Genomic DNA, 57,671 nt, shown 5'->3' on the forward strand with positions numbered 1-57,671 from the left:
ACCTGACCCCATGCCGAACTCAGAAGTGAAACGCCGTAGCGCCGATGGTAGTGTGGGGTCTCCCCATGCGAGAGTAGGGAACTGCCAGGCATCAAATTGCGACGAAGCCCCGTACTGACGTACGGGGCTTTTTCGTATCTGCAAAATCAGATGCCGTTTTTGCAGCCGCTTATTAAAGCGGCATCCCTTCCTGTAACAGCAGCAAGCAGCTTTCCAGCAACTCCAGCGCCCGATCGCACTGGCGACAAAACTGCGTCTCCAGCATCAGCCAGGAAAGATCATCGCTCTGCTCATGATAATGCCCGCGCAACAACTGCAAACCCGGAAAAGCGCCGCCGTGATAGCTTAGATCGGGATGAAAATCGTCGCCGGCCCGATAGCGTACCCGGTGAAGCAGCCCAACGGTTTGTTTCAGACGTTCAGTTGCGATTTCCTCTTGCGGCAGCGCCTGCTCCAGCGCGACCAGCTTCTGCATGATCGTCTGTAAATCGAATGCCGGATCCAGCTCGCCCTGCAATTGTGCCAGCGCATCGCGCATCGCAGACAGATAGTGGGCGGCATCAAGCGGTAAATCAGTCTCAAACAGCAATGCGTCCAGCCAATGGCGATGAATATTGGCGTCACGCCACAAATTTGCCGCATCCACCTTATCCAGCGTATCTTCCTCAGTATGCCACCACCAGCCGCCGCCACTGCCGGGAGAGAGCGAGGTACGCACTTCCGGCTCTTCACGCAAGGCAAAGTGCAGGGGGATATCCACCCCCCAAAACGACTGATCGCCACCTTTACCCAGCGGAGTGATACGGCTGGCTGGTTTACCTGTCTCGCTGAGCAAGGCGTGATTGAGGAAGGCGATCGATTCCGCACCGCTGGCATTAATCACAATCTGTGAACCCTCAAGGCACCCCGGCGAGTCGACATTGATATGCGCCAAGCAGTGCTTTATCAACTCAGCACGATAATGATCGGCATACCAGGTGGAACCACCGTAGCGGGCGTTTGAATGCCCTGGCCACCAGGCGATGCGCAGGCCGCGCTTCATTGGCCGCTTTTGCTGCGAATAACAGATGGCCATGGCGAGGCAAAGGGCATTACCCGTCGCGTTATCGGTCACGCCTTCATGCCAGGAGTCATAATGCGAAGAGAGCAAAACGAACTCCTCAGATTCACCGGCAATCTCTACCACCGGCAGCGAGCAGGTCGCCACATGCTCACGCACGTCGGTCGCCAGACGCGCAATATGCGTTGCCTGCTGCAACTGCTGTAACAACATTTTACCCTGCTGCTGATTGATGGCCGCAACGGGTAAAGTTGGATAGCGCAGCCGATCGTCCGGCACCGGCGTACCCCAGATAGGACCGACAGTCTCCTCATGCAGCGCCTGTTCAGCCGATCCCCAGATATGGATCAGTCCCAGCGCGCCGGCGCGCATCAGGCGCTGAACATAATCTTCATATCCCTGATCGGCGACGACGATTTTTCCGCGCACCGTTACCGCCCAGTCGGCAAACTCCTTTTCCGCGACAGAAGCCAGCGAGCGGGCGTCATAGACCAGCTCCGCCTCCACACCCTGCGGGCAGTGTGCGGAGAAGGATCGCGTTTTAGCCGCGATATGCCATTCAGGATCGTCCATCAGCGTTACTGAAGCGGCGAGCGGATCGCTCAGGTAAAGCGTACAGCGCTCCCGCTTTACCGGGATCTGATATGCCGTCAGCGTGTTACACAGAATATCCACGCTGCGCTCGGCATCCGGCGAGCCTGACAGGCGATGCAGATACTGAAACTGTTCCAGCAGCCGCCACATCACCCCTTGCAACTCACTCGGCAGCATTGGCCGACTCCGTGCGCGTCACCTTCATCTCCAGATTGCCAAAATAGTGCTGCTTCACTTTTTCCCAGGTGCCGTCCGCCATAATTTTTGCCAGACCCGCATTCAGCAGCTTCTGCGTTTTCTCATCACCTTTGCGCACGCCATAAGCCGAGCCGATGCTGAACAGCAGATCGTCACGCACTTCCGGGCCGGTCAGGGCAAAATCTTTGCCCTCTGGCTTATTCAGGAAACCAAAAGTCACCGCCACGCCCGGACTGAGCGCGCCATCCAGACGACCTGCCGCCAGATCCTGGTAGATCACATCCTGATCGGGATACATCACAATATCGACCCCTTTCGGTGCCCAATATTTGTTGGCGTACATCTCCTGAATAGAGCCTTGCTGTACCGCAATATGTTTGCCCTGCAGCGATGCCACATCAGGCATCAGGTTGCTGCCCTTGCGTGCCACCAGCTTGGTAGGAATATGATAGATAAAATCGCTGAAATCGATCGCTTTGCGGCGCTTAGCGGTCGCGCCCAGCGGAGAGATAAAATCAACTTTCTTCGCCATCAGCGACGGGATTTCCGCGTCGAAACTGCTGACCACATATTCACACTTCATCTGCACTGCCTGACAAACGGCGTTGGTGATATCAATTTCAAAGCCGGTGGGCGTGCCGTTCTGGTCGCGATACTGGAAAGGCGGGTAGGTTAAATCCGCGCCCACGCGCAGCGTTTCTCCCGCGGCGAGAGCCTGAGCGCTGAGCGTCAGGGTCATCATGGCTAACAGGGTTAACGATTTTTTCATCACTTCTCTCCGGTAGAATAATGGTGGGCTTTCCAGGCGTTGAACTCATCGCGGACGGCCTGTAAATGGGATGGGTTTTGCAAATCTGCCGCGGTCATCGCCAGCGCTTTTGCCGCGTTCAGCATGGTTTGCGTGCCGGTAAGGGAGCCAGCCGCATCGGCAAATTCCGGGGTATGAGGGATCGCATCGCCAATACGCAGATAAGGATGGATGGCGGCGGTGATCTGGCTGACATTACCAATATCAGAAGATCCGACGCCGCCGCGCTCCGGCGCTGCTTCCACCGTCAGGCCGAGCTGCTCGATATTGCCCTGAAATAGCGCCGCCAGCGCCAGGTTATTGTTGCGCTCCGCGTAGGTCAATCCTTCTTCGATAGTCAACCGGGCGCCGCTCATGGTCGCGGCAGCCTCGGCGGCGGCGAACACCTTTTGCCGCACTACCTGTAAGCCGCCTACCGTTGCGGCACGCAGTAGAAATTTCGCTTCGGCAAAGGCAGGAACGATATTAGTGGCACTGCCGCCGTTGGTAATGATCCCGTGCACACGCACATCGTCGGTAAAGAACTGGCGTAGCGCATTAATGCCTACAAAAGTCTGAATTACCGCGTCCAGCGCGCTGATACCCAGATGAGGCGCCGACGCGGCATGCGCGGCTTTACCATAAAATTTAAACACCGCATCCACGCAGGCTAACGCGCCACGCGTCATCATATTTTTCTCGCGCGGATGGAACATCATTACCGCGTCCACATCGGCAAACACGCCGCTGTCAGCCATGATGATTTTACCACCGCCTTCTTCTTCAGCCGGGGTGCCAATCACCTCAATAATGCCGCTGAAGGAGCCGGGGTTCTGCGCCAGCGCCAGCGCCGCGGTGACGGACGCGGTGCCGATCAGGTTATGTCCGCAGGCATGGCCCAACTCCGGCAATGCATCATATTCCGCCAGAAACGCGATACGTGGACCCGGCTTACCGCTGTCAAAGGTGGCGCGAAACGCGGTATCCAGCCCGGCCAGCGAATGTGTAATGCTGAATCCGGCCTCACGCAGCGGCGCAATCAGCGCGGCGGCGGAGTCATGTTCATTGAAGCTAAGTTCAGGCCGGGCATGAATTGTCAGCGCCAGCTGGCTCATCTCTTCCGCAATCTGATCGACCGCATAAATAATTTTATCTTTTTGCTCGTTCATGGTGCGTCAGCAAGGCTCCTTTCACCAGGGTGGTGCGAGTAATACATTGAAAAATAATTGATTGTCCAGATATATACCGCTTTCGCTAAAAAGCCCAATTCAGTGTTTTTATGACTTGCGCCGCGCAGGCAAAAATTATTTTATGGATGCAGATGAATAAGGCGGGTAGTTTATGAACGAGAAAGACTGGTTGATTATTCATACCGTCTGGCAGTACCAGAACATTACGCGGGCGGCGGAGCAGCTTTTTACCTCGCAGCCTGCACTCAGCTATCGACTAAAGCAAATCGAGCGCAAGCTTGGCATCGCGCTGTTTGCAGAAAGCGGGCGCAGCCTGAGCTTCAGCGCGCAGGGGCGCTATCTGGCGCAGCATGCGCAGAAAATGCTGCATGAATCGCAGCAGCTGCGCGAGACGCTGCGCAGCCTGAACCAGCCGCGTCAGGGCGAGCTGCGGTTGGGCGTTACCAGCAACTATGCGGCTTACCGGCTGCCGGAGATTCTGGCGCGTTTCAGCGAGCAGCACAGCGGCATTCGCGTTAACCTGGTCAGCGGGCTGAGTGAGGAGATGCATCAGAAGCTACAGCGCGACGAGATCCATGCTGCGCTGGTGAAGGATGATTACCACTGGCGCGACGGCAAGCGGCTGGTGGACATCGACGATTACTGGCTGGTAAGCCTGCATCCCATTGACCTGCGCCTGCTGCCCCAGCTACCGCAAATACGCATCAATCACGGCGGGCATATTACCCATCAGATCGAGCGCTGGTGGAACGCCAACTACCAGCTGGCGCCGCGCGTGGCGATGCAGGTCGACAAACTGGAGGTCTGTCTGGCGATGGTGGAGCGGGGACTGGGTTACGCCATTGTCTCCAGCTATCAACCTTTGTCGGATCGTCTGTGGAGCATGCCGTTGCAGGTGGCGGGCGAGGCGTTGAAGAGCCGCACCTGGCTGCTGTGGCGACATGCCAGTCGTGAGGCGTCGGTGATTCTGCCCTTTGTCGAGATGTTTGCCGATTTAAGCTGAAACATTTTCATTTTCTGCATGAAGACTCGACATCGCCGGAGCACCAGGCTAAGGTTGGGCATCTGGATGTCTAAACGTTTATACGGTTGTAAAGAGGTAAGCAGGCTATGCCAATCAGGGTTCCCGACGAATTACCGGCAGTGAATTTTTTGCGTAACGAAAATGTCTTTGTGATGACCTCGTCGCGCGCCAGTGTTCAGGAGATCCGTCCGTTGAAGGTGCTGGTGCTCAATCTGATGCCAAAGAAGATTGAGACGGAAAACCAGTTCCTGCGTCTGCTTTCCAACTCACCGCTGCAAATCGATATCCAGCTGCTGCGCATCGACAGCCGCGAATCCCGCAACACGCCGATGGAGCACCTCAATAACTTTTACTGTAACTTTGAGGATATCCAGCACGACAACTACGACGGCCTGATCGTCACCGGCGCGCCGCTGGGGCTGGTGGATTTCAATGACGTCGCTTACTGGCCGCAGATCCAGCGCGTGCTGCACTGGGCAAAAGAGCACGTCACCTCCACGCTGTTTGTCTGCTGGGCGGTGCAGGCGGCGCTGAACATTCTCTACGGCATCCCTAAGCAGACGCGGGAAAGCAAGCTCTCCGGCGTATATGAGCATCAGATACTGCATCCTCATTCGCTGCTGACGCGCGGCTTTGATGACAATTTCCTTGCGCCACACTCGCGCTACGCCGATTTTCCGTCGCAGCTGATCCGCGATTACACCGATCTCGAGCTGTTCGCCGAGTCGGAGCAAACCGGCGCTTATTTAATGGCAAGTAAAGACAAACGTCTGGCCTTTGTCACCGGCCACCCGGAGTATGATGCGCTCACGCTCTCAGGTGAATATCACCGCGATTATGAGGCGGGTCTGCAGCCGGAAATACCTTATAACTACTTCCCGCAGGACAACCCGGAACTGCCGCCGCGCGCCACCTGGCGCAGCCACGGCAATTTACTGTTCTCCAACTGGCTGAACTATTACGTGTATCAGATCACGCCGTTCGATCTGCGCCATATGAATCCTACCCTCGATTAATAAAGCCGCAGGTAAGGTTGCTTTTACCCGCCTGGAAGTTGTGCCAGTATGTCTGGCCGGCATTTCAGCCAGGCGATTGACGTGGATGAGGCAAGAGTGAGTAACAGAACTAAAGCGCTGCATCAGCAGCTCGCGCAACGCATTATGGTGCTGGATGGCGGCATGGGCACCATGATCCAGAGTTACCGGCTGGACGAGCACGATTTTCGCGGCAGCCGTTTTGCCGACTGGCCCTGCGACCTGAAAGGCAATAATGACCTGCTGGTACTGAGCAAACCGGAAGTAATCAGCGAGATCCATCACGCTTATCTTGCTGCCGGCGCCGATATTCTGGAAACCAATACCTTCAACTCCACCACTATCGCCATGGCGGATTACCAGATGGAATCGCTGTCGGCGGAGATCAACTACGCCGCGGCGAAACTGGCGCGCGCCTGCGCCGATGAGTGGAGCGCGAAAACGCCGGAGCGTCCGCGCTATGTCGCCGGGGTATTAGGGCCAACCAACCGCACCTGCTCCATCTCGCCAGACGTCAACGATCCCGCCTTCCGTAACGTCACCTTTAATCAGCTGGTCGTGGCCTATCGTGAATCAACGCGCGCGCTGATAGAAGGCGGCGCCGATCTCATCATGATTGAAACGGTGTTCGATACCCTGAACGCCAAAGCGGCGATCTATGCCGTGCAGAATGAAATGGAAGCGCTGGGCGTCGAGCTGCCTCTGATGATTTCCGGCACCATTACCGACGCCTCTGGCCGCACACTCTCCGGTCAAACCACCGAAGCCTTCTACAATTCGCTGCGCCATGCGCAGCCGCTGTCGTTTGGTCTTAACTGCGCGCTGGGGCCGGACGAGCTGCGCCAGTATGTGGCGGAACTGTCGCGCATCGCCGAATGCTACGTTACCGCGCATCCGAACGCTGGTTTGCCGAACGCCTTTGGCGAATACGATCTCGACGCCGACGTGATGGCGCAGCAGATTGGCGAATGGGCCAGAGCGGGATTCCTGAATATTGTCGGCGGCTGCTGCGGCACCACGCCCGCGCACATTGCGGCGATCGCGGATGTGGTCGCGGATGTGAAACCGCGCGCGCTGCCTGAGCTGCCGGTTGCCTGTCGCCTCTCTGGTCTGGAGCCGCTGAACATCGGCGCAGACTCGCTGTTCGTCAACGTGGGCGAACGCACCAACGTCACCGGCTCGGCCAAATTTAAGCGTCTGATCAAAGAAGAGAAATATAACGAAGCATTGGATGTGGCGCGTCAGCAGGTGGAAAGCGGCGCGCAGATTATCGACATCAATATGGATGAGGGGATGCTCGACGCCGAAGCGGCGATGGTGCGTTTCCTTAATCTGATTGCTGGCGAGCCGGATATTGCCCGCGTGCCGATCATGATCGACTCCTCCAAATGGGAGGTCATTGAAAAAGGGCTGCAATGTATTCAAGGCAAGGGAATCGTTAACTCGATCTCGATGAAAGAGGGTGAAGAAGCCTTTATTCATCATGCGCGCCAGGTGCGTCGCTACGGCGCCGCCATGGTGGTGATGGCGTTCGATGAGATAGGGCAGGCGGACACGCGTGAGCGTAAAATCGCCATCTGCCGTCGCGCCTATAAGATTCTCACCGAACAGGTTGGCTTCCCGCCAGAAGATATCATTTTCGATCCGAATATTTTTGCCGTCGCAACCGGCATCGACGAACACAATAACTACGCGATGGACTTTATCGGCGCCTGCGAAGATATCAAGCGCGAGCTGCCGCACGCGATGATCTCCGGCGGCGTCTCGAACGTGTCGTTCTCCTTCCGTGGCAACGATCCGGTGCGCGAAGCGATTCACGCCGTATTCCTCTATTATGCCATCCGCAACGGCATGGATATGGGGATCGTCAACGCCGGTCAGCTGGCGATTTATGACGATCTGCCCGCCGAGCTGCGTGATGCGGTGGAAGATGTCATCCTTAACCGCCGTGATGACGGCACGGAACGCCTGCTGGCGCTGGCGGAAAAATACCGTGGCAGCAAAGGCGATGGCGCGGAGGATAAGCAGCAGGCGGAGTGGCGCAGCTGGGAAGTGGTGAAGCGGCTGGAATATGCGCTGGTAAAAGGGATCACCGAGTTTATTGAACAGGATACGGAAGAGGCGCGCCAGCTCGCGGCCCGTCCCATCGAGGTGATTGAAGGGCCGTTGATGGCGGGCATGAACGTGGTCGGCGATCTGTTCGGCGAGGGAAAAATGTTCCTGCCGCAGGTGGTAAAATCGGCGCGCGTAATGAAGCAGGCGGTGGCTTATCTTGAGCCTTTCATTGAGGCGAGCAAAGAGGCGGGGCGCAGCAACGGCAAAATCGTGCTGGCGACGGTGAAGGGCGACGTACACGACATCGGCAAAAACATCGTTGGCGTGGTGCTGCAATGTAACAACTATGAAATTATCGACCTCGGCGTGATGGTGCCGGGCGAGAAGATCCTGAAAACCGCGCGTGAAGTGAATGCCGATATTATCGGTCTTTCCGGCCTGATTACGCCGTCGCTGGATGAGATGGTGAACGTGGCGAAAGAGATGGAGCGCCAGGGCTTTACCCTCCCGCTGCTGATTGGCGGGGCGACCACTTCGAAAGCGCATACGGCGGTAAAAATCGAGCAGAACTACAGCGGTCCGACGGTCTATGTACAGAACGCGTCGCGTACCGTGGGCGTGGTGTCGTCGCTGCTGTCGGCCACGCAGAAAGAAGATTTCGTGGCGCGCACGCGCAAAGAGTATGAAACGGTACGTATTCAGCACGCGCGTAAAAAGCCGCGTACCCCGCCGGTCACCTTGCAGGCGGCGCGGGAAAACGATCTGGCGTTTGACTGGGAAAGCTACACGCCGCCAGCGGCGCACCGTCAGGGCGTCAGCGCCGTGGAGGCCAGCATTGAAACGCTGCGCAACTACATTGACTGGACGCCTTTCTTTATGACCTGGTCGCTGGCGGGCAAATATCCGCGCATTTTGCAGGATGAGGTGGTGGGCGAAGAGGCGCAACGCCTGTTTGCCGACGCCAATGCGATGCTGGATATGCTCAGCGCACAGGGCACGCTGAAGCCGCGCGGCGTGGTAGGGATTTTCCCCGCCAACCGTGTGGGCGATGATATTGAGATCTACAGTGATGAGCGGCGCGATCGGGTGTTGTGCGTGAGCCATCACTTACGTCAGCAGACGGAAAAAACCGGCTTTGCGAACTACTGTCTGGCCGATTTCGTCGCGCCGAAGTCGAGCGGCAAAGCGGACTATCTCGGGGCGTTCGCCGTGACCGGTGGGCTGGAAGAGGATGCGCTGGCGGAGGCGTACGACAGGCAGCACGATGATTACAACAAGATCATGGTGAAAGCGATAGCTGATCGCCTGGCGGAAGCCTTTGCAGAATATCTGCACGAGCGGGTTCGTAAGGTTATCTGGGGCTTTGCGGCGCATGAAAACCTGAGCAACGAAGAGCTGATTCGCGAAAATTATCAGGGAATACGTCCGGCGCCAGGTTATCCGGCCTGCCCGGAGCATACCGAGAAGGCGGCAATCTGGAAGCTGCTGGACGTTGAGTCAGTTACCGGTATGAAGCTGACGGAATCTTTCGCCATGTGGCCAGGGGCGTCGGTTTCTGGCTGGTACTTCAGCCACCCGGATAGCAAATATTTTGCCGTGGCGCAGATACAGCGCGATCAGGTAGAAGATTATGCGGCGCGTAAAGGAATGCCGGTAAGCGAGGTGGAGCGCTGGCTGGCCCCTAACCTTGGTTATGATGCGGATTAAGATGTAAAACGAGCAAGCAAATAAAAAGGCGGCGATGACGCCGCCTTAACTCAATGTCAGTGCAATTATCGCCAGCTTTTATAGCGATTAATTAAGCCATTGGTGGAAGCGTCATGGCTGCTGATTTCGCTATCATTTTCCAACTCCGGCAAAATACGGTTCGCCAGCTGTTTACCCAATTCCACACCCCACTGATCGAAGGTGTAAATGTTCAGGATGGCTCCCTGAGTAAAGATTTTATGCTCGTAGAGCGCAATCAGCGCGCCCAGGCTGAACGGCGTGATTTCACGCAACAGGATGGAGTTGGTCGGACGGTTACCCTCGAACACCTTGAACGGCACGATGTGCGCGACGGCGTCGGCTGTTTTCCCCGCATCGGCGAACTCTTTCTCTACCGTCTCGCGTGATTTACCAAATGCCAGCGCTTCGGTCTGTGCGAAGAAGTTGGAAAGCAGCTTCTGATGGTGATCCGCCAGAGCGTTATGAGTCATCGCCGGGGCGATAAAGTCACATGGAATCAGCTTGGTGCCCTGATGGATAAGCTGGTAAAACGCATGCTGACCATTGGTGCCCGGCTCACCCCAGATGATCGGGCCGGTCTGGTAATCCACTGGGTTGCCTTCGCGATCGACATATTTGCCGTTCGACTCCATGTTGCCCTGCTGGAAGTAGGCGGCAAAGCGGTGCATATATTGATCGTAGGGCAGGATCGCTTCGGTTTCAGCGCCGAAGAAGTTGTTGTACCAGATGCCAATCAGCGCCAGCAGCACCGGCAGGTTCTGCTCCGGCGGGGTAGTGGCGAAATGGTTATCCATCGCATGCGCGCCGCTCAGCAGCTGGGTGAAGTTGTCAAAGCCGATGGAAAGAATAATCGAGAGACCGATTGCCGACCAGAGCGAGTAGCGGCCACCAACCCAGTCCCAGAATTCAAACATGTTATTGGTATCGATGCCAAATTCACCCACCGCTTTGGCGTTGGTGGAGAGGGCAGCGAAGTGCTTCGCCACATGCTGCTGATCGCCCGCCGCGTTCAGGAACCAGTCGCGCGCGCTGTGGGCGTTGGTCATGGTTTCCTGAGTGGTGAAGGTTTTCGAGGCGACCAGGAACAGGGTGGTTTCCGGGTTCACCTGTTTCAGCGTCTCGGCGATATGCGTGCCGTCAACGTTGGAAACGAAATGCATCGTCAGATGATTTTTGTAGGGGCGCAGCGCTTCGGTCACCATAAAGGGGCCGAGATCGGAGCCGCCGATGCCGATGTTGACCACATCGGTGATCGCTTTACCGGTATAGCCTTTCCACTCGCCGCTGATGATGCGCTCGGAGAAGCCTTTCATCTTATCCAGCACCGCGTTGACTTCCGGCATCACATCTTTGCCATCCACCAGAATCGGCGTGTTGCTGCGGTTGCGCAGCGCGACGTGCAGGACGGCGCGATCCTCAGTGCGGTTGATTTTCTCACCGGAGAACATCGATTTAATCGCACCGGCCAGATCGGTCTCTTGCGCCAGCGCCTGGAGCTTATCGAGGGTTTCCTGCGTAATACGGTTTTTTGAGAAATCCACCAGCATCTGATCATCAAAGGTGGCAGAGAATTTCGCAAAACGATCGGCATCCTGGGCAAACAGGTCAGCGATCTGCACCGCCTTCATCTGTTCAAAATGCTGCTGCAGCGCTTTCCAGGCTGCGGTTTGTGTCGGATTGATATTTTTCATGGCAACACTCTTGTTGATTTAAAAACCCTAATTCCTTCCGGGCGCCATCTTACCTGCCTGCGGCCTTACACTTTTCGTTTCCTACAACAGGTTGCGACTATGATTAGGCTATCCCGCTGCGTCACTGAGAGCAGCCTGGGGAGAATCTCCCCGCATATTGCCCGGAAATCGTTATCATTCAGGCTGCGGCCCATAAGCCGCTTCGCGTTTCAGTATGACCATTCTTGCTATGTAAAGGAAAAAATTTTATGGAGTTAACGCCCCCGCTGCTGTTGGTCATCATTGGATTCAGTTCCCTTGCGGCCCAGTGGGTCGCCTGGTTATTGCGGCTGCCTGCCATTTTACCGCTGCTAATTTTCGGCATAATACTGGGTCCGCTTACCCATGTTTTACAACCTGATGCGCTGTTCGGCGAGCTGTTGTTTCCGCTGGTTTCCCTTTCCGTCGCGATTATCCTGTTTGAAGGCGCGCTCACGCTGCGCTTTGAGGAGATCCGCGGACTCGGCGGCGTGGTGCGTAATTTGGTCACCGTCGGCATGCTGGTGACTTTTCTGGTGATCAGCCTGGCCTGCTGGACGCTGCTCCGCTTTCCGCCAGAGCTGGCGGCGCTGGTCGGGGCGGTAACCGTAGTCACCGGGCCGACAGTGATCGCGCCGCTGATGCGCGTGGTGCGTCCCAAAGCCGCCATTAATCAGGTGCTGCGCTGGGAAGGGATCATCATCGATCCGGTAGGCGCGATTTTTACCCTGCTGGTGTTCGAGTTTATTGTGCTGCGTCAGGAAGCTGAATCCTTAACGCATCTGTTCTGGACTTTCGGACTTACCCTGGTGGTGGGTTTAGTGCTGGGGGCGCTGTTTGGCTGGCTGCTGGGTATAGCGTTGCGGCGCGTCTGGCTGCCGGGCTATCTGCAAAACTTCGCCGTGCTGGCGATCATGCTCACCGCCTTTGGCTTCTCCAACTACCTGGCCGATGAGTCGGGTCTGCTTACCGTGACCGTGATGGGCATCTGGCTGGCGAACATGCGCGATGTGGAGCTGACTGAAATTATCGCCTTTAAAGAGGAGCTTTCCGCGCTGCTGATCTCCGGGCTGTTTATCATCCTGGCCGCGCGTCTGGACGTGAATGCGCTGATCGGCATGGGCTGGCCGCTGGTGGGCGTGCTGCTGGTGGTTCAGTTTATCGCGCGTCCGCTCTGTATCGTCCTTTCGACTGCCGGTTCGACGCTGCACTGGCGCGATCGCCTGCTGCTGAGCTGGATTGCGCCGCGCGGCATCGTGGCGGCGGCGGTAAGTTCTCTGTTCGCTCTGACGCTGGCGCGCAGCGGCTATCAGGGCGCCGATCGGTTGGTGACCGTGGTGTTCGCGGTGATTATCGGCACCGTGGTGTTACAGAGCCTCACCAGCCGACCGCTGGCGCGCTGGCTGCGGGTGCAGCAGCGCAAGCCGCGCGGCGTGCTGATTGTCGGCGCCAACACCTTTGCCCGTACGCTGGCGGCGGCGCTGCAAAAGCTCGATATTCCGGTGCAGCTTACCGATAACAGTTGGGAGTATTATCGCCAGGCGCGGATGGAGGGGATTCCCGCCTATTACGGCTACGCATGGTCGGAACACGCGGAAAACTTTCTCGATCTCAACGAAACGGCGCAGGTGCTGGCGCTATCGCCTAACCGCCATCAAAACGCGCTGGCGGTGTACCACTTCAGCCATATTTTCGGTCAGAAAAACGTGGCCGCTATTCGTACCGGAAACGCGCTGCGCGGGCGACGCGCTACTGAAAACCCACGCTTCCGTCGTCAGGAGACGCTGTTTGCCCCGGAGCAGACGTTTAGCCATTTGAGCAGTCTGATCGCCCATGGCGCGACGATCAAAGCGACGCGCCTGAATGAAAATTTCGGCTGGCTTGAGTATCTGGAAAAACATCGGGGCGTGATTCCGCTTTTTGCCCGGCACGAGGATGGTAAACTGGTGGCCGTCAAGGCAGAAGCTGCGCCTGAGCTGCCCTGTACGCTTATCGCCCTGGTACAAGATGATATTTCTTAAACGGCAGGCGTTGACAGCGAGCCAATTACCCGATATTTCTAAGCGGCTACTTGCGCCTCCGTGCGCAAGCCAGAAGAGGCGCGTCGCCCAGGCAGTGTGTTGGAGGAGCCGTATCCGCAGAAAACACATCAGGGGGAGCGACGCCGAGGTGGAGCAACACGCGGTGTGTTGCGCTGTCGACTGCAGGGGCTGAATCCTCTGAGTTGTCACCAGAAACGTCCGCAGTCGGACGTTTCGCAAGGTGGGGCGCTTCTGGGTGACTCGTCTGTTGATCTGGTCTGCCCGTTTCTGCTCTTTCTTTGTGCCAAGGCTGAAAAAGTAACTCCCGTTTATTGCGTGCGCCCTGCCATGCAAGGGAGCGATGTAACCTGACACGAGGTAGTACATGTCTCAAAATCTTATCGTGGCGAAATTTGGCGGCACCAGCGTTGCCGATTTTGATGCCATGAACCGCAGCGCCGACGTGGTGCTTGCCGATTCCGCTACGCGCCTGGTGGTGCTCTCCGCCTCCGCAGGCGTGACCAATCTGCTGGTCTCTCTATCGGAAGGTCAGGAGCAGGCGCAGCGTGCTTACCTGATGGATGAAATCCGCCGTATTCAGTACGCGATTATCGATCGCCTGCAGCAGCCCGATGTGATCCGCGAAGAGATCGATCGTATGCTGGAAAACATCGCCATGCTCTCTGAAGCGGCGGCGCTGGCGACATCGAACGCCCTGACCGATGAGCTGGTCAGTCACGGCGAACTGATGTCAACGCTGCTGTTTGTTGAGATCCTGCGCGAGCGCCAGGTCGCAGCCGAGTGGTTCGACGTGCGTAAAGTGATGCGCACCGACGATCGCTTTGGGCGCGCCGAGCCGGATGTCGCTGTGCTGGCAGAGCAGGCCAACGCGCTGCTGGCGCCGCGCATCGAACAGGCTCTGGTGATCACGCAAGGCTTTATCGGCAGTGAGAGTAAAGGACGCACCACTACGCTGGGACGTGGCGGCAGCGACTATACCGCCGCGCTGCTGGGCGAGGCGTTAAAAGCCGCGCGTATCGATATCTGGACCGACGTGCCGGGGATTTACACCACCGATCCGCGTATCGTGCCGACCGCGAAGCGCATCGATGAGATTACCTTTGAAGAAGCCGCCGAGATGGCCACCTTTGGCGCTAAAGTTCTGCATCCCGCCACGCTGTTACCGGCGGTGCGCAGCGACATTCCGGTGTTTGTCGGCTCCAGCAAAGATCCGGCCGCTGGCGGCACTCGCGTCTGCAACGAGACGCTGAACCCGCCGCTGTTCCGCGCGCTGGCGCTGCGCCGCAAGCAGACGCTGCTGACGCTGCACAGCCTGAATATGCTGCACTCGCACGGCTTCCTCGCCGAGCTGTTTAATATTCTGGCGCGCCATAATATTTCCGTCGATTTGATCACCACCTCCGAAGTGAGCGTGGCGCTGACGCTGGATACCACCGGCTCTACCTCGACCGGCGACAGCCTGCTGACCCAGGCGCTGTTAACCGAGCTATCTTCCCTGTGTCGGGTGGAAGTGGAAGAGAACCTTGCGCTGATTGCGTTGATCGGCAATAACCTGTCGAAAGCCTGCGGCGTGGGCAAAGAAGTTTTTGGCGCGCTGGAGCCGTTTAATCTGCGTCTGATCTGTTACGGTGCCAGCAGCTATAACCTCTGCTTCCTGGTGCCGGGCAACGATGCGGAAAGCGTAGTAAGCGCGCTGCATCGCAACCTGTTTGAGTAAAAGCGTTGCGCTTTTTATCAAATTTAAGCCGGACCTGAGGTCCGGCTTTTTTCTTTCTCCCGTTCCGATTCATGCCGTCATGGGCAAGACCTGTCTGCTTTGCAATGAAAGCCGTTCGCTTTTTGCTCTGTGCAGCGGGTGGCCTGTTGAGTTTTGCTTTCCTCTTAAGATAATCGCGCTCGGAAAATATCAATCCTTGTGAGGAAATAATATGCGTAAACTTATGGCGGAATTTTTTGGCACTTTTGTATTGGTGCTGGGAGGATGCGGCAGCGCCGTGCTGGCCGCCGCCTTTCCACAAATGGGCATCGGGTTTGCTGGCGTCGCGCTGGCGTTTGGTCTGACGGTGCTGGTGATGGCCTTTGCGGTGGGGCATATCTCGGGCGGTCATTTTAACCCGGCGGTGACCGTTGGCCTGACGGTGGGCGGCCGCTTTCCGCTACCGCAGGTTTTCCCCTTTATCATCTCGCAGTTGGCCGGTGCCGCTGTCGCAGGCGCCGTGCTCTTTCTGATCGCCAGCGGCAAAGCGGATTTTGATGTGGTAGCCAGCGGCTTCGCTTCTAACGGCTACGGTGAGCATTCGCCTGGAAACTACAATTTGCTGTCATGCATGATTGCTGAAGGGGTGCTGACGGCGCTGTTCCTGATAGTGATTATGGGCGCCACCGACAAACGCGCACCGGCGGGCTTTGCTCCGCTGGCCATTGGTCTGGCGTTGACGCTGATTCACCTGATCGCCATTCCGGTCACCAACACCTCGGTTAACCCGGCGCGCAGCACCGGCGTCGCGCTGTTTCAGGGCGGCTGGGCCATTTCACAGCTGTGGATGTTCTGGCTGATGCCTGTGGTTGGCGCCGCGCTTGGTGGTGTAATCTATCGCTTCCTGCTGGAAAAAGCAGAGTAATACGAGTATTTCTCAGCGGATCGGCAGCAGTCGATCCGCATTTTCCTCTCTCCTCTCTTCTCTGCCTTACGCAGCGATAACGAAATGTTATGATCCCGCGTCCGCTGTTGCAGTTGTTCCCTGTGCAGCGCGCTTTTATCTGTGGCGCACGATGTAAAAAACACAACATTCTTATAAGGAAGTCTGGCTTATGCTTGCCAAAATTACCCGCCTGTTCCCGCTGTGGGCCGTGCTGCTGTCGGTCGCGGCTTATTATTCGCCCTCTACCTTTCTCGCTATCGGTCCGTGGGTAACTTATCTGCTGATGCTGATTATGTTCGGCATGGGCGTCACGCTGAATATCGACGATTTCAAACGCGTGCTGGTACGTCCGGCCCCGGTTATTGCCGGGACGTTTTTGCACTATCTGGTGATGCCACTGGCCGCCTGGGGGTTGGCAAAACTGTTTCATATGCCGCCGGATCTGGCGGCCGGTATGATCCTGGTCGGCAGCGTCGCCAGCGGTACGGCATCTAACGTAATGATCTATCTGGCGAAAGGGGATGTGGCGCTTTCTGTAACCATCTCCTCGGTTTCCGCGCTGGTGGGAGTATTTGCCACGCCGCTGCTGACGCGCCTCTATGTCGACACCCATATTCAGGTCGATGTGATGGGCATGCTGCTCAGCATCATCAAAATCGTGGTGATCCCGATTGGCCTGGGGCTGATTATTCACCATTCAATGAATAATCTGGTGAAACGTGTTGAACCTTATCTGCCTGCGTTTTCCATGCTTTGCATCCTGCTGATCATCAGCGCCGTGGTGGCAGGCAGCCAGGGCTTTATCGGCTCGGTAGGATTGGTGGTGATCGTGGCGGTGATCCTGCATAACGCCATCGGCCTGCTTGGTGGGTACTGGGGCGGCAAACTGTTTGGTTTTGACGAATCCACCTGCCGTACGCTGGCGCTGGAAGTGGGTATGCAAAACTCCGGTCTGGCAGCTACCCTGGGGAAACTCTATTTCTCGCCGCTGGCTGCGCTGCCGGGCGCGCTTTTCTCAGTCTGGCACAATCTTTCCGGCTCGCTGCTGGCGGGATACTGGTCCGGTAAACCGATAGCGAAGAAATAAGCAAAAAAAACGGGGCCATCACTGGCCCCGAAAAACTGCAGGAGTCAGAAGTGGTAATTAATGCCTAACATGAACTGACTGTCGTTATAACCCGCATCGCCCACCTTCTGGGCAAAGTTGGTCCATCCTTTGAAGTTTGTATCCAGTCTGGCTTCAATGCCGACCTTAACCTCACCCAGATTACGTACGCCGGCCTGTTGAATCAGCGTGTTATCCATGCGTACAGCGGGCGTTTCGGTGTTGTGAATCCAGTTCACCTCGACAAAAGGCTCAAACTGGCGCGGCGTGTTGGCATCTTTGATATGGCTGCCCTTCAGAAAGGTGCGCACGCCCAGGCTGGTCATGATGTTGTCATTGCCCTGAGCTTGTACGTGAGTACCGTTTGTTTCGCGATGATCGTCTGCTCTGACCCCTTGCCAGACGACCTGCGCTTTCGGCTGAATAAACCACTGGTTTACGCTGCCCAGACTGCCGCGAAATTCTGACAGCTTCGCGGTATAGCCTGCTTCAACCGACGCGGTAAGCCCTTTGGAACGATAGTTTTCCTCCGGCAGATCCTGGCCGTTGACGCTGTTTTTGAACCAGTTGTAAAGCACCCAGCTATCGACATAGGTGCCGGTTTTATCCTGATCGTTGGCGTACCAAGTGCCGTAAATACCGGCGCTGTAGCCGTTGATCTCGCCGCCGGCCCGGTAGCCATAGGCGGAAGAACGGGTTTTGTTCTTGCTATGGGCATAGCCCGCCATTACGCCGAGATGAAAACGATCCAGCTGATTCTGGCTCCATGAAACCAAATCGCCGCCCAGCTGTGCCACATAGCGATTGCTCACCATTTTGAGCTGGCCGTTGCTGTTGTAGCCGGTGTTCTGACCGCCTACCTGGCGCAGCCACAGGCTGGTGGCATGGCCCTGATCGCTCAGGTTGTCGGTGAACTGGGTTTCGCCGAGACGATCGTGTAGCCGGGTGACAAACAGATTGTTTGCCGCCTCGAAGTTAGCGAGATAAACGCCGGATTCCGGGCGCAGCGCCAGGTTACGATCGTTAACTGCTGGTCCCGGAGGAGTAACAGGGCCGCCGGTTGGGGGAACATCAGCCACAATTTCATCCAGATGAGGGCCGTTATCCGCCGGATCGCCGCCGTCGCCGTTATCGCCGGGATTGCCGCCGTTGCCGTTATCGCCAGGATCGTTGATATCTGCGGGACCTTCGACTTCATCGTCAGGCTCGTCAGGCTTTTTATTGCTCAGATACCAGTTAGGCTGCGCCGCTCCCTCCCCGCGCAACAGGCTGTAGTCGTAAGCGCCAGCCACGATGCGTCCCTGCTGCACAAATTCACCGGCAGAATTACCCGCAACCCGAATAAGCTCAATGCCGTTGCCCTGGGTATAATCGCCTTTGCCCCCCAGGTTATTCACCACAACATTCGTGGTGCCTGCGGTATCGCCTTCCACCACCATTTTATTGGTTTCTGAATTTTCATCGCCCAACACAGTATTAAACACCAGCGTGCCGCCGTTGCCCGTGTAGTTTTGACGCACCGTCAGTACCGACTGCTCGCCCTCTTTAGGGGTAAATTCCACCGTCCCGGCATTGTCCAGGTTCGCCACATCGGAATTTCCGCTGATATTCCAGCGGCTGGAGTTATCCACCATCACGTCCGTCGCGCGGTAGGCCGCGCCATTCCACACTGATTGATTACGCAGGGAAAGATTGAGCGTGCTGTACATTTCCGCCCTGACATCGCCATTCAGCGTGACATTATTATCTGCCGCCAGGTCGATATTACTGTAATAAACGGCACCTGAGACTCTGCTGGTGCTTAACGCCAGCAGGCCATCATCGGCCGTCAATTCAGTACCGTTTTTCAGGGTGACGCTCAGATCGGCGCCATTGGCGATAATGCCTGTAAAGCCTGCTGTGGTCAGGCTGCCGTTATCGACGGTAACCTGACTGAGGCCGGTGAGGGCATCGCCATTGGCATAAATGGCGGATGCTGAGCTGCCCTGTACGTTTACTGAACTGTTCAGCAGATTAAGCTCGCCGCCTTCCAGGTATAAACCGTGAGCATAAGTGCCGGAGGCCATCACGTTAAGATTGTCGGCGGTGATGTTGGAGTGGGTGTTTACCGCCAGGCCATAAGCGGCTTCACCCAGGGTGGTAAAATTACTGTCGGCGATCTGAATCGCGCCTCCGCCGGTTGCCGCAGCGGCAATAGCGCTTTCGCCCATGGTGTTTACGCTGCTGCTATCAATTCGTACATCATCAGCGTGGCTGACAATGCCATGGCCATATTTGCCGTAGGTTTTGATTTGACCATTGGAGAGTTCGGCCTGACCATCGGCGACATCCAGCCCATAAGCGTTTGCGCCATAGGTATAAAGTTTTACTCCGCTGGCGGTCAGGGAGGCGGAGGAATCCTGAAGCGTAATGGCGTGGGAAGCCTCGCCCTTGGTCTCGTACTGACCGCCGGTAATCTCAGCCTGTGCATTGCCTTTCATATTTAAGGCGTGCGCATCTTCTGCCGTGCCTAAAGTGCTCACCCGCGTATTATTTAGCGTGATGTGGCTATTTTCTACGTCCACGCCAACGCCATTAGTAACGGTAATCTGACCTTGATTAAGGGTGATATCCGGCGCAGTGGTTTCATTCAGGCCTTTCGCCTGCAGGCCATAACTGCCGGTAGCAAATATTCTTAAACTATCGGCATTCACCTTTCCCTGATCGACATAAACCGCAGCGATAGAATTCATGCCGGTCATGCTGACTTCGGTATCATTTAATGTGACATCACTATTGCCCGTGATGCGCATCCCTGTTCCCGTACCATCTGACTGAATAAGAATGCTGTCAGCCTCCAGCGTGCTGCCATTAATAATCAACGTATCGGTTAACCCGCTGCTGTTGGAATTAAGCTGCACGTTATCTAACGAGACAACTGAACCTGCCACAGCCTCCAGCGCCGGACTGCTTTCGCCCAGCGTAATAATGGATCCGCCCGTCATGGTTAATTGGCTGTCAGATAAATAAATGCCTCTCGAATTATTATTATTTGCAACGATTGTATTGTTATTTAATTCGAGGACAGCGCCATCTATGCCTTGCGCAACGTCCAGCCCCGTTTGTTTACTACCAAAACTTAAACCCGGATTAATAACGAGATGGCTTCCTGCTCCTGCGGCGTATAGCGGGTAATCTCCTTGTGTTTCAGCGGTGTAGTTACTGGTTACATTGAGTGTGCTGCCATCCGTCACTTTCCAGGGGGATTCAGCAAGCACACAGGAAGGAAAGCAGATGAGCGTTATCGCATTTAAGCGAAACAGGGTATTTTTGAATATTCCGTTCATAGCGTAATCCATTAAAAGAGCTTGTTATTAATAAACTGAATTTGTTAAAAGCCATGGCTTTTCAGGCAAGCTTCAAAAACAGTTTACAACACAAAAAAAGTTCCATTTTTTTTAAACAAAAGCTCAATGAATTATTTTAATGATGATTAACTAAATAAAAAACGATAAGTTTTAACCAGTCTGTGCAAGTTTTAGTATGTTATAAAAACAACTGGTTAACTATTGCTGGTGAAAAATAGTGATGTAAATATAATGCTAATCTAATTAAAGGCTTATGCTTATTTAAATTAATATAATTGGGTGAATAATAAATGTATATATAATATATAGTTTGATAATGATTTTAATTGACTTGTTGTTTTTGCGATTACTTTTATCGGTTAATTAAAAGCAGGGTTCAATCAATCAATATTTTTTATCTTTCTCTGTGCGGCCTACCAGGAAAATTCCTCTTTATGCTGTTTTATTGACCATAAAGAGAACATTTTCCATTGGCAGCGCAAGCCTCAGTCTTCTTCATTTTCATTATCCGGCTGCTCCAGCACGTTGTAGGCGATGGCGCAGAACAGCGAATTCAGGCGCTTCATATCACCCAGCAAACCCAAATGCAGCGAGCTGGTTTCAATACTCTGGACATTCTGCCGGTGCAGCCTGTCTACATGCGCATGGGCGAAGCGTCGGTTGAGAATGCGGAAGCGATGTTTGGCGCGACGCAGTCGTCGCGCGCTGTTGATATCGCGCGACAGGAATACCGACAGGCTCAGGCGCAGGTTGCTCATCAGATGTTCCTGCAACGCTTCCAGCTCTTTCATCCCGTCGGCAGAGAAGGCGCGCCGCGCCGCCAGCGATTTATCGGCCACGTCGCCGCTCATGCGCTCAATGATGTCGCCAGCCTGCTCAAGATTAAGCGCCATCTCAATGGTTTCGCCCCAGCGACGAGAATCCTCATCGGCGAGGTCTTCTTTCGGCATACGCGCCAGATAGAGCTTGATGGCGGTATAAAGCACGTCGACGTCATCATCGAGCCGCCGCACGTTACGCTCTTGTCGCGGCTCGCCGTGCACCACCTTACCGAAGGTTTCCAGCATCTGCTCCACCACATCGCCAATGCGCAGGGTCTCGCGTGCGGCATTCGCCAGCGCCAGAGCAGGCGTGTCCAGCGCGCTGCGATCCAGATGTTTAGGCTTCAGGCGGGGATCGGTTTCCGTGTCGTCGCCGATCAGGCGTTGACAGAGACGCGCCATGGCCCCGGCGAAAGGCACCATCGCCAGACAGCGAATCAGGTTGTAAAAGACGTGGAAAAAGATCACCAGCTCTTCGTCATTGACCGGCAGCAGATCCAGCCATTCGGCAATCAGGTTAACGAAGGGCAAAATAATTACGCAGCCAATCAGCTTAAACAGCAGGCTGCCGAGAGCGACGCGTTTGCCTGCCGCATTAGAGCCGCTGGCGTTAAGCATCGCCAGCAGACCGCTGCCGAGGTTGGCGCCAATCACCAGACAGAGCGCCACTTTAAAGGAGATCACCCCGGTGGCCGTCAGCGTGGCGGTAATCAATACCGCCGCCAGGCTGGAGTAGCTAATAATGGCAAACACCGCGCCAATCAACGCATCCAGCATGATATCGCCGGTCAGGGTAGAGAAGAGCACCTGCACCCCGGCGGCCTGCGTAATCGGACGTGCCGCCGCCACAATCAGCTGGAGCGCCAGCAGAATAAGGCCGAGGCCGATGATGGCGCGCCCCAACTGGCCCACCCGCGACTGTTTGCGGCTGAGGAAAAATACCACGCCAAAAAAGATGAACAGCGGTGAAAGCCAGGAGAGGTCAAAAGTAAGGATACGCGCCATGATGGCGGTGCCGACGTCGGCCCCCAGCACCACTACCAACGCAGGGGTCAAGGTGACGAGATTTTGAGCGACAAATGAGGTAACCAGTAACGTAGTGGCGTTACTGCTCTGCACCAGGGTAGTGACGCCGATGCCAGCAAGAAAGGCCATCGGCTTGCGTTCCACGCTGCGGCTCAGCACGCGGCGTAGATCGGCGCCGTAAACGCGCATGATGCCGGTGCGCACGATATGGGTTCCCCACACCAGCAGCGCCACGGCGGAGAGCAGATTAAGTAAGGTTAGCACGTATAGAAACTCCTCAACCGTCAGGCTTGAGGCCATGTCCTGCAATCAGACATAAATGTTGTACGCACAGAGTGCCAGCCTGACGGAGAGAGCAACCTGTGAAAGATTTCGCCGGCCCGGTTGCTGATTTTTGCTTTGTTTTAAGCTACATGCCGCAGGGTCGACATTTCTAACTGTAGACCAATCTCTGTACCGGCGGGGCGTAAATCCGCCACGGAACGGTTCAGCACATCTACCGACAATTCAATGTCCTGCGTCACGATGCGGTAACGGATCACGTTACCCAACAGGCTGTGGCTGAGAATGCGGGCCGGGATCCCCACTTCAGGCGCGCAGAGCTGGATCGACTCGGGACGAACCGCGACCTGGCCGTGGAAAATTTGCCCGGTCAGCCGGGTTGCCTGTTCTGCGCTCAGCAGGTTGTAGTTGCCGATAAACCCGGCGGCAAACAGATCCGCCGGCTGGGTATAAAGCGCCTCGGCATCGCCGTTCTGCACGATTTTGCCGCGGTTCATCAGCACGATGCGATCGGAGAGCGTCAGCGCCTCCTCCTGATCGTGCGTCACGAACAGGGTAGTGAGCTTCAGCTCCTGCTGGATACGGCGGATCTGATCGCGCAGATGACGGCGGATACGCGCATCCAGCGCCGAGAGCGGCTCATCCAGTAGCAGCAGACGCGGCCGCGTCACCAGCGAACGCGCCAGCGCCACGCGCTGACTCTGTCCGCCGGAGAGCTGATGCGGATAGCGTCGGGCGAAGTCAGTCAGCTCCACCAGCGCCAGCGCTTCTGCTACCCGTGCGCGGATCTGCCCGGTCGGCAGCTTCTGCATCTTCAGGCCGAAAGCGACATTCTTTTCTACCGTCATATTGGGAAACAGCGCGTAGCTCTGAAACACCATGCCGATGGCGCGCTTTTGCGGCGTCAGCGGCACGATATCTTTTCCCTGCAACATAATCTGGCCGCTATCGGGCGAGGTTAGCCCGGCGAGGCAGCGCAACAGCGTCGACTTGCCGCAGCCGCTCGGCCCCAGCAGCGTCACGAATTCCCCTTCCTGAGCGCTGAAATCGATCTGCTGAAAAATCTGCGTTGCGCCGTAGCTTTTGTTCAGCTGTTTTACCTCGAGATATGCCATGGTCAGCCTCGTTCACGGTTCAGGGTGTTGGCCAGCAAGGTCACCAGCAGCACCACAAAGAAATAGGAGATCACCAGCGCGCTGGTGAAATGGCCGCTGCCGTTGCGCATGTTATAGAGATAGACCTGCAACGTTTCATAGCGGTTGCCGACCAGCAGGTTAGCAAACACAAACTCACCGATCAGAAAGGAGAACGACAGCAGCACGGCGATAAAAACGCCTTTACGTAAATTCGGCAGCACCACAAACAGCGCCGCCTGCCAGGTGCTGGCGCCGAGCAGATGCGCGGCATCCATCAGTTCTTTCAGGTTGATGGCCTGCATGTTGTTGGCGATGGCGCGATAGATAAAGGGCAGCGCGATGGTGAAGTAGCAGCCGATCAAAATCCACGGCGTGCCGGTGAGCATCAGCGGTGACGACGAGTAGAGCTGCAACAGCCCGACCGAGGAGACCACCGGCGGGATGGCGAACGGCATCAGGATCAGTACGTTCATTACCTGGTCCAGACGTGGATAGTAGTAAGCGATCACAAACATTGCAGGCAGCACCAGCACTAACGAGAAAACCAGCGCGCCCAGACAGATCAGCAGCGAATGGCCCAGCGCGGCGAGAAAGCGCCCGTCGCTCCAGAGTTCAATAAACCACTTCAGGGTATAGCCCTGCGGCAGAATGGTCGCGCTCCACTGTGACGAGAGCGCATAGAGCAAAGTGGCGATTAGCGGCAGCGCCAGAACGGCGAACAGTAGCCAGACCACCACGTGATGATAAAGTTTTTCCGCACGCGACATGCTTCTCTCCTGTCAGGGCTGTTTCGCGTTGAGGTAGCTGCGACGCACCAGATATTGCTGCGCTACGGTGATCAGTGCCATCAGCAGCACGAGCAGCATGGCCAGCGCGCTGCCGGTATTAGGATCGAGGGAGATATCGCCGGAAACCAGCGCCGCGATGCGCACCGGCACCACGTTAAAGTTGCCGGTGGTCAGAGCATAAATCGTGGCGTAAGCGCCCAGCGCATTGGCCAGCAGAATCACAAAGGTGCCAAGCAGCGCCGGGAACAGAATCGGCAGACCGATGTGCCGCCAGTAGCGCCAGCGGCTGGCACCCAGCAGCGCGGCTGACTCCTGCCACTCCTTTTTCAAACCGTCAAAGGCGGGAAAAAGCAGCAGAATGCCGAGGGGAATCTGAAACCAGGTATAAACCAGCACCATGCCGTCGCGGGAGAAGAGTTTAAAACCCTGAACGCCATATTCACGCAGCAGCAGCGTCACACAGCCATTCAGGCCGAGCAGAATCACAAAAGCAAACGCCAGCGGCACGCCGGCGAAGTTACTGGTCATATTGGTAAAGGAAGTCAGAAAGCGCTGGAGACGACCGCTGCCGAGCTGGTTCAGGGAATAGCCCGCCAGCAGCGCGATCAGCAGACCGTAAACGCTCGACCAGATGGAAATATCGAGGGAAAAGCGAAACGCCTGCAAATAAAACGGTGAGGTCAGGATGTCGTGATAGTTATCCCAGCCCCAGGTCTCGTTCATCTCGCTCCAGAAGCTGTTGATGGCAATCCACAGCAGCGGCGCCAGCTGAAACGCGATCCAGAACAGGGCGAACGGCAGCAGACACAGCAGCGCAACGCCTTTTCCTTTCATTGACGCGGCTCCGCCAGCAGGCCGCGACATACCGTTTTATCGTGAGCCACGCCAAGCAGATCGCAAATCGTGCCGCACAGGGCGGTTTGCTGCGGCGCCAGATCGGGTTGCAGCGAAAACGCCTGACCAAAGACAAACAGCGGCACCTGGGTTTCCTCCGGCAAAATCCCGCCGTGGGAGCGGTCGTCGTTCATGCCGTGATCGGCCGTGACAATCACCTGATAACCCGCCGCCAGCCAGCCCGGCATCCAGTGCGACAACCAGCCGTCGGCCATGCGTGCGCGATTGCGATATTGAGAAGAGGAGAGGCCGAACTGGTGTCCGGCATCATCGACATTCATCGGATGGATCAGCAGAAAGTCGGGATCGTGGCGCAGCCGCAGACTTTCCGCGTCTTCAAACAGGTGCGAATCGGGATAGCTGTCGTCGTGATAGAAATGACCATACTGAATCGGTAGCTCCGGCGCGTCGGTATGACGATCACGCGCCGGAACGAAAGGGGTGCGGTTATAGAGTTCACTCACCCAGTGATAAGCCGCCGCCGCGGTTTTCAAGCCCGCCGCGCGCGCATAATGAAACACGCTGCGCTCGCGGCTCAGGCGGCTGACGCCATTATGAATAATGCCGCTGCGTATCGGCGTCACGCCGGTAAGAATGCATTCATACAGCGGGCGCGACAGCGACGGCAGCTCGCAGGTCAACTGATAATAATGACCGTTTCCCTGCGCGCATTCGGCATGCAGATAGCCCATCGCATGAAGCGCCACCTGATTGCTCAGGCCATCCAGCACCACCAGGATCGTTTTCATACCCACTCCTTATTGCTGCATATTGATGATCACGTTCTCCTGCCACAGACGCGGCAGCATTTTCGAGCTTTTGTCCCAGGCGGCCTGGTCTTTAATCGGACGAGCGTTTTTATACTCTGATTCCGGCAGCAGTTTGGCCTGTACGTCAGCAGGCAGCGTCAGGTGCTGAGCACGGATCGGGCGCGCATAGCCTTTCGCCAGATTGATCTGACCGGCATCAGAGAAGATATATTCACGCGCCAGCTTCGCGGCATTCGAGTGCTTCGCGTATTTGTTGATAATGGTGGTGTAGCCGGAGATCACCGAACCGTCTGTGGGGATCACGACTTCATAGCGGCTTTTATCGATCTGATCGCGATAGTTAAGGCCGTTGAAGTCCCAAACCACCGCCATCTGAACTTCACCCTTTTCGATATTGGCAATCACCGGATCGGTCACGCCCAGACGTCCCTGCTTCGCCAGGTCGGCAAAGAAGGCCAACGCTGGCTTCAGGTTTTTTTCATCGCCGCCGAGGGCGTAGTTGGCTGCCAGCACGCCGTTAGCCGCCTGAGCTGCGACGCCGACATCACCGATAGTAACCACATACTTACCTTTTTTCAGATCGGCCCAGCTGTGGGGGATGTCTTTTACCTGCTGTTTATCCACCAGAAAAGCGATGGTGCCGGTATAGGCCAGCATCCAGTTTCCCGCTTTATCTTTCGCCCACTCAGGCACCTGATCCCAGTGCGTCGGCTTAAAGGGCATCGCCAAATCTTTAGCGACCGCGATCGGGCCAAAAGCTGCCCCCACGTCGCCGATATCCGCGCTGGCGTTCTCTTTCTCCGCCGCGAACTTGGCCAGCTCCTGCGCCGATGACATATCGGTATCGCTGTGCTTCAGACCATATTTGCTGCTGATGTCGTTCCAGGTATCTTTCCAGTTGGCCCAGCTGTCCGGCATGCCGACGCTGTTGATTTGGCCTTCGCTGCGCGCGGCTTTTTCCAGCGCGGCGAGATCGCCGTCAGCCGCCTGCGCGGTGGGTAGAGCAAGCATAATGGCACTGCTTAATACAGAGGCGATAAACGCTTTCATCTCAGATGCTCCCGGTGTAAGTTGAATGGCCTGTTGGACTAGACCAGCAAGATCCGAGCCAATGTAGCTTGCTGAGATGAAGGTTTTATGACCACAGCGGTAAATGCGGCAAGGCGAGGCGACCAGCCGCTATGCTTCTCCCTCCAGGCCGCAGTGAGCGGTTACTTTTGTTCTGTCATCGAACTGTCACAGTGCAGTTTCGCCCCAAAATGAGGCTTGTGTTGTGGTATCAGCTGCTGTGAAAACCGTGGACGTAATCTGCGAGGCGTTGCTGGCGCGTATTGCCGCCGACGAATTTACCGGCGGGCGCTTGCCATCGGAGCGGGCGTTGAGCGAACAATTTTCCACCACGCGCATCACGCTGCGCGAGGCGCTGGGCCAGCTGGAAGCGCAGGGGAAAATTTACCGTGAGCTGCGTCGCGGCTGGTTTATCGCGCCGCCGCGTCTGGTCTATAACCCATTACACCACAGCCATTTTCACGCTATGGCGGCAGAGCAGGGACGCGTTGCCCGCACAGAGGTGCTGGCGGCGCATGAAGTGTTGGTCACTGGCCGTCAGGCAAAAGATTTGTTGCTGCCGCCGGGATCGCGCGCGTACTGCATCAAACGGCTGCGCAGCATTGATGGCCGCGTCGTGCTCTATGTTGAGCACTATCTAAACCCCGCCTGGTTTCCCGGCCTGCTGGATGAGGATTTAACGCGCTCGCTGACCGATCTCTACGACCAGCGCTACGGCATCCGCTACGGCGGCGCGCGCTTCACCATTGTGCCTGGCCCGCTGCCCGATTTCGCTGCGCCAGCGCTGAAGGTGGCAACCGGTATGCCCGGTTTGCTGATTACCCGCATTAACCGCGATCAGCACAGGCGGGTTATCGACTGTGACTGCGAATACTGGCGCTACGATGCGCTTTGTGTCGATGTCGAGGTCTAACCTCAGTCTGCTGCTCCGCTGTCCTGCTCTGTCTCAAGGCTTATATTGTGATTCATGTCTCACTCCCGCATGATGGCTCCAGCAATATTTACATTTTGAGGCGAGACATGAACGCGAAAACAACCACGGGACGGCATATTGCCACCGTGCTGCAATGGGTGCTGAACCTGGGGCTGCTGATGCTGGCGGTGATCCTGGTAATATTCCTCAGTAAAGAGACTATCCATCTGGCTAATGTGCTGCTGAACAGCGGTGAGCAGGCCTCTTCCTATCTGCTGATCGACGGGATTGTGATCTATTTTCTCTATTTTGAATTCATTGCGCTGATCGTGAAATATTTCCAGTCGGGCTACCATTTCCCGCTGCGCTATTTTGTCTATATCGGCATTACGGCAATTATTCGCCTGATTATTGTCGATCACAAAAATCCCTTCGATACCCTCTGCTATTCCGTGGCGATCTTTATGCTGGTGGTGACGCTCTGGCTGGCCAACAGTAACCGGCTGAAACGGGAGTAGTTGTGCGGTTCGATAGCGCTGGCAGATAGCGGGCAGGTGTTCTGCCCGCGCCTCTGCGTTACACTATGGCATCTGTTTTGACCGGAGAGGCCAAATGTCGCAAGACGCGCTCACCCTGTTACGTCAACTTCACTGGTTGCCGCCTTCCTCGCCCGCGCTGAACGCACCGTTGCTGGACTGGCTGATGGAAGAGGATTCCATGACCCGGCGCTTTGAGCGCCACTGTCAGCGGGTGTCGGTGGAGCCGGTGCGTGAAACCTTTATCCACGCCTCGGATATTCCTGAAGAGTCCGCGCTGCTGCCTGAAGATACGCGTTTCTGGCTGCGGGAAATTATTCTGTATGGCGACGGCGAACCCTGGCTGGCTGGCCGCACGCTGGTGCCGGAAAGCACCCTGAACGGGCCGGAGGCGTTGCTGCAGCAGTTGGGCACCCGTCCGCTGGGCCGCTATCTTTTTTCCTCTTCGACCCTGAGCCGTGATTTTATCGAGCCTGGTCGTGTTGAACAGCTCTGGGGGCGTCGTTCACGGCTGCGGTTGTCAGGAAAACCGCTGCTGCTGACCGAACTTTTTTTACCGGCTTCGCCGCTCTACCGCAGTTCGATGTGAGGAAGTGAAAATCGTGCAAAATAGCTTACAGATGAGCAAGTTTCAGGCTTACAGCCGCCTGATGCGCATTGATAAACCCATTGGGACTTTGCTGTTGATGTGGCCGACGCTCTGGGCGTTGTGGCTGGCCGATATGGCGGTGCCGCCGCTGTCGGTGCTGTTGGTTTTTGTGCTGGGCGTGATAGTGATGCGCGCCGCTGGCTGCGTGATCAATGATTTCGCCGATCGCAAAGTGGATGGTCATGTTAAGCGCACCCAGGGACGGCCGTTGCCGAGCGGCGCCGTGAGTGAAAAAGAGGCCAAACTGCTGTTTGTCGGGTTAGCGCTCGCCGCTTTCCTGCTGGTGCTGACAATGAATCGGATGACGATTTTGTTGTCGGTGGTGGGGCTGGCGCTTGCCTGGGTCTATCCCTTTATGAAGCGCTACACCCATCTCCCGCAGGTAGTGCTGGGCGCCGCCTTTGGCTGGGCAATTCCGATGGCCTGGTCGGCGGTCAGCGAGACGCTGCCGCTGGTCTGTTGGCTGGTGTTTATCGCCAATCTCTGCTGGACGGTGGCGTACGATACGCAATACGCGATGGTTGATCGCGATGACGATGTGAAAATCGGCGTGAAATCGACGGCCATTCTGTTTGGTCGTTTCGACAAGCTGATGATTGGACTGCTGCAGCTGGCCACCTTAGGGTTGATGGCGCTGGTGGGAATGCTGCTTCAGCTGAACGGCGCGTTTTACCTGTCGCTGCTGGTGGTGGCTGTGCTGTTTGTCTGGCAACAAAAGCTGATTGCTCAGCGGGAGCGTGATGCCTGCTTCCGGGGCTTCCTGAATAACAACTACGTTGGCCTGGTGCTGTTTATCGGCGTCGCGCTGAATACCCAGCCTTTTATCGATCTGCTGTAAAACAAACAGGGCGACCATCTGGTCGCCCTGTTATTACGTCACGCAATGCGAAGCGCATTTATTCGTGCGCGACCGCGCTCTCAATGGTCAAGCGCACATCGCTGGTTACCAGCTCCGCCAGCATCTCCCAGGTGCCTTGGGTGCGCACCACGTCCGCATCGCCGGTATCGCTGATATAGCCTTCGTCGCGCAGCGTTAACACCAGCGTGGTGAACACCGCTTTATCAAAGAACTCCGGCGCGTTGATGCCGTGCAGCACCGACAGGCGTTGAGCCAGCGTGCGGCTCTCTTTTTCCAGCGTGCCGCGATTAATTGTGGGTTTGGCGCTAAGAATAGAGAAGGTGATGGCATAGCGCTGCAGGGTTTCGCGAATACCGGCAGCAAGCAGCTGCAGGGTGCGATAGCGCGCAGCCGTGAATTTCAGCATGCCATCCTGGCGAGTAAGCAGTCCCTGTCGCGCCAGCTCAGCGCTCAGCGCTTCAAGCAGCGCAGGCAGCTCCGTATTATCCCAGCGCAGAAAGAGTTCGCTTTTCAGCATCGGATAGATCAGGCTCACTTGACGCAGCAGTTCCGCGTCGCTGATTTCACGATGCTGCTGCACGATGGCGGCGATCAGCGACGGCATGACCAGCATATGATGAATATTGTTGCGATAGTAGGTCATCAGCACCGCCTGCTCGCGCGGCAGAATGATGATATCGCCAATATTATCCTGCTCGGTTTCAAACTTGTTCATGCTCATCGCATGGTCAAGCAGCGCCTGTGCGGAAAGATCCGGGACAGTCGCATCCGGCGAGTAAGGGACGTTACGCAGCAGCTGGGTGTAGCATTCCAGCTGTTCAACTAGCTGTTCACGGGTCAATGAGCGCTGACGTGACGCCAGCAAGGCGGTTACGCACAGGTTCATGGCATTGGCCGCGCCAGCTTCATTGATGCGCACCATCAGACGCTGGGCGATATCGTTAACGGTAGGCGTCAGCCAGCCCGGACGCTGCGGCTCAATCGGATCGATCGCGTCGCGCCATTCCGGTACCCGTTTGTTCAGATAGTTCACCAGCGGCAGCGGTTCGCCAAAGTTAACGTAGCCCTGGCCGAGATTACGCAGCTTGCGCAGGCCGCGCACCATCTGCATAAAGCCTTCTTTCTCTTTCGCCGCGCCGCGCAGCTCTTTGGCGTACGTGCCCACTTCCATCACATGCTCGTAGCCGATATAGATCGGCACCAACGTAATCGGGCGATTGCCGCCACGCAGCATCGCCTGCAGCGTCATCGCCAGCGTACCGGTCTTCGGGTCGAGCAGGCGACCGGTGCGCGAGCGTCCGCCCTCGACAAAATATTCCACCGAGTAGCCACGGCTGAACAGTTCGCCCAGATATTCACGAAACACGGTCGCGTAGAGCTTGTTGCCCTTAAAGGTACGGCGGATAAAGAAGGCGCCCAGGCGACGGAAAATCGGACCGGCGGGCCAGAAGTTAAGATTAATGCCGGCAGCGATATGCGGCGGCACCAGCCCCTGATGATAGAGCACATAGGAGAGCAGCAGATAATCCATATGGCTGCGGTGGCAGGGAACATACACGATCTCATGTCCATCCTGCGCCAGCTGGCGCACACGTTCTCCGCCGTTGACATTAATGCCCTGATAGAGACGGCTCCAGAGCCAGCCCATCACGCGATCGGTCACGCGGATCGCCTCATAGGAGAAGTCAGCCGCCACTTCTTCCATCATCTCAACGGCATTTTGCTGCGCCTTTTCATGAGAGATCTTTTTGCTGCGCGCTTCATCCTCCACCGCCTTTTCAATCGCCTTTGACTGCAACAGCTTATTGAAAAGATCCTGGCGCGCCGGCAGGCTCGGGCCAATCGCCGCCAGACGCTGGCGGGCGAAGTGAATACGCGCCACGCGCGCCAGCTTTTGAGCGATCGATTGGTCGGTGCCGTGTTCCGTCGCCATACGACGCAGGGAGACGGTAGGCGAGAAACGCACAAAGCTGTCGCGCCCGAGCCAGAGAATGGCGAAGAATTTTTGCAGGCCGTTCAGCATGCGCAAATGCGGCGTCGGCTCGCCCTGAACTTCGCGACCCGGCGCACGGCCAAACATCATCGAGACCGGCAGCATCTGCACGTCCAGCTGCGGGTTGCTGCGATGCAGATCGAGATACTCGTGAAAAATTTTCACCGATTCCAGATTCGGCACGAAATAGGGAAAAAGGCGCGGCCCGTCATGAATAAAAACATGACGCGGCAACAGTGCGCCGTCTATTTCCAGCGGCTCCAGCGGATCGGGCAGATGGTGCTTAATACATTGAGCACGCAGCGCCAGCAGATCGGCTTTGGAATCGTAGGGCAATACATACATAACAGGCCGGGTCGAATCCAGTCCGAGTTCGGAAACGGGATCGGCGGGAATGGCCTTACTTTTCACCAAAATAGAGAGTGGTAAATTGAGCAATTTGTAATAAAGTTTACGCCAACCTGACATAGACAACATGAAGCCTCTTGTTAGCAAAGCGCCGCAAGCATACCAGAAAGCGCAGCGAAGATCTGTGGGGGCGCCAAAAGCACACCGCTCCGACATTGACGTCAAACCATTCAAAGGGTTCCCATATTATGGCAAATAACGTTACCGGCTTGACGCGAATCATAAATGCCGCCGGTTATTCATGGAAGGGCCTGCGCGCCGCCTGGCAGCATGAGGCGGCATTTCGTCAGGAGGTTCTCGCAGCGATCGTGGCCATCGTTATCGCCTGCTGGATCGACGTAGACGTTATCTCCCGCGTGTTGATGATCGGCGCCGTGGTGCTGGTCGTCATCGTGGAGATTCTCAACAGCGCCATCGAAGCAGTGGTCGACCGTATCGGCCAGGAGCGTCATCCCCTTGCCGGTCAGGCGAAAGATATGGGTTCCGCCGCCGTGTTGCTGAGTATTTTACTGGCGCTTTTTGTCTGGATCACGCTGCTCTGGACGCATTTGCGATAGGCTTTCCGGAATTGGCTAAACCGCTGCTTTTTCCCTCTGTTTCGGTTTTCATTTCACCAATACCTGTATATACTCACAGCGACTGTATAAACAACCAGGGGGCGGGATGAAAGCATTAACCAGCAGGCAGCAGCAGGTCTATGACCTGATTCGCGACCATATTAACCAGACGGGCATGCCGCCGACACGCGCGGAAATCGCTTCGCAGCTGGGCTTTCGCTCACCTAACGCAGCTGAAGAGCATCTTAAAGCGCTGGCGCGTAAGGGCGTAATTGAGATTGTCTCAGGGGCTTCGCGCGGGATTCGTCTCCTGATGGAAGAAGAGCCGAGCGCAGGACTGCCGTTGATTGGCCGCGTCGCCGCCGGTGAGCCGCTGCTGGCGCAGGAGCACATCGAAGGTCACTATCACGTTGATCCTAACCTGTTTAAACCCAATGCGGATTTCCTGCTGCGCGTCAGCGGGATGTCGATGAAAGATATCGGCATTATGGATGGCGATCTGCTCGCGGTACATAAAACTCAGGATGTACGCAACGGGCAGGTAGTGGTTGCGCGCATTGATGATGAAGTCACGGTAAAACGCTGGAAAAAACAGGGATCGATCGTGCAGCTGTTGCCGGAAAACAATGAATTCCAGCCTATCGTGGTCGACACGCGTCAGCAGTCGTTGACGATTGAAGGCCTGGCGGTGGGTATCGTTCGCAACGGCGAATGGTTCTAAGCGCATTTTCTGTACCGATGCGGAATAACCCGCATTCCGCATCGGTCATCTGCTTTAACGCTGTCACGATAAAATAAACAGGCGCAAGCGGCCTGAGGCATGGATTTGCTGATGCGTTTTTTCTCTTCTACTGACAGAAATTTGTGGCGGCTGGCGCTGCCTATGATCCTTTCCAATATCACCGTTCCGCTGCTTGGTCTGGTAGATACTGCCGTTATTGGTCATCTCAATAGCCCGGTTTATCTCGGCGGCGTTGCGGTTGGCGCTACGGCGACCAGCTTCCTGTTTATGCTGCTGCTGTTCCTGCGTATGAGCACCACGGGCCTGACGGCACAGGCCTTTGGCGCTGGCGACAAGGCCGCCCTGGCGCGTGCCCTGATACAACCCCTGATAATCGCTTTAGCCGCCGGCCTGGTTTTCATTTTGCTGCGCGGTCCCCTGAGCGAGTTAGCCACCCGCATCGTTGGCGGCGACGGCCAGGTGCTGCAACAGGCTAAAATCTTCATTCATATTCGCTGGCTCAGCGCACCCGCCACGCTCGCGAATCTGGTGATTCTCGGCTGGCTGCTCGGTGTGCAGTATGCGCGCGCGCCGGTGCTGCTGCTGATTGTAGGTAACCTGGTCAATATCGTGCTGGATATCTGGCTGGTATTAGGTCTGCATCAGGGAGTGGCCGGCGCGGCGGCGGCCACGGCGCTCGCGGAATATGTCACCCTGGCGGTGGGGCTGCTGTTAGTCTGGCGCGTGCTGAAGCTGCGGGGAATTGATGGCGCGCTGCTGAAGCAGAGCTGGCGCGGCGATTTTAATCGCCTGCTGCGCCTGAATCGCGACATCATGCTGCGCTCTTTGCTGCTTCAGCTCTGCTTTGCTTCCCTGACGATTTTGGGCGCGCGTATCGGCCCGCAGGTCGTGGCGGTAAATGCCGTTTTGCTGATGTTCCTTACCTTTACCGCCTATGCGCTTGATGGTTTCGCCTATGCGGTAGAAGCTTTTTCCGGAGAGGCCTGGGGGGCGCAGGATGGCAGCCAGCTGCTTCGGGTCTGGCATGCCGCCTGTCGTCAGGCAGGTCTGGTTGCGCTGGTCTTCGCGCTGTTTTATGCCCTGAGCGGTGAATGGATCGTCTCGCTGTTGACCTCGCTCGACTCTCTGCGTGAAATGGCGGATCGCTTTCTGATCTGGCAGGTCATTATGCCGCTGGCGGGCGTCTGGTGTTATTTACTGGATGGCATGTTTATCGGCGCCACGCGCGGTCGTGAAATGCGTAATGGTATGGCGATTGCCGCGCTGGGTTATGGTTTAACGCTGTTCACGTTACCCTGGCTGGGTAATCACGGCTTATGGCTGGCCTTGATGGTTTTCCTGCTGCTGCGGGGCGTCACGCTCTGGGCTATCTGGCGCAGGCACTGGCGGCAAAATACCTGGTTCGCGCGGTAATATAGCTATCACTGATAAAGCCTCTGTAAGCTGGCGGGCAACAGGATTTTCAATTTGCCCGCTCCGTCACCTGTTACGGAAAAATCTGTAAATCTCCGCATACCTCTGAATGGCTACTATAATTATCTTACAAAGTCGCTGATTGGCAGTGCTTTATATTGCCTTTTCTTGTTGCAGAGGCAAAAGATAATTAACGAAGGACGACGTGGAGGCTGTTATGAACAGAGACGAAACGGGTGGTAACTGGAAGCAGTTCAAAGGAAAAGTGAAAGAAAAATGGGGCAAGCTGACCGATGATGATATGACCATCATTGAAGGTAAACGCGATCAGCTTGTCGGCAAAATTCAGGAGCGTTATGGGTATGCTAAGGATGAAGCGGAAAAAGAAGTTAGCAGCTGGGAAACCCAGAACAAAGATCATCGTTGGTAATGCTGCTTGCTGTTAACTACCTCGTACCTGCCCACTGGACATGATGTCCGAATGGCACAAGGATGTGCCCGTTATCCCTTCCTGCTACGTTTCTTGTTTTCAGCGTGATGATCGTGTTCGCAGTTTTCCGGATGCGTACAGGCTTCAACCTCAGCACAATTCTGACACAGCCCATGCGCCTCAATGACGCTATGACGTAAGACAAATCCTGCCTGCTGCGCCAGGTTTGCAATGCTGTTTTCTACTCCTCCGGCATGATTTTCATCTACTGCTGCACACCGATCGCAAATCAGCATGATCGAGGTATGCGGCGGCTCTTCAAAATGATGACAAATGACATAGCTGTTATTGGATTCCACGCGATGAATAAAGCCCTGCTCAAGCAAGAAATCGAGCGCGCGGTAAACGGTTGGGGGCTTGGCTTGCGGCTCGCTGACGCGCAGGCGATCCAGCAGATCGTAAGCGCTGATAGCGCCTGACAGCTCAGCCATCAGGCGCAACACCTCAGCGCGTTGTGATGTTAGCCGCACGCCGCGTTGCAGACAGAGCTTTTCTGCCTGGGACATGATTTGATCGGGAATCAGGGTCGTCATGTGCGTTCTCCGCTGTGCGTGAGATGTTATTTTATCACACAAATTTTTCTTGTGCTGGTGCCGTACGGATATAATAAAAATTATATAATTATTTGATTTTCAAGGATTAATTTATTAAGTCCACTGGCTGCGCTCGTACGTAGAAAATTCTGTCTAAAGTGCACCTGAAAGAGCGAAACGGCAACTTGTCTTATCTTGCTGATTTTGCGTTGCATCCCACCGTTTTACCGTTTATGGTTCACGCAGGCTTAAGTAATTTCTGGCGCTAATTCTGTTACTTGCGCCGTTTTGAACAATAACAATGCCGTTTGGTACAAAAAACGTCCAATCCTGCAAACAGCCATGCTGTTTACTTTGAATTCACAGCAATAACGCGCTGATTTTACCTTCATGATGTGATCAGCAATTTATTACCGTCGTTGATATTCCAAAGACTCATTCCTAAGGTGATGGCAGGCTCATGGTGAAAAATTTTCCTTTACGTCGTACGTTTAGTTATTCTTTTGTAATTAATACGCTCTTTCTCTCTTCTTCTGCGCTGGCTGCGGGTACCTGGTACGATGCCCGTAATGATGCGATGGGGGGAACCGGTGTCGCCTCTTCCACCTACGGCTCTGCGGTGCTGGCAAACCCGGCGCTGATGACCAAAGCGAAACCGGATGACACCGTCAGCATTATCTTTCCTTCAGCTGGCGTTCAGATTACCGATAAAGACAAATTAATCGACAAGGTAGACGACATCACCGATACCGTTGATCGCTACGAAGATGTTCTTGATAACCTTACCTTCTCTGATTATCTGCAGGGCGCTCCGCAATTACGCGCCGTTGCCGGTGATATGGCGGGGCGTCTGCGTGACTTACGCGGTAACGAAGCGCATGGCAATGCGGCAGTGGCGCTGGCGGTCACGGTTCCCAACGACGTGCTGCCCTTTGCCTTTGTTACCAAAGCCTACGGTACGGTAGAGGTGCGCGCCAACGTGGCTCAGGGCGATATTGATTATTTACAGAGCATTGCAGACGGGGCTTTACCCGCGCCAGGCGATCAAAATCTCCTGCGCTCTTCGGCCAATGGGCTGGCGGCGCTGGTGACTGATTACGGCATTGCGGTTGCTCATGAGTTCAATATTGCCGGGCATCCGGTTTCTGTTGGCGTCACGCCCAAACTTCAGAAAACCTGGCTCTATAACTACACCGCCAGCATCTACAACTATGACAAGAGCGATTTTAACGAAAGCCGCTATCGCAACACCAATACCGGTTTCAACCTTGATGCCGGTCTGGCGACCGATTTTGCGGAAAACTGGACCTTTGGCCTGACGGGACAAAACCTGATTTCACGCGATATCGATACCAAAGAGGTCAATGGCTATCGCGACACTTATCAGATCCGACCGCTGGTCACCACCGGCATCGCCTGGAATAAGGGTCCGTTTACCGCCACTGCCGACGTTGATCTGACCGAAACAAAACGCTTCAAATCGCAGGATGAGAGTCAATATGCGGCGATAGGGGGAGAATATCGGGTATTGGATTGGCTGCAGCTGCGCGCCGGTTATCGCGCCGATATGAAATCAACGGATGAAAATGTCTTCACCGCCGGTTTTGGCCTGTCGCCTTTCGGCAATCGGGTACATCTGGATCTCGCCGGCAGCGTAGGGGATGACAATACCTGGGGAGCAATGGCTCAGCTGGGCTTCAATTTTTAATTGTCCCTGTTCACAGCGAGAGGAAACTTTCCTTCGCTCTGATGTGAATCTTCTCACATAACGGCAACGGCATTGCGCCGCTGCCGTTTTCTTTTCCAGCCTGAAAATGTGATCGCCATCAGCGCAGCTGGGCCAGATTAAGCTGTTCCAGCAGCCAGTTTTTGAAGATATCTAACGCGTAGTGTTGATGTTGATGACGTGGAAAAACCAGATAGTGGCCGATGTAATGAATTTCTTGCGTTGTGGCAATCAGCGGGCACACCAGTTTGCCGCTCTGCAATTCGCGCTCCGCCAGCAGCTTAGATTCCAGCACGACTCCCAGACCATCCACGGCGGCGGCGATAGCCATAAAGCTGCGATCGAAACGCAGGCCGTAGTGGCGCGGCGGCGTCAGATGGTTGGCTTCAAACCAGCCTTTCCACTGATAAAGCTGAACGTCGCACTGGATGAGTGTCTGATGATAGAGATCTTCAGGCTGGCGGATCGTCTCAGCCAGTTCCGGGGTACAGAGCGGCGTAAGTTCTTCTACCGCCAGCGGAATCTTTTCATAAGGAGAAGGGCGTGGCTCGCCGTAAACAATATCGAGATCAAAATCCTCCTGCTCAAAACGAACATATTCCGTGCTGGCGGAGAGGCGCAAATCGATCTGCGGATGCTGTTTAACAAAGGCGCCCAGACGCGGCAGCAGCCACTGGTGGGCAAAGCTGGGTGCGGTATGCAGCCGTAGCGGGCGCGCTTCATCCGCCGTGACCAGGGCGAAACCGCGCTGCATTTCATCGAAGCCGCGCTGAATATGCTCCAGCAGTACCGCTCCCTCTTTGGTTAATTCAATCTCCCGCGTGCTGCGCTGGAACAGGCGCACCTTGAGCGTCTCCTCCAGCTTGCGGATGGCGTGGCTGATGGCGCTCGGCGAGAGGTCGAGTTCTTTCGCTGCGGCGGCAAAAGAACCGCCGCGCCCGGCAGCTTCAAAGGCGCGCAACAGGGTCAGCGGGGTTTTACGTAAAAAACTCATTAGTGAATCCTGTTCAATAGCTGTTGCACGCAATGCTTTTGTCGGCTGGTGCAAGCGCCGCGTAAGCTTGCTCTATCACTGCGGAGTGGTAGCGAAGCAATGGGCAGCAGCAGTCGGCAAGCGTATCTCCGGACGTAACAGATGAAATTCATGCGTGAATCTCCTCACGTTCGTTAACATGACATAACGGCAGCCCGCACGCCATCTCCGCTCAAGTTTGAACATGGACCTGACCAGGAAATCAGACGATGAGCACACTTGCAGAACCCGATATTCGCAGCGAAACCTCGCTGAATGCCTTAGCGCACCACGCTTACCGTATCCGTCGTTTTGCCCTGCAAATGGGCGAGGTTCAGGGGCAGGGCTATATTGGCCAGGCGCTGGGGCTGGCCGACGTGCTGGCCGTGGCCTGGTGCCATGCGCTGAACTATCGCCCCGAGGATCCGGAATGGGAAGGGCGCGATCGCTTCCTGCTTTCTCACGGCCACTACGCCATTGCGCTCTACGCGGCGCTGATAGAGGCGGGCGTTATTCCGGAAGCCGAGCTGGAAACCTATGGCTCGGACGACAGCCGTCTGCCGATGTCCGGCATGGCGACCTATACGCCAGGCATGGAGATTTCCGGCGGCTCGCTGGGCCAGGGAATGACCATCGCGGTGGGCATGGCGCTGGCGCTGCGCCATAAAGGCAATCCCGCTTTTGTTTATAACTCCATGTCAGATGGCGAACTCGACGAAGGGGCAACCTGGGAGGCGGCGCTGTCGGCGGCGCATCATCAGCTCGGCAATATCATCACGCTGGTCGATATCAATCGTCAGCAGGCCGATGGCCCTTCTCATCAGGTGATGGGTTTTGAGCCGCTCGCGGATAAGTGGCAGGCGTTTGGCTGGCACGTAGAGCGCGTCAACGGCAATGACCTTGCGGCGGTAAAAGCGGCCTTCGATCGAGCGCGTGCGCTGCCGGATGCGGTGCCGCGCGTGATTCTGCTGGACACCTTAATGGGGAAAGGGGTGCCGTTCCTCGAGGCGCGTGAAAAAAATCACTTCATTCGTGTGGATGCCGAGGAATGGCAGCAGGCGATCGCTATTCTCGACCAGGCAGAGGAGAACCGGGCATGACCACCGTGACCAGCACTAAAAAACCGCGTCTTACCACCTCGGCGATGATTGCTTCTATAGCAGCGGAAGGGCAAAAAACCGTGGCGGCGCCCTTTGGCCATGCGTTAGTGAAAGAGGCAGCAAAACGTCCGGAAATTGTCGGGATGACCGCCGATCTGTCGAAATATACCGACCTGCATATTTTTGCCCAGGCCTTTCCTGAGCGTCATTTTCAGATGGGGATGGCGGAACAGCTGCTGATGGGCGCCGCAGGCGGCATGGCGAAAGAGGGGCTGATGCCCTTTGCCACCACCTACGCGGTTTTCGCCACACGCCGCGCCTATGACTTTATCCATCAGGTGATCGCGGAAGAGAAGCTGAACGTCAAAATCTGCGCCGCGCTGCCGGGCTTAACCACAGGCTACGGTCCCAGCCATCAGGCGACGGAAGATATCGCGTTAATGCGCGGCATCCCCGGCCTCACCATTGTCGATCCCTGTGACGCGCTCGATACCGAACAGGCGGTGGCGGCGATCGCGGCACACCAGGGGCCGGTTTATATGCGGCTGCTGCGCGGCAAGGTGCCGCTGGTGCTGGATGAATACGATTATCAGTTTGAGCTGGGCAAAGCGAAGCTGCTGCGCGACGGGCGCGACGTGCTGTTGATCTCCAGCGGCATTATGACCATGCGCGCATTGGAAAGCGCGAAAGCGCTGGCGGCTGACAACGTAGATGTCGCGGTGCTGCATGTGCCCACCATCAAGCCGCTGGATGAGGCCACCCTTATCCAGCTTTGCAGTCGTCCCGGTCGGCTGGTGGTGGTGGCGGAAAACCACAGCACCATTGGCGGTTTGGGCGAGGCGGTGGCGACCACGCTGATGCGTGCGCAGATTAGCCCGGCATTCCGTCAGATTGCCCTGCCGGATGACTTCCTTGCCGCGGGCGCGCTGCCAACCTTGCACGATCGCTACGGCATTTCCACTGAATCGATGGTCGCGGCGATTAAACGCTGGCTGGCCTGATAGCGATATGAGGAGCAAAACGATGAAGGTTGTCTTTGTAGGCGTCGGCGCCATAGGTCTGCCGATGGCGCGCCAGATTCAGCAGGCGGGTCATCAGGTGTTGGGTGTGGATGTGTCGGAAGGCTCGCGCCAGCGGGCGCAGGCGGCGGGCATTGAGGCGGTGAGCGATATTCGCCAAGCGCCGACGGCCGATGTGGTAGTGGTGATGGTGGCCACGCCGCAGCAGCTGCATGCGCTGGTGGAACAGGCGCTACCGCAGGTGGCCGGGCAGCGCTGGATCATTATGTCTACCGTCGGGCCGGACGCGGTGCGTGAAGCAGCGTCGGCGCTGCACGGCGCGGGAGCACGGGTAATTGATGCACCGGTGACCGGTGGCACGGCACGGGCCAGCACCGGGGAACTGGTGATCTTTACCGCGGGCGAAGCCGCAGAGATCGCCTTTGTAGAGCCGGTGCTGCAGGCAATGGGTACGCCAGCGCGGGTCGGCAGCCAGCCTGGTGACGGGCAGGGCATCAAGGTGATCAACCAGCATCTCTGCTCGGTGCATATCGTGGCGGCGGCCGAGGCGCTCAGCCTGGCGCGCGCACTGGGGCTGGACGCGGCGGCAGTGCTTTCGCTGGTGGAGAAAGGGGCCGCAGGCTCCTGGATGCTGTCGGATCGCGGCCCGCGCATGCTGCAGGGCACCGATGTGGAGGTTTCCAGCGCCATCAATATTTTCGTGAAAGACAGCGGACTGGTGGCGGCAGCAGCGGCAGCCTGCCATACAGAAGTACCGCTTTTACAGGTCGCCCATACCCGATATCAGGCTGCGGCTGACGCTGGCCTGGGATTACGTGATGACAGCCGAGTGATTGAAACCTGGCGACAGGTCGATAGCGACTGAACGCCTGCGCTCTGGCTGCCCGATAATAAAATGACACCGGGGTAAGAGATGAACACCACAACTGTACCTGCAACCTCTCGCGATAATCCGATCAAAGTTTCATTCGCCTCGATGATCGGATCCGCAGTCGAAAGTTATGACTTTTTTATCTACGGCACGGCAGCGGCGGCCTGGTTTGGAAAGATCTTTTTTCATACCAAAGAGCCGATCGTCGGCATCCTTGCCGCCTTCGCCACGCTGGCGGTAGGTTTCCTGATGCGCCCGCTGGGGGGCTATCTGGCGGGCCATTTCGGCGATCGCTACGGCCGCAAGACCGTGCTGTTCTGGTCGCTGCTGGCGATGGGAGGCGCGACGGTGCTTATCGGTGCGTTGCCAACCTATGAACAGGCGGGCGTGCTGGCGCCGATCCTGTTGATCCTGCTGCGTATGATCCAGGGGATCGGTTTCGGCGCAGAGTGGGGCGGCGCGGTGCTGATGGCCTTTGAACATGCGCCGGAGAAAAAGCGCGGCTTCTTTGGCGCGGTGCCGCAGTTGGGTATTCCGCTCGGCCTGCTGCTGGCGAACGGCGCTTTTCTGCTCTCGGAGGCGCTGTTTGAAGGTAACTGGATCTGGCGTATGCCGTTTCTGATCTCGTTCGTGATGGTGGCGATCGGCATCTTTATCCGTATGAGCGTGGCGGAATCGCCTGAATTTGAAAAGGCGAAGGCAGAGCAGCAGATCGTCAAACAGCCTGCGCTGGAAGTGATCCGTCGCGACTGGCGCACCATTGTAAAAATCATGGGGCTGCGCCTTGCGGAAACCGGCGGCTACTACATCACCACCAGCTTTATGCTCTCCTATGTGGTGTTGGCGGAGATCACCGATACGCGCCATGTGCTGTGGGGAACCATGATCGGATCGGCGCTCGGGTTGGGAAGTCATCTGCTGTATGGTGCGCTGAGCGATAAGTGGGGAAGGCGTCCGATCTTCCTGATCGGTGCGATCTTCACCATTCTGTTTGGCATTCCGATGTTTATGCTGATCAATACCGGCGCAGTGATGATGGTGATCGTCGCGGTGGCGATGTCGCTGCTCTTCAGTCACGATCCGATCTTCGCCGTGGAATCGAGCTGGTTTTCCGAGCAGTTCCCGGCTAACGTGCGCTCTTCCGGCATTTCGCTGGGATATAACGGCGCTTCGCTGGTGGCGGGATTGCTGCCCTTTATCGCCACCGGCGTCTACGGCATGGTGGGCTGGATCGGCCCGGCGATTATGTTCTCCCTGCTGGGCGTGGTGTCGGTACTTTGCGCCTTGAGGACACCGGAAACGGCACCGGCGCGTATCAGGAAAAGTCGCTACGGCAAAAGCAGCGTTTCGTCTGCCCGCACGGTGTAATCCTCTCCCGGGCCGCCGTGCGCGGCCCGGCTTTCTTATCCGGCAAAAACCACGTTAAGGCTGCCCGGCGTCCGGCGCGGCTTTCAGTCGTTCACGGATTTTATCCATATCCTGCTTCGGCGTGGCGAACCCGGATAAAGATTTTTCTGGGATTCGTGCAGGGCATATCTGGCATCGCCACACTTAACGGTATAAACCGCACGGGTAGATGTTGAAAAAATTCTATTATTTTTGGTATGCCTGTGCCAGATGCAAAGCATAGACGAATGAAGATCGTTTACTTTCAGGTTAAGACTAAAAGTATTCGCTGAGACTGCCAATCCAGTGGTTTTTACACATCTCTGCTGAAGATTTTGAGACCAAACCTGATGGGCTGAATATAAAATTGTCTTGTATTATAGGATTTACCAGGAATAAAAGGGTGTTATGCGGGAGGGAGTCCCTGTGCGTAAATAAAAGAGTTTGCGATTATTAACGCCGGGTGAAATCCGTTTGGCAACTCAACTATATGACCAAAGTATCCAATACAATCAGGTATGAATCCATTACGGTAGTTATTTGCCCTTCGGTATGCAGGAGGACAATACCGCAATGACACCAAACGGCGAGATGTGGTTTGAGAGCCAACTCTATTACGCGGATTTCTCAACTGCTCCGATAGAATATCAACACCTGTTCATGCATGAAATGATGCATGTCTGGCAATATCAGCATGGCATGAACGTAAAACTACGCGGTTTATTTTCCTGGGCAGTTAACTATAAATACGATTTTAGCAAGAACAGCCTCAGACAGTACTCTATGGAACAACAAGCAAGTATTGTTGCCGACTATTGGTTGTTAAGAAAATTCAGGTTTAACGGATACAGGAATATTATAAAATATAAAAGATATGATAAATATGAGGATAAAAATATTCTTATTGCAAAATAAGAAAAGATATTAAAAGGGTTCCCGGAATGACAAGAAATAGCATAATCGTTTTTTTTCTTTTTCTTTCTGGATGTACTGGCGACACTCTGGATTTTCGTCATCAAGGAAATGCGAGGATAGAAAAGAAGAGTATATGCATCACCTCATCTCCGAATGATGTGCTGAAATTTTATTTGTTAACATCTTCTCTGGACAACTATCAGAAGCCGCTTGCAATGGAAGATAATATTGCCAGAAAGTACCCGGATACCTGTATTAATGCGGATGTAGTACAACCCGCCGACTATGACTTAATGTATAAGCTAAACGAAAAAAAATATCGACTGAGTTTTACCGTTGGCCATGATGGTTTTGTGCATAAGCAACTCAGATGACAATTGAGCAACGCCTCTGCCTGATGATGGCAGGAGAGCAGAGGGGAACATGCACTCTGGATAAATCAGTTTGAAAGTAAAAGGTCAGCCTGCGTCCGTCGGCGCGCTGATGTTTTTCTATGCTATAGTAGGCCATGCTTTCCTTTTACCTTCTTCATCGCCCTCTAAATCTGGCGTCTGTCGAAGAGGCTGATGAAGAAAAAACGACACAAGACGAAAATGCACGAAAATAGAAAACCTGCCAATCTGCGACAGACTTACACTCACAGCGGCGCAGCACCACTCCTCTCCTCTAATCGTTTTTCCGTGGCTCCGATGCTCGACTGGACCGATCGTCACTGCCGCTATTTTCATCGTCAGCTGACCGGCTCCACGCTGCTCTATACCGAAATGGTCACTACCGGCGCCATTGTGCATGGCAAAGGGGATTATCTCGCTTACAACGAGGCGGAGCACCCGGTGGCGTTACAGCTGGGCGGCAGCGATCCGGCGGCGCTGGCGCAGTGCGCGCAGCTGGCGGAGCAGCGCGGCTATGACGAGATCAACCTGAACGTCGGCTGTCCTTCCGATCGCGTGCAGAATGGCCGCTTCGGCGCCTGCCTGATGGGGGAAGCCGCGCTGGTATCGGACTGCATCAAGGCGATGCGCGATGTGGTCAGTATTCCGGTTACGGTGAAAACCCGTATCGGCATCGACGAGCAGGACAGCTACGTCTTTCTTTGCGACTTCGTGCAGACCGTTTCTGCGCAGGGCGGCTGCGACACCTTTATCATTCATGCCCGTAAGGCCTGGCTCTCTGGCCTCAGCCCGAAAGAGAACCGCGAAATCCCACCGCTCGACTACGACCGCGTTTATCAGCTAAAGCGCGATTTTCCCCATCTGACGATGGCGATCAACGGCGGGGTGAAGTCGCTGGAAGAGGCGAAAGCGCATCTGCAACATATGGATGGCGTGATGATGGGTCGCGAGGCGTATCAGAATCCGGGCCTGCTGGCGCGGGTCGATCGCGAGCTGTTCGGCAGCGACGCGGCAGCGGTGGATCCGGTGGCTGTGGTGCGCGCCATGTATCCCTATATTGAAAATGAGCTGACGAAAGGCACTTATCTTGGCCACGTTACCCGTCATATGCTGGGTCTGTTTCAGGGGATTCCTGGTGCACGGCAGTGGCGTCGTTATCTGAGCGAAAACGCGCACAAGCCGGGTGCGGATGTCCGCGTGCTGGAAGCGGCGCTGGCACTGGTAGCGGATAAAATTCCGCAGGAAGCCTGATTTCTGCGCGGCGGGAGAAGGCAGCTGCATTCTCCCACAAGTTGGTTTTCTTTTCACCAAAAGTTAGTCAAATTCCCAATGCTTTCCCATCCCGCTTTTTTATTTTCTTTATAAATCAATTAGCTTATTAAATGATTTTCCTGGCACGCTTCTTGTAATAGTTCAGCTATAAACAGAGGAGTACACCGTGGAAATTTTATTTGTTCTGGGCTTTTTTCTGATGCTGATGCTAACCGGTATTTCCCTGCTCGGCGTTATCGCAGCATTAATCGTCGCAACGCTGGTGATGTTTGTTGGCGGGCTGTTTGCTATTGTTATAAAATTGTTACCATGGCTGGTGCTGGCGGTGATTGCTGTCTGGCTGTATCGCGCTTTATTTCGTTCGGATGCCTCGCATTCACGCAGTAGAGTGCATCGTAAAATCAAAGGGTTATACAGGAAAGGCGACTATTAATTGCGGGCGGGATCACACTCTGAACGATTCCTGATTACAAAAAAGGATTTAAACATATTTTTTACTTATGATTTCTGCCAGGATGGATCCCGTTGAGTCGAAATCAATTCATCGCCGCTGTCCCTACACCAGCGCGAACTATAAAAAAGAAAAAGGGGCTTCCTTTGGGAAGCCCCGTTTGCATTTGGCGATCAGGGAATCAGCAGGCTGGAACCGTGCGTGGCGCGGCTTTCCAGCGTTTGATGCGCTTTCGCCGCGTCCTGCAGAGAAAATTTCTGGCTTTCCGGTACCTCGACTTTAATCGCCCGGCTGGCAATCAGCGAAAACAGTTCGCTGCTCGCTAAATCCAGCTCTTGCCGGTTAGTGATATAGCCAAACAGCGAAGGGCGCGTCACGTACAGCGAGCCTTTCTGATTGAGAATGGCGAGATCAACGCCGGTAACCGGCCCGGAAGAGTTGCCGAAGCTGACCAGCAGGCCGTGACGGCGCAGACTGTCGAGCGAAGGTTCCCAGGTATCTTTTCCTACCGAGTCATACACCACGCGCACCTTTTTGCCGTCGGTCAGTTCGCTGACGCGCTGCGCAATATTTTCTTCGCGATAGTTGATGGTGGCCCAGGCACCGGCATCTTTCGCCAGCTTCGCTTTTTCCGCCGAACCCACGGTGCCGATCAGATGCGCGCCCAGCGCTTTTGCCCACTGGCAGGCGATCAGCCCGACGCCGCCTGCTGCGGCATGGAACAGGAAAATCTCGTCCGGTTTAACTTCACAAGTCTGACGCAGCAGGTACTGCACCGTTAATCCCTTGAGAAAACAAGCGGCGGCCTGTTCAAAGGAGATGGCGTCCGGCAGGCGCGCCAGCCGATCCTCATGCACGTTATGCCGTTCGCTATAGGCACCCAGCGCCGACTGGGCATAGACCACGCGATCGCCCGGCTTGAAATGCGTCACGGCGGAGCCAACGCTTTTCACCACCCCGGCGGCTTCGGTGCCCAGGCCGGACGGCAATGCAGGCGTGGGATAAAGCCCGCTGCGCACGTAGGTATCGATGTAGTTAATGCCAATCGCTTTATTCTCAACCTGCACCTCATGTTCAGCGGGATCGGCGACGTCAAAATCAACCCATTGCAGGACTTCGGGACCGCCGTGCTCGTTGAACTGAATACGCTTTGCCATTCTTACTCCTGTGGAATATGCATCATGAGACGTGAGGCGCGCGCCACAACAAGGTATACTGGCGCGTCCCCTCAGAAGATCGGTATTACATTCACTATGGCAGGAAATAAACCCACCAACAAATCGAACGAAACCCGCGATCGCCAGCTGGAAGGCGTAAAAATGCCGCCTCATTCGCTGGAAGCGGAGCAGTCGGTACTCGGTGGGTTGATGCTGGACAACGAGCGCTGGGACAACGTCTCTGAGCGCGTGGTGGCGGAAGATTTCTTCAACCGTCCGCATCGGCTGATTTTTTCCGAGATGCAGCGGCTGCTGGAAGCGGGCCAGCCTATCGACCTGATCACCCTCTCTGAATCGCTGGAGACGCGCGGCGAGCTGGAGATGGCGGGCGGCTTCGCCTATCTGGCCGAGCTGGCAAAAAACACGCCGAGCGCTGCTAACATCAACGCTTATGCCGACATCGTACGCGAACGTGCGGTGGTGCGTGAGATGATCGCCGTCGCCAATCAGATTGCCGATGCCGGTTACGATCCGCAGGGGCGCAGCAGTGAAGATCTGCTCGATTTTGCCGAGTCCAATGTGTTTAAAATCGCGGAGCAGCGCGCCAATAAAGATGACGGACCGAAAAACATTGAGCAGATCCTGGAAGCCACGGTTTCCCGTATCGAGTCGCTGTTCCAGACGCCGCACGACGGCGTGACCGGCGTTGATACTGGCTATCAGGATCTCAACAAGAAAACGGCGGGATTACAGCGCTCCGACCTGATTATCGTCGCGGCGCGTCCCTCAATGGGTAAAACCACTTTCGCCATGAACCTGTGCGAAAACGCCGCCATGCTGCATGAAAAGCCAGTGCTGATTTTTAGCCTCGAAATGCCCAGCGAGCAGATCATGATGCGTATGCTGGCATCGCTGTCGCGCGTCGATCAGACGCGTATCCGTACCGGCCAGCTGGACGACGAAGACTGGGCGCGTATCTCCGGCACCATGGGGATTTTGCTGGAGAAAAAGAATATCTTTATTGATGACTCCTCCGGCCTGACGCCCACCGAAGTGCGTTCACGCGCGCGCCGCATCTATCGTGAAAACGATGGTCTCAGCATGATCATGATCGATTACCTGCAGCTGATGCGCGTGCCGTCGCTCACCGACAACCGTACGCTGGAGATTGCCGAAATCTCCCGCTCGCTCAAGGCGCTGGCGAAAGAGCTGAATGTGCCGGTAGTGGCGCTGTCGCAGCTTAACCGCTCGCTGGAGCAGCGCGCCGATAAACGTCCGGTGAACTCCGACCTGCGTGAATCAGGATCGATTGAGCAGGATGCCGACCTGATTATGTTTATCTACCGTGATGAGGTTTATCACGAGAACAGCGATCTGAAAGGCATTGCCGAAATCATTATTGGTAAACAGCGTAACGGTCCCATCGGCTCCGTGCGTCTGACCTTTAACGGACAATGGTCGCGCTTCGATAACTACGCGGGTCCGCAGTACGACGACGAATAATCCTCCAGGCAAAGCGCATGCACAACGGGTGCATGCTGCTCACGTCATCAGAAAATAGTGTTGGACAACAGCAGCTTCAATAAGGTTATCTGTAGCGAAAGCGATAGCTCAGGCTCTGGAAGCAGCATGACCCAAGTTGATGATTACGATCTTAAAATACTGACACTGTTACAATCTAATGGCCGTCTGACTAACCAGGAATTAAGCGATCTGGTTGGCCTGTCGGCCTCGCAATGTTCACGGCGGCGTATCAATCTCGAACAGCTTAACCTGATTCTCGGCTATCACGCCCGGCTGTCGCCGGATGCCATTGGACTCGGCATGGTGGGGTTGATCGAGGTGCGCTTAATCAATCATACCTCAGACTATGTGGAAAGCTTTCACCGCATGGTGGAGCAGGAAACGGCGATCGTGGATGCTTATAAAACCACCGGCGACGCCGATTATCTGCTGAAAGTGGCAGTGGCGGATTTAGCCTCGCTCAGCGCCCTGATCAGCCAGCTGGTGGCGGGACATCAAAGCGTGGCGCATGTCAAAACCTCTGTGGTGCTGAACCGGCTGAAAGAGAATGGTCTGATGATGATCCCGCAGCACAAAATGCGCTAAAAAAGTGCATTATGTGCCATTTTGGTGCGCCGATTGCCTGACAGATGCAAAAATTACGCACCAGAGAAGTATTCTGTGCATGAATCAACGGAAGCGATAGGATTTATGCACAAAGCCTCGCAATAAAGCGCCTTAGTTATCAATGGGATATTCGCTGGCACCCGCCGACAGGGCCAAAAATCTGCCGGTGTGGTGCGTTTTTTGCATTTGAATCGCGTCAATTGCAATGAGATAACCCCCATGGATAACGTCGTTGAACCTGTAAAAATTCCCCATACGCGCCTGGAAGATGCCTTGGCTATTCTGCTCGGCACGCTGATGGTCTCGTTTGGCGTGGTGATGCTGAAACAGGCCGGTGCGCTGACCGGCAGCACCGCCGGCATCGCTTTTCTGATCAGCTATCTTTCGCCGCTCTCGTTCGGCAGCGCCTTTTTTCTGATTAACCTGCCTTTTTACTGGCTTGCGGCGCGCCGCATGGGCTGGGAATTCACCCTGAAAACCTTTTGCGCCGTGGGACTGGTTTCGCTGTTTACCCATCTGCATCCGCTTTTCGTCCATTTTTCAGCGCTGAATCCTTTTTATGCGACACTGTTCGGTAACGTCGTGATGGGGATTGGGTTTATAGTGTTGTTTCGCCACAAGGCCAGCCTTGGCGGCATCAATATACTGGCGCTCTGGCTGCAGGATCGCTTCGGCCTGCGCGCCGGCAAACTGCAAATGGCGGTAGATACCTGCGTGGTGCTGGCATCGCTGTTTGTCGTCTCTTTGCCCATGTTGCTCGCCTCGGTAGCGGGCGCGGTGATCCTTAACCTGATCATCGCCATGAATCACCGTCCCGGACGCTACAGGGTCTGATGACGCAACCTGACTTTTATACCCATAATGGAGATCTGCACCGTGTTTCAAAACGTTGATGCCTATGCCGGCGATCCGATTCTTTCGCTGATGGAAACCTTTAAGCAGGATCCGCGCGAGCACAAAGTCAATCTGAGCATCGGCCTCTATTACAACGAACAGGGCATCATCCCTCAACTTCAGGCGGTAGCCACGGCGGAAGATCGCCTGCAAGCCGAACCGCACAATGCCTCGCTCTATCTGCCGATGGAAGGGCTGCCAGCCTACCGTAACGCGATTGCGCCGCTGCTGTTCGGCGCCGAACACCCGATGCTGAAAGCGGGCCGCATCGTCTCGATTCAGACGCTGGGCGGTTCCGGCGCGTTGAAAGTGGGCGCCGATTTCCTGAAGCGTTATTTCCCGCACTCCAACGTCTGGGTCAGCGACCCGACCTGGGAAAACCACGTCGCGATTTTCGCCGGTGCCGGTTTTGACGTCAGCACCTACCCATGGTACGACGCGGAAACCCACGGCGTGAAGTTTGATGCCTTCCTCGACAAGCTGAAAACGCTGCCGAAACAGAGCATCGTGCTGCTGCATCCCTGCTGTCATAACCCGACCGGCGCCGATCTCACTAACGCGCAGTGGGATCAGACCGTTGAAGTGCTGAAAGCGCAGGAGCTGATTCCTTTCCTGGATATCGCCTATCAGGGCTACGGCGCCGGTATGGAAGCGGATGCTTACGCCATTCGCGCCATTGCGGCCGCAGGCCTGCCGGCGTTGGTGAGCAATTCCTTCTCGAAAATCTTCTCCCTGTATGGCGAACGCGTCGGCGGTCTTTCCATCTGCTGCGACAGCGCAGAAGAGGCGGGACGCGTGCTGGGTCAGCTGAAGGCGACCGTGCGCCGCAACTACTCCAGCCCGCCGAACTTTGGCGCTCAGGTGGTTTCCTGCGTGCTGAACGACGAGGCGCTGAAGGCGAGCTGGCTGGCGGAAGTGGAAGCGATGCGTCTGCGTATTCTGGAGATGCGTCAGTCGCTGGTTGCCGTGCTGAGCAGCGCGTTGCCGGGCAAAAACTTCGACTACCTGCTGAAACAGCGCGGCATGTTCAGCTATACCGGCCTCAGCGCGCAGCAGGTTGATCGCCTGCGCGATGAGTTTGGCATCTACCTGATCGCCAGCGGCCGCATGTGCGTCGCGGGCCTGAACAGCAAAAACGTTCACCAGGTTGCGGAAGCTTTTGCTGCCGTGATCTGATTACAGGCATGAAAAGAACAAGCCGTCGGGTGCCGCATCCGACGGCTTTTTTTATCAATTTTTCCCGCAGGGTTTACCTTTTAGCGACATGCTGCACACTTAAGAGACATTGGCTATTCAGGAAGAGAGAGCATGTGGCATCAACAAACCTTAACGCTCGGCGCGAAATCGCGGGGATTTCATCTGGTCACCGGGGAGATCGTTGAGCAAATCCCTGCGCTGGCGGAGGTGCAAACCGGCCTGCTGCATCTGCTGTTGCAGCACACTTCAGCCTCGCTCACGCTAAATGAGAATTGTGATCCCACCGTGCGCAGCGATATGGAGCAACATTTCATGCGCCACGTCCCGGAAAACGCACTTTATCAGCACGATTATGAAGGGCCTGACGATATGCCTGCCCATATTAAATCGTCCATGCTGGGCGTTTCGCTGCTGCTGCCGGTGAGCCGCGGGCAGCTGGCTTTAGGCACCTGGCAGGGCATCTGGCTCGGCGAACATCGCATTCATGGCGGTTCGCGACATATTGTCGCTACGCTACAAGGGGAGTAACAATGAACATATCGGATTTGCTGATTTACTGCATGAATAAACCGGGCGCCGAACAGAGCGTGCACAGCGACTGGAAAGCGACACAGATAAAAACGGACGGTGTGCTGTTTGCCATGGTACATGAAGTGAAAGGGCGTCCGGCGGTATCGCTGAAATCCACGCCTGCGCTGGCTGAGCTGCTGCGTGATGAGCACAGCGACGTTTTCCCCAGCGAGCATATGAACAAGTCGCACTGGAACACATTGTTTCTGGATGGATCGCTGAAAGATTCACAAATTTACTATCTGGTGGATGCTTCTTTTCAGCAGGCAGACGGCACCAAAGCGGCAAGCCAGGGACATGGCGGCAATTAAGCATTAACCCCTCTCCCACAGCCGGGAGAGGGGCAGAACATCGCTTAAGCGGCTTGCGTTATCAGGTAGCCGGTTGCTCACGCAGGGTATTGATATCAATCACAAAGCGGTATTTCACGTCACTTTTCAGCATACGCTCATAGGCATTGTTGATCTGATCCATCGCGATCATTTCGATATCGGAAGTGATGCCGTGCTCGCCACAGAAATCGAGCATTTCCTGTGTTTCAGCGATGCCGCCGATCAGAGAACCTGAAAGGCTGCGGCGTTTAAACACCAGGTTAAATACCTGCGGCGCCGGGTGATCGTGCTCAGGTACGCCAACCAGCGTCATATTGCCGTCGCGCTTCAGCAGGGTAAGGAACGGGTTCAGATCGTGCTGCGCCGCGACGGTATTGAGGATAAAGTCGAAGCTGTTGGTGTGCTGCGCCATCTGATCCGCATCTTTCGACACCACGACTTCGTCCGCGCCCAGACGTTTGCCGTCGTCGATTTTTGACGGAGAGGTAGTGAACAGCACCACATGCGCGCCCATCGCATGAGCCAGTTTCACGCCCATATGGCCCAGGCCGCCCAGACCGACGATGCCCACTTTTTTGCCGGGACCGACGTTCCAGTGGCGCAGCGGAGAATAAGTGGTGATACCCGCGCACAGCAGCGGCGCAACGCCAGCCAGATCGAGGTTTTCCGGTACGCGCAGAACGAAATCTTCATGCACCACGACGCTGGTTGAGTAGCCGCCGTAGGTTACCGCGCCGGTTTCGCGATCTTCGCCGTTATAGGTGGCAACGAAACCATTTTCGCAATATTGCTCCAGACCTTCCTGACAGCTCGGGCAGCTACGGCAGGAGTCAACCATACAGCCGACGCCAACCAGATCGCCCACTTTGTATTTCTGTCCATGCGCGCCGACCGCGGTTACACGACCCACGATTTCGTGGCCTGGCACCACCGGGAAAACGGTGTTATGCCATTCGTTACGTGCCTGGTGCAGGTCGGAATGGCAAACGCCACAGAACAGCACTTCAATCTGCACATCATGAGCGCGCAGCTCGCGCGGCTTATAGTCGAAAGGCGCGAGTTTGGATTGCGCGTCCTGAGCGGCATAGGCATGCGTAATATTCATGGTGTCTCCAGTTTTGATGTGTCGTGAGTGTTTTGTTCGATGAAGCGCACGGGTGCGTGCGTACAGGGCTGCGCCAGCAGCGCGCCAAAGAGGAACTCGTTACAACGGAACAGCGTTAAGGATAGTCAGAGAAGAGAGCAGCGCCTATGCCTGAATATGTTTAAATCTTGCCTGTTTCTGCAATTTTCTGGCGAAAACAGCAGGAGATCAAAAAAGGCCAGCATGATGCTGGCCTGAAGAAACTACTTTTTCAACAGCGGTTTAAGGAAGCGCGCCGTGTGTGATTTTTCACAGTCGGCGACGGTCTCCGGCGTACCGGCAATCAAAATCTCGCCGCCGCCGCTGCCGCCTTCCGGACCCAGATCCACAATCCAGTCCGCGGTTTTAACCACGTCCAGGTTGTGCTCAATCACCACAATGGTGTTGCCCTGATCGCGCAGCTGATGCAGCACGGCCAGCAGCTGCTGGATATCGGCAAAGTGCAGACCGGTGGTCGGCTCATCCAGAATGTAGAGCGTCTGGCCGGTACCGCGTTTCGACAGCTCGCGCGCCAGCTTCACGCGTTGCGCTTCGCCGCCGGACAGCGTCGTTGCCGACTGACCAAGGCGAATGTAAGAGAGACCGACATCCATCAGCGTCTGCAGCTTACGCGCCAGCGCAGGCACCGCATCAAAGAAGTCACGCGCCTCTTCGATGGTCATCTCCAGTACTTCATGAATGCTCTTGCTTTTGTATTTGATCTCCAGCGTTTCGCGGTTGTAGCGCTTGCCTTTGCACTGATCGCAGGGCACGTAGATGTCCGGCAGGAAGTGCATCTCAACCTTGATGACGCCGTCGCCCTGGCAGGCTTCACACCGTCCGCCGCGCACGTTAAAGCTGAAACGACCTGGATTGTAGCCGCGTGAACGCGATTCCGGCACGCCGGCAAAGAGTTCACGCACCGGCGTGAAGATGCCGGTATAGGTTGCCGGGTTGGAGCGCGGCGTACGGCCAATCGGGCTTTGATCGATATCGATCACCTTGTCGAAATGCTCAAGGCCACTGATCTCACGATAGGGCGCGACTTCGCCGCTGGTTGCGCCGTTCAGCTGACGCTGCGCAATCGGGAACAGCGTATCGTTGATCAGCGTCGATTTACCGGAGCCGGAAACGCCGGTAATGCAGGTAAACAGGCCGACCGGCAGCGTCAGCGTGACATCCTTGAGGTTGTTGCCGCGCGCGCCGCTCAGCTTGAGCACTTTGGACGGATCGCCTTTTACCCGCTCGGCAGGCACGGCGATTTCGCGTTTGCCGCTGAGGAACTGGCCGGTGAGGGAATCTTCCTGCGCCATGATCTCTTCAACGGTGCCTTCCGCGACGATTTGACCGCCGTGCACGCCCGCGCCCGGACCGATGTCGATAACATGATCCGCCGCGCGGATCGCATCTTCATCATGCTCAACCACAATCACGGTGTTGCCGAGATCGCGCAGATGGATCAGCGTGCTCAGCAGACGTTCGTTATCGCGCTGGTGCAGGCCGATAGAGGGTTCATCCAGCACATACATCACGCCTACCAGCCCGGCGCCGATCTGGCTGGCCAGCCGGATACGCTGCGCTTCGCCGCCAGAGAGAGTTTCGGCGGAGCGGGACATAGAGAGGTAGTTCAGGCCGACATTTACCAAAAAGCTGAGGCGATCGCCAATCTCTTTCAGCACTTTCTCGGCGATTTTGGCGCGCTGGCCGCTGAGCTTCAGGTTATGGAAAAACTCCATTGCATGCCCGATGCTCATTTCTGAGATGGTCGGCAGGTTGGTATTTTCCACAAACACATGGCGCGCTTCGCGACGCAGGCGCGTGCCTTCGCAGGTAGCGCAGGCGCGGTTGCTGATAAATTTCGCCAGCTCTTCACGTACCGCAGTGGATTCCGTCTCTTTATAACGGCGCTCCATGTTATGCAGCACCCCTTCGAACGGGTGGCGACGAACCGAAGTGTCTCCCCGATCGTTGATGTACTTGAACTCGATGCTCTCTTTACCGGAACCGTAAAGGATCACCTGCTGCGCTTTGTCGCTCAGGCTATTGAACGGCGACTCGACGTCAAAATCGAGATGTTCCGCCAGCGAGCGCAGCATCTGGAAATAGTAGAAGTTGCGACGATCCCAGCCGCGAATCGCGCCGCCCGCCAGCGACAGCTCAGGGTTCTGCACTACGCGATCCGGATCGAAATATTGCTGCACGCCGAGGCCGTCGCAGGTGGGGCAGGCGCCAGCCGGGTTGTTAAAGGAGAACAGACGCGGCTCAAGCTCGCGCATACTGTAGCCGCAAATCGGGCAGGCGAAGTTGGCGGAGAACAGCAGCTCATCGGCGTCGGCATCATCCATATCCGCCACGATCGCGGTACCGCCGGACAGCTCCAGCGTGGTTTCAAACGATTCGGCCAGACGCGTCGCCAGATCCTCGCGCACTTTGAAGCGATCGACCACCACCTCGATGGTGTGCTTTTTCTGCAGCTCCAGCTTCGGCGGATCGGAAAGATCGCACACCTCGCCATCGATACGCGCGCGGATGTAACCCTGCGCTGCAAGGTTTTCCAGCGTTTTGGTATGTTCGCCTTTGCGATCTTTGACCACCGGCGCCAGCAGCATCAGGCGACGGCCTTCCGGCTGCGCCAGCACCTGATCCACCATCTGGCTCACGGTCTGCGCCGCCAGCGGCACGTCGTGATCCGGACAGCGCGGTTCGCCGACGCGGGCAAACAGCAGACGCAGGTAGTCATGGATCTCTGTGATGGTACCGACGGTAGAACGCGGGTTATGCGAGGTCGATTTCTGCTCGATGGAAATGGCAGGGGAAAGTCCCTCGATATGATCGACGTCCGGCTTTTCCATTAAAGAAAGAAACTGGCGGGCATAGGCGGAGAGCGACTCAACATAGCGACGCTGACCTTCGGCGTAGAGTGTATCAAATGCCAGCGAAGATTTACCGGAACCTGACAGGCCGGTAACCACGATCAGTTTGTCGCGTGGGATGATCAGGTTGATGTTTTTCAAATTATGGGTGCGGGCACCACGAACTTCTATCTTATCCATTCACATTTCCCGGATTAGCAGCACTCGCCATGCCTTGCCGACACAGCCAGAAGAAACAGATTATTATGGCATAAAAAATAACCTGAATAAATATCCAGTACTCTCTTGCAAAGCGGGGGCGAGAGAATCAAAATTGGAACCCAGCTCGAAACCAGGACTCGCAGGCCGGGACGTGGTAGAATTAACGGTTTAGACTTGAAGCAATAAACTCATTGGGAGAGACCAACATGGCCAGTCGGGGCGTTAACAAAGTGATTCTTGTCGGGAATCTGGGTCAGGATCCGGAAGTCCGATATATGCCGAATGGTGGCGCAGTCGCCAACATTACGCTGGCCACGTCGGAAAGCTGGCGTGATAAACAGACCGGCGAAAACAAAGAGATTACCGAATGGCACCGCGTTGTGCTGTTCGGTAAGCTGGCGGAAGTGGCGGGCGAATATCTGCGTAAAGGCTCGCAGGTCTATATCGAAGGCCAGCTGCGTACGCGTAAGTGGCAGGATCAGGGCGGCCAGGATCGTTACACCACGGAAGTGGTGGTCAATGTCGGCGGCACCATGCAGATGCTGGGTGGTCGCCAGCAGGGCGCAGGCGCCGGTAACGGCGCGCCGATGGGCGGCGGTCAGGGGCAGGGCGGTCAGAGCAACAACAATAACAACGGTTGGGGCCAGCCGCAGCAGC

The 57,671-nt window shown here is 55.9% G+C and carries 48 protein-coding genes, 1 rRNA gene and 1 riboswitch (1 of these 50 running past the window's edge); of the genes, 32 read left to right on the forward strand and 17 right to left on the reverse strand.

Annotated elements, in window-relative coordinates; translation table 11 throughout:
* A 5S ribosomal RNA gene (gene rrf / locus ABU178_RS02280) occupies positions 1–90 on the forward strand; the annotation flags it as partial.
* An 82-nt stretch (positions 91–172) separates the two neighbouring features.
* Here rrf and ABU178_RS02285 read toward each other — a convergent pair.
* Genes ABU178_RS02285 through ABU178_RS02295 form a run of 3 tightly spaced genes read right to left on the reverse strand, consistent with a single transcriptional unit; the run spans position 173 to position 3,808 of the window.
* Entirely contained in the window at positions 173–1,831 is a 1,659-nt protein-coding gene (locus tag ABU178_RS02285) for a M28 family peptidase (protein ID WP_397211589.1), read from the reverse strand.
* Positions 1,818–2,621, reverse strand: a complete 804-nt coding sequence (locus tag ABU178_RS02290; RefSeq protein WP_397211591.1) for a transporter substrate-binding domain-containing protein — start codon at positions 2,619–2,621, stop codon at positions 1,818–1,820. Before ABU178_RS02290 ends, ABU178_RS02285 begins: the two co-directional genes overlap by 14 nt.
* The gene (locus ABU178_RS02295; RefSeq protein ID WP_397211593.1) at positions 2,621–3,808 is read right to left on the reverse strand and encodes a M20 family metallopeptidase; all 1,188 of its coding nucleotides are present in this window, start codon (positions 3,806–3,808) and stop codon (positions 2,621–2,623) included. Before ABU178_RS02295 ends, ABU178_RS02290 begins: the two co-directional genes overlap by 1 nt.
* Positions 3,809–3,980: 172 nt before the next feature.
* On the opposite strand from ABU178_RS02295, the gene ABU178_RS02300 reads away from it, so the two are divergent.
* The 3 genes from ABU178_RS02300 to metH all read left to right on the forward strand — a co-directional run bounded on the left by ABU178_RS02300 (position 3,981) and on the right by metH (position 9,649).
* On the forward strand, positions 3,981–4,832 hold the full coding sequence (locus tag ABU178_RS02300; protein WP_397211595.1) for a LysR family transcriptional regulator: 852 nt from the start codon (positions 3,981–3,983) through the stop codon (positions 4,830–4,832).
* A 107-nt stretch (positions 4,833–4,939) separates the two neighbouring features.
* Positions 4,940–5,869 (forward strand): homoserine O-acetyltransferase MetA, encoded by a 930-nt coding sequence (gene metA / locus ABU178_RS02305; protein ID WP_397211597.1) that lies wholly within the window; start codon positions 4,940–4,942, stop codon positions 5,867–5,869.
* A gap of 96 nt (positions 5,870–5,965) precedes the next feature.
* Positions 5,966–9,649 (forward strand): methionine synthase, encoded by a 3,684-nt coding sequence (gene metH / locus ABU178_RS02310; RefSeq protein WP_397211599.1) that lies wholly within the window; start codon positions 5,966–5,968, stop codon positions 9,647–9,649.
* Between the two features lie 65 nt (positions 9,650–9,714).
* Here metH and pgi read toward each other — a convergent pair whose 3' ends face one another.
* A complete protein-coding gene (gene pgi / locus ABU178_RS02315) occupies positions 9,715–11,361 on the reverse strand; it encodes a glucose-6-phosphate isomerase (RefSeq protein ID WP_397211601.1) in 1,647 nt (548 codons plus the stop codon).
* A gap of 248 nt (positions 11,362–11,609) precedes the next feature.
* Between pgi and ABU178_RS02320 the strand changes: the two genes are divergently transcribed.
* From ABU178_RS02320 to panS, 4 genes are all read left to right on the forward strand, one after another.
* Positions 11,610–13,400: a cation:proton antiporter gene (locus ABU178_RS02320; RefSeq protein ID WP_397211603.1), complete on the forward strand. Its 1,791-nt coding sequence runs from the start codon at positions 11,610–11,612 to the stop codon at positions 13,398–13,400.
* Positions 13,401–13,465: 65 nt separating this feature from the next.
* A riboswitch (Lysine riboswitch) is annotated at positions 13,466–13,660 on the forward strand.
* A gap of 125 nt (positions 13,661–13,785) precedes the next feature.
* A complete protein-coding gene (lysC, locus tag ABU178_RS02325; protein WP_397211605.1) occupies positions 13,786–15,138 on the forward strand; it encodes a lysine-sensitive aspartokinase 3 in 1,353 nt (450 codons plus the stop codon).
* A 211-nt stretch (positions 15,139–15,349) separates the two neighbouring features.
* The gene (gene aqpZ / locus ABU178_RS02330) at positions 15,350–16,042 is read left to right on the forward strand and encodes an aquaporin Z (RefSeq protein WP_397211607.1); all 693 of its coding nucleotides are present in this window, start codon (positions 15,350–15,352) and stop codon (positions 16,040–16,042) included.
* A gap of 190 nt (positions 16,043–16,232) precedes the next feature.
* Positions 16,233–17,150 carry a ketopantoate/pantoate/pantothenate transporter PanS gene (panS, locus tag ABU178_RS02335; RefSeq protein ID WP_397211609.1) on the forward strand — a complete coding sequence of 306 codons (918 nt, stop codon included), beginning with the start codon at positions 16,233–16,235 and terminating at the stop codon, positions 17,148–17,150.
* A 44-nt stretch (positions 17,151–17,194) separates the two neighbouring features.
* Here the strand turns inward: panS and ABU178_RS02340 are convergent, their stop codons facing one another.
* The 7 genes from ABU178_RS02340 to ABU178_RS02370 form a co-directional block, all read right to left on the reverse strand.
* A complete protein-coding gene (locus tag ABU178_RS02340) occupies positions 17,195–20,152 on the reverse strand; it encodes an autotransporter outer membrane beta-barrel domain-containing protein (protein WP_397211611.1) in 2,958 nt (985 codons plus the stop codon).
* 848 nt (positions 20,153–21,000) lie between these two features.
* Entirely contained in the window at positions 21,001–22,626 is a 1,626-nt protein-coding gene (locus ABU178_RS02345; RefSeq protein ID WP_397211613.1) for a Na/Pi cotransporter family protein, read from the reverse strand.
* A gap of 140 nt (positions 22,627–22,766) precedes the next feature.
* Positions 22,767–23,759 carry an ABC transporter ATP-binding protein gene (locus ABU178_RS02350; RefSeq protein WP_397211615.1) on the reverse strand — a complete coding sequence of 331 codons (993 nt, stop codon included), beginning with the start codon at positions 23,757–23,759 and terminating at the stop codon, positions 22,767–22,769.
* 2 nt (positions 23,760–23,761) lie between these two features.
* The gene (locus ABU178_RS02355) at positions 23,762–24,547 is read right to left on the reverse strand and encodes an ABC transporter permease (protein ID WP_397211617.1); all 786 of its coding nucleotides are present in this window, start codon (positions 24,545–24,547) and stop codon (positions 23,762–23,764) included.
* Positions 24,548–24,559: 12 nt separating this feature from the next.
* Positions 24,560–25,402, reverse strand: a complete 843-nt coding sequence (locus tag ABU178_RS02360) for an ABC transporter permease (protein ID WP_397211619.1) — start codon at positions 25,400–25,402, stop codon at positions 24,560–24,562.
* Positions 25,399–26,211 carry an alkaline phosphatase family protein gene (locus ABU178_RS02365; RefSeq protein ID WP_397211621.1) on the reverse strand — a complete coding sequence of 271 codons (813 nt, stop codon included), beginning with the start codon at positions 26,209–26,211 and terminating at the stop codon, positions 25,399–25,401. Before ABU178_RS02365 ends, ABU178_RS02360 begins: the two co-directional genes overlap by 4 nt.
* Positions 26,212–26,220: 9 nt before the next feature.
* Positions 26,221–27,282, reverse strand: a complete 1,062-nt coding sequence (locus ABU178_RS02370; protein WP_397211623.1) for an ABC transporter substrate-binding protein — start codon at positions 27,280–27,282, stop codon at positions 26,221–26,223.
* 223 nt (positions 27,283–27,505) lie between these two features.
* On the opposite strand from ABU178_RS02370, the gene ABU178_RS02375 reads away from it, so the two are divergent.
* The 4 genes from ABU178_RS02375 to ubiA all read left to right on the forward strand — a co-directional run bounded on the left by ABU178_RS02375 (position 27,506) and on the right by ubiA (position 30,236).
* A complete protein-coding gene (locus tag ABU178_RS02375; protein WP_397211625.1) occupies positions 27,506–28,213 on the forward strand; it encodes a UTRA domain-containing protein in 708 nt (235 codons plus the stop codon).
* 107 nt (positions 28,214–28,320) lie between these two features.
* A complete protein-coding gene (gene psiE, locus ABU178_RS02380) occupies positions 28,321–28,731 on the forward strand; it encodes a phosphate-starvation-inducible protein PsiE (RefSeq protein WP_397211627.1) in 411 nt (136 codons plus the stop codon).
* A gap of 94 nt (positions 28,732–28,825) precedes the next feature.
* On the forward strand, positions 28,826–29,338 hold the full coding sequence (gene ubiC, locus ABU178_RS02385; RefSeq protein WP_397211629.1) for a chorismate lyase: 513 nt from the start codon (positions 28,826–28,828) through the stop codon (positions 29,336–29,338).
* A 31-nt stretch (positions 29,339–29,369) separates the two neighbouring features.
* Positions 29,370–30,236 (forward strand): 4-hydroxybenzoate octaprenyltransferase, encoded by an 867-nt coding sequence (gene ubiA, locus ABU178_RS02390; protein ID WP_397212500.1) that lies wholly within the window; start codon positions 29,370–29,372, stop codon positions 30,234–30,236.
* A gap of 58 nt (positions 30,237–30,294) precedes the next feature.
* Here the strand turns inward: ubiA and plsB are convergent, their stop codons facing one another.
* Complete coding sequence (gene plsB, locus ABU178_RS02395) at positions 30,295–32,718, reverse strand: glycerol-3-phosphate 1-O-acyltransferase PlsB (RefSeq protein WP_397212501.1); 2,424 nt, start codon at positions 32,716–32,718, stop codon at positions 30,295–30,297.
* 128 nt (positions 32,719–32,846) lie between these two features.
* On the opposite strand from plsB, the gene ABU178_RS02400 reads away from it, so the two are divergent.
* The 4 genes from ABU178_RS02400 to ABU178_RS02415 all read left to right on the forward strand — a co-directional run bounded on the left by ABU178_RS02400 (position 32,847) and on the right by ABU178_RS02415 (position 35,800).
* The gene (locus ABU178_RS02400) at positions 32,847–33,215 is read left to right on the forward strand and encodes a diacylglycerol kinase (protein ID WP_397211630.1); all 369 of its coding nucleotides are present in this window, start codon (positions 32,847–32,849) and stop codon (positions 33,213–33,215) included.
* Between the two features lie 106 nt (positions 33,216–33,321).
* The gene (lexA, locus tag ABU178_RS02405; protein WP_397211632.1) at positions 33,322–33,936 is read left to right on the forward strand and encodes a transcriptional repressor LexA; all 615 of its coding nucleotides are present in this window, start codon (positions 33,322–33,324) and stop codon (positions 33,934–33,936) included.
* Between the two features lie 111 nt (positions 33,937–34,047).
* The gene (gene dinF, locus ABU178_RS02410) at positions 34,048–35,370 is read left to right on the forward strand and encodes an MATE family efflux transporter DinF (protein ID WP_397211634.1); all 1,323 of its coding nucleotides are present in this window, start codon (positions 34,048–34,050) and stop codon (positions 35,368–35,370) included.
* A 217-nt stretch (positions 35,371–35,587) separates the two neighbouring features.
* Positions 35,588–35,800, forward strand: coding sequence for a CsbD family protein (locus ABU178_RS02415; protein ID WP_397211636.1), 213 nt, complete (start codon positions 35,588–35,590; stop codon positions 35,798–35,800).
* A 71-nt stretch (positions 35,801–35,871) separates the two neighbouring features.
* On the opposite strand, the gene zur is transcribed toward ABU178_RS02415, so the two are convergent.
* Positions 35,872–36,393 (reverse strand): zinc uptake transcriptional repressor Zur, encoded by a 522-nt coding sequence (gene zur / locus ABU178_RS02420; protein WP_397211638.1) that lies wholly within the window; start codon positions 36,391–36,393, stop codon positions 35,872–35,874.
* Between the two features lie 460 nt (positions 36,394–36,853).
* On the opposite strand from zur, the gene ABU178_RS02425 reads away from it, so the two are divergent.
* Positions 36,854–38,101, forward strand: a complete 1,248-nt coding sequence (locus ABU178_RS02425; RefSeq protein WP_397211640.1) for a conjugal transfer protein TraF — start codon at positions 36,854–36,856, stop codon at positions 38,099–38,101.
* 118 nt (positions 38,102–38,219) lie between these two features.
* Here ABU178_RS02425 and ABU178_RS02430 read toward each other — a convergent pair whose 3' ends face one another.
* Positions 38,220–39,113: a LysR substrate-binding domain-containing protein gene (locus ABU178_RS02430; RefSeq protein ID WP_397211642.1), complete on the reverse strand. Its 894-nt coding sequence runs from the start codon at positions 39,111–39,113 to the stop codon at positions 38,220–38,222.
* 248 nt (positions 39,114–39,361) lie between these two features.
* Here ABU178_RS02430 and ABU178_RS02435 point away from each other — a divergent pair, with 248 nt between their 5' ends.
* The 8 genes from ABU178_RS02435 to pspG all read left to right on the forward strand — a co-directional run bounded on the left by ABU178_RS02435 (position 39,362) and on the right by pspG (position 46,519).
* A complete protein-coding gene (locus ABU178_RS02435; protein WP_397211644.1) occupies positions 39,362–40,231 on the forward strand; it encodes a transketolase in 870 nt (289 codons plus the stop codon).
* On the forward strand, positions 40,228–41,232 hold the full coding sequence (locus tag ABU178_RS02440) for a transketolase family protein (RefSeq protein ID WP_397211646.1): 1,005 nt from the start codon (positions 40,228–40,230) through the stop codon (positions 41,230–41,232). The genes ABU178_RS02435 and ABU178_RS02440 overlap by 4 nt, the downstream gene beginning before the upstream one ends.
* 22 nt (positions 41,233–41,254) lie before the next feature.
* The gene (locus ABU178_RS02445) at positions 41,255–42,115 is read left to right on the forward strand and encodes an NAD(P)-dependent oxidoreductase (protein ID WP_397211648.1); all 861 of its coding nucleotides are present in this window, start codon (positions 41,255–41,257) and stop codon (positions 42,113–42,115) included.
* 48 nt (positions 42,116–42,163) lie between these two features.
* Positions 42,164–43,489: an MFS transporter gene (locus ABU178_RS02450; protein WP_397211650.1), complete on the forward strand. Its 1,326-nt coding sequence runs from the start codon at positions 42,164–42,166 to the stop codon at positions 43,487–43,489.
* 591 nt (positions 43,490–44,080) lie between these two features.
* Entirely contained in the window at positions 44,081–44,422 is a 342-nt protein-coding gene (locus ABU178_RS02455) for a type IV secretion protein Rhs (RefSeq protein ID WP_397211652.1), read from the forward strand.
* Between the two features lie 26 nt (positions 44,423–44,448).
* Positions 44,449–44,796, forward strand: coding sequence for a putative T6SS immunity periplasmic lipoprotein (locus tag ABU178_RS02460; protein WP_397211654.1), 348 nt, complete (start codon positions 44,449–44,451; stop codon positions 44,794–44,796).
* 219 nt (positions 44,797–45,015) lie between these two features.
* The gene (gene dusA / locus ABU178_RS02465) at positions 45,016–46,065 is read left to right on the forward strand and encodes a tRNA dihydrouridine(20/20a) synthase DusA (protein ID WP_397211656.1); all 1,050 of its coding nucleotides are present in this window, start codon (positions 45,016–45,018) and stop codon (positions 46,063–46,065) included.
* Between the two features lie 187 nt (positions 46,066–46,252).
* The gene (gene pspG / locus ABU178_RS02470) at positions 46,253–46,519 is read left to right on the forward strand and encodes an envelope stress response protein PspG (protein ID WP_397211658.1); all 267 of its coding nucleotides are present in this window, start codon (positions 46,253–46,255) and stop codon (positions 46,517–46,519) included.
* Between the two features lie 191 nt (positions 46,520–46,710).
* On the opposite strand, the gene ABU178_RS02475 is transcribed toward pspG, so the two are convergent.
* Positions 46,711–47,694, reverse strand: coding sequence for a quinone oxidoreductase (locus ABU178_RS02475; RefSeq protein WP_397211660.1), 984 nt, complete (start codon positions 47,692–47,694; stop codon positions 46,711–46,713).
* Between the two features lie 96 nt (positions 47,695–47,790).
* Between ABU178_RS02475 and dnaB the strand changes: the two genes are divergently transcribed.
* From dnaB to ABU178_RS02505, 6 genes are all read left to right on the forward strand, one after another.
* Entirely contained in the window at positions 47,791–49,197 is a 1,407-nt protein-coding gene (gene dnaB, locus ABU178_RS02480; RefSeq protein ID WP_397211662.1) for a replicative DNA helicase, read from the forward strand.
* Positions 49,198–49,323: 126 nt separating this feature from the next.
* Positions 49,324–49,803: an Lrp/AsnC family transcriptional regulator gene (locus ABU178_RS02485; RefSeq protein ID WP_397211663.1), complete on the forward strand. Its 480-nt coding sequence runs from the start codon at positions 49,324–49,326 to the stop codon at positions 49,801–49,803.
* Between the two features lie 240 nt (positions 49,804–50,043).
* The gene (locus tag ABU178_RS02490; RefSeq protein WP_397211665.1) at positions 50,044–50,658 is read left to right on the forward strand and encodes a YitT family protein; all 615 of its coding nucleotides are present in this window, start codon (positions 50,044–50,046) and stop codon (positions 50,656–50,658) included.
* 42 nt (positions 50,659–50,700) lie between these two features.
* Positions 50,701–51,894 carry an amino acid aminotransferase gene (locus tag ABU178_RS02495; protein WP_397211667.1) on the forward strand — a complete coding sequence of 398 codons (1,194 nt, stop codon included), beginning with the start codon at positions 50,701–50,703 and terminating at the stop codon, positions 51,892–51,894.
* A 132-nt stretch (positions 51,895–52,026) separates the two neighbouring features.
* Entirely contained in the window at positions 52,027–52,443 is a 417-nt protein-coding gene (locus tag ABU178_RS02500; protein ID WP_397211669.1) for a secondary thiamine-phosphate synthase enzyme YjbQ, read from the forward strand.
* Between the two features lie 2 nt (positions 52,444–52,445).
* Positions 52,446–52,796: an MmcQ/YjbR family DNA-binding protein gene (locus ABU178_RS02505; RefSeq protein WP_397211671.1), complete on the forward strand. Its 351-nt coding sequence runs from the start codon at positions 52,446–52,448 to the stop codon at positions 52,794–52,796.
* Positions 52,797–52,857: 61 nt separating this feature from the next.
* On the opposite strand, the gene ABU178_RS02510 is transcribed toward ABU178_RS02505, so the two are convergent.
* Complete coding sequence (locus ABU178_RS02510) at positions 52,858–53,922, reverse strand: NAD(P)-dependent alcohol dehydrogenase (protein ID WP_397211673.1); 1,065 nt, start codon at positions 53,920–53,922, stop codon at positions 52,858–52,860.
* A 242-nt stretch (positions 53,923–54,164) separates the two neighbouring features.
* A complete protein-coding gene (gene uvrA, locus ABU178_RS02515) occupies positions 54,165–56,993 on the reverse strand; it encodes an excinuclease ABC subunit UvrA (protein WP_397211675.1) in 2,829 nt (942 codons plus the stop codon).
* 227 nt (positions 56,994–57,220) lie between these two features.
* Here uvrA and ABU178_RS02520 point away from each other — a divergent pair, with 227 nt between their 5' ends.
* On the forward strand, positions 57,221–57,671 hold the 5' portion of the coding sequence (locus tag ABU178_RS02520; RefSeq protein ID WP_397211677.1) for a single-stranded DNA-binding protein. It continues 110 nt past the right edge of the window; the window shows 451 of its 561 coding nt (coding positions 1–451); its start codon is at positions 57,221–57,223; its stop codon lies off the right edge, out of view.

This window comes from Pantoea osteomyelitidis (assembly GCF_044342975.1).
GTDB classification, from domain to species: Bacteria; Pseudomonadota; Gammaproteobacteria; order Enterobacterales; family Enterobacteriaceae; genus Pantoea; species Pantoea osteomyelitidis.

Excerpts from the sequence above, each read along its gene's own strand:
- pgi (WP_397211601.1), bottom strand. The coding sequence starts at position 11,361 with ATGAAAAATATCAATCCGACACAAACCGCAGCCTGGAAAGCGCTGCAG.
- ABU178_RS02490 (WP_397211665.1), top strand. The coding sequence starts at position 50,044 with ATGGATAACGTCGTTGAACCTGTAAAAATTCCCCATACGCGCCTGGAA.
- ABU178_RS02455 (WP_397211652.1), top strand. The coding sequence starts at position 44,081 with ATGACACCAAACGGCGAGATGTGGTTTGAGAGCCAACTCTATTACGCG.
- ABU178_RS02460 (WP_397211654.1), top strand. The coding sequence starts at position 44,449 with ATGACAAGAAATAGCATAATCGTTTTTTTTCTTTTTCTTTCTGGATGT.
- ABU178_RS02510 (WP_397211673.1), bottom strand. The coding sequence starts at position 53,922 with ATGAATATTACGCATGCCTATGCCGCTCAGGACGCGCAATCCAAACTC.
- dnaB (WP_397211662.1), top strand. The coding sequence starts at position 47,791 with ATGGCAGGAAATAAACCCACCAACAAATCGAACGAAACCCGCGATCGC.
- ABU178_RS02285 (WP_397211589.1), bottom strand. The coding sequence starts at position 1,831 with ATGCTGCCGAGTGAGTTGCAAGGGGTGATGTGGCGGCTGCTGGAACAG.
- ABU178_RS02450 (WP_397211650.1), top strand. The coding sequence starts at position 42,164 with ATGAACACCACAACTGTACCTGCAACCTCTCGCGATAATCCGATCAAA.
- ABU178_RS02350 (WP_397211615.1), bottom strand. The coding sequence starts at position 23,759 with ATGGCATATCTCGAGGTAAAACAGCTGAACAAAAGCTACGGCGCAACG.
- ABU178_RS02485 (WP_397211663.1), top strand. The coding sequence starts at position 49,324 with ATGACCCAAGTTGATGATTACGATCTTAAAATACTGACACTGTTACAA.
- ABU178_RS02370 (WP_397211623.1), bottom strand. The coding sequence starts at position 27,282 with ATGAAAGCGTTTATCGCCTCTGTATTAAGCAGTGCCATTATGCTTGCT.
- ABU178_RS02435 (WP_397211644.1), top strand. The coding sequence starts at position 39,362 with ATGAGCACACTTGCAGAACCCGATATTCGCAGCGAAACCTCGCTGAAT.
- ABU178_RS02425 (WP_397211640.1), top strand. The coding sequence starts at position 36,854 with ATGGTGAAAAATTTTCCTTTACGTCGTACGTTTAGTTATTCTTTTGTA.
- ABU178_RS02295 (WP_397211593.1), bottom strand. The coding sequence starts at position 3,808 with ATGAACGAGCAAAAAGATAAAATTATTTATGCGGTCGATCAGATTGCG.
- ABU178_RS02355 (WP_397211617.1), bottom strand. The coding sequence starts at position 24,547 with ATGTCGCGTGCGGAAAAACTTTATCATCACGTGGTGGTCTGGCTACTG.
- dinF (WP_397211634.1), top strand. The coding sequence starts at position 34,048 with ATGCGTTTTTTCTCTTCTACTGACAGAAATTTGTGGCGGCTGGCGCTG.
- ubiC (WP_397211629.1), top strand. The coding sequence starts at position 28,826 with ATGTCGCAAGACGCGCTCACCCTGTTACGTCAACTTCACTGGTTGCCG.
- zur (WP_397211638.1), bottom strand. The coding sequence starts at position 36,393 with ATGACGACCCTGATTCCCGATCAAATCATGTCCCAGGCAGAAAAGCTC.
- ABU178_RS02360 (WP_397211619.1), bottom strand. The coding sequence starts at position 25,402 with ATGAAAGGAAAAGGCGTTGCGCTGCTGTGTCTGCTGCCGTTCGCCCTG.
- ABU178_RS02400 (WP_397211630.1), top strand. The coding sequence starts at position 32,847 with ATGGCAAATAACGTTACCGGCTTGACGCGAATCATAAATGCCGCCGGT.
- ABU178_RS02415 (WP_397211636.1), top strand. The coding sequence starts at position 35,588 with ATGAACAGAGACGAAACGGGTGGTAACTGGAAGCAGTTCAAAGGAAAA.
- lexA (WP_397211632.1), top strand. The coding sequence starts at position 33,322 with ATGAAAGCATTAACCAGCAGGCAGCAGCAGGTCTATGACCTGATTCGC.
- ABU178_RS02445 (WP_397211648.1), top strand. The coding sequence starts at position 41,255 with ATGAAGGTTGTCTTTGTAGGCGTCGGCGCCATAGGTCTGCCGATGGCG.
- uvrA (WP_397211675.1), bottom strand. The coding sequence starts at position 56,993 with ATGGATAAGATAGAAGTTCGTGGTGCCCGCACCCATAATTTGAAAAAC.
- ubiA (WP_397212500.1), top strand. The coding sequence starts at position 29,370 with ATGAGCAAGTTTCAGGCTTACAGCCGCCTGATGCGCATTGATAAACCC.
- ABU178_RS02340 (WP_397211611.1), bottom strand. The coding sequence starts at position 20,152 with ATGACGGGCGGATCCATTATTACGCTGGGCGAAAGCAGTCCGGCGCTG.
- ABU178_RS02440 (WP_397211646.1), top strand. The coding sequence starts at position 40,228 with ATGACCACCGTGACCAGCACTAAAAAACCGCGTCTTACCACCTCGGCG.
- aqpZ (WP_397211607.1), top strand. The coding sequence starts at position 15,350 with ATGCGTAAACTTATGGCGGAATTTTTTGGCACTTTTGTATTGGTGCTG.
- plsB (WP_397212501.1), bottom strand. The coding sequence starts at position 32,718 with ATGTCAGGTTGGCGTAAACTTTATTACAAATTGCTCAATTTACCACTC.
- ABU178_RS02300 (WP_397211595.1), top strand. The coding sequence starts at position 3,981 with ATGAACGAGAAAGACTGGTTGATTATTCATACCGTCTGGCAGTACCAG.
- dusA (WP_397211656.1), top strand. The coding sequence starts at position 45,016 with ATGCACGAAAATAGAAAACCTGCCAATCTGCGACAGACTTACACTCAC.
- ABU178_RS02290 (WP_397211591.1), bottom strand. The coding sequence starts at position 2,621 with ATGAAAAAATCGTTAACCCTGTTAGCCATGATGACCCTGACGCTCAGC.
- lysC (WP_397211605.1), top strand. The coding sequence starts at position 13,786 with ATGTCTCAAAATCTTATCGTGGCGAAATTTGGCGGCACCAGCGTTGCC.
- psiE (WP_397211627.1), top strand. The coding sequence starts at position 28,321 with ATGAACGCGAAAACAACCACGGGACGGCATATTGCCACCGTGCTGCAA.
- ABU178_RS02475 (WP_397211660.1), bottom strand. The coding sequence starts at position 47,694 with ATGGCAAAGCGTATTCAGTTCAACGAGCACGGCGGTCCCGAAGTCCTG.
- ABU178_RS02365 (WP_397211621.1), bottom strand. The coding sequence starts at position 26,211 with ATGAAAACGATCCTGGTGGTGCTGGATGGCCTGAGCAATCAGGTGGCG.
- metA (WP_397211597.1), top strand. The coding sequence starts at position 4,940 with ATGCCAATCAGGGTTCCCGACGAATTACCGGCAGTGAATTTTTTGCGT.
- ABU178_RS02505 (WP_397211671.1), top strand. The coding sequence starts at position 52,446 with ATGAACATATCGGATTTGCTGATTTACTGCATGAATAAACCGGGCGCC.
- ABU178_RS02430 (WP_397211642.1), bottom strand. The coding sequence starts at position 39,113 with ATGAGTTTTTTACGTAAAACCCCGCTGACCCTGTTGCGCGCCTTTGAA.
- ABU178_RS02320 (WP_397211603.1), top strand. The coding sequence starts at position 11,610 with ATGGAGTTAACGCCCCCGCTGCTGTTGGTCATCATTGGATTCAGTTCC.
- ABU178_RS02500 (WP_397211669.1), top strand. The coding sequence starts at position 52,027 with ATGTGGCATCAACAAACCTTAACGCTCGGCGCGAAATCGCGGGGATTT.
- panS (WP_397211609.1), top strand. The coding sequence starts at position 16,233 with ATGCTTGCCAAAATTACCCGCCTGTTCCCGCTGTGGGCCGTGCTGCTG.